The following is a 56143-nucleotide window of genomic DNA, read 5'->3' as shown; positions in this document are numbered from 1 at the left end:
GCTCGTCATGCATGACACACAGGTGTTTCTCGATGAAGTGAGCGCCTATCCGGCGATCGCCGTACTCCGTCGCGGCGCCCAGGGACCGGCCGTCCTCGGCGACGCCGTGCAGTCCTTCGGAGCTGACGGTGCCGCCGAGTTCGCGGACTGGGCACACGGTACCGGCGAGAGCCTGCGAGGTGTCGGCGTCACAGCCAGCCGTATCCCGGCTTGGCACTCGACCAGCGAATCCTGGCCCGAGGGCTCGCCCGCCGTCCTCGCCTGGTTGGAGTATCTCGCCGAGCACTGCGCGCCATTGCAGGATGAGCGAACTGGTACGCGGATCAGCATCGGCGTGGCCACCGGTGCCGACGCCGTCTTCGTGACCAAGGACCCGGACGTCGCAGAGAAGGAACGCATGCTTCCGTTGTCCATGGTCACCGACACCAAATCGGGTTCGTTTGCCTGGAGCGGCCACTACTTGGTCAACCCATGGGACGAGGAAGGGCTCGTCGATATCGCCCACTGGCCGCGCATGAGCCGGTATCTGACCAACCACGCTGCCACGTTGCTGGGGCGGTCGATCGCACGTCGGAGTGGTCCCAACTGGTATCGCACAATCGATCGTGTCTCTATGGGGCTTACCGAACAGCCAATGCTCCTTCTGCAGGACATGAAGGCGTACATCCATCCTGTGCTGGCTCCGGCCGGGTTCTATCCACATCACAACCTTTACTACCTCGTGTCCGAGGAGTGGGATCTGGAGGCGCTGGGGGGCCTTCTCCTGAGTGAGGCGGTAGAGCGCCAGGTCTCGGCGTACTGCGTAAAAATGCGGGGCAAGACCATGCGCTTCCAGGCCCAGTACCTGAGGCGGGTCCGAGTACCGGAGCTGGCGAGCATCCCTGAGGACGTGCTGACAGAACTCAAAGCCGCGTTCCGGGAGCGAGACCGTGTGCGTGCGTCCACAGCCGCGCTGAAGGCATACGGGATGAGAGCGCTTCCGGAGTGACGCGACCCCGGTGACTTTCCAGATCTCGGCCCTGAGACGGGCAGACTCATCCAGCAGGAGAACGCATGAGGCACAGTGCGCGCAAACGGGTCGATTTTGCCTTGCGGAATTGGATCGATGTCCGTTTTCAGCAAGCAACACAGTCGACCGCGGCAGGGAAGGCTCAGGAGGGCAGCCGTTCAGCGGTTACAGGAGGCCGCCATCTTGACGCGGTGGACCGTCTCGTCCGAGAGGAGCTCACAGCCACCGGTGCGCGGGGGTTGAAGTTCCTCACAGGCCGGGATGCCACGCTGCCAGGCTTCTATCGAGCCACTAAGTCTTGGGACCTTCTCGCTCTCCAGGACGGAAACCCTGTGCTCGCGGTGGAGTACAAGTCCATGAAGGGCAGTGAGGGCAAGAACCTCAACAACCGCGCCGACGAAGTATTCGGTGTCGCGGAGGACCTCCGCCAAGCCGAGATCAGGGGCCTACTCCCGGCAACGATGCGCCGGGCATATGTTTTCGTGATGGGAGTGACTCCCGACAGTCTGGCCCCGCGTCGTACTCAGAACGTGGCAGCCGGGGAAACGGACCCGATATTCGACGGCGTCGGATACCTGGAACGGGCGGCCATCATGTGCGAACGCATGCAGGAGACAGGCCTCTACCACTTCGCTTGGGCCGTGGGCGTACACGAGTCTCCGTTCAGTTGGGTGGAGCCTCGTCCCGCTGTGACCTGGGAAAATTTCGCACGTGGGTTGGGCGAGATGTTCGAGGACGGCGAGGTGAGACCGCTCCCGAAGCGCGCGGTCTGAAAGCTGAGCAGGAGCTCGCTACGCCCCCGGGGTGGTCGTGCGGGGAGCCCACCCAAGTGTGGAGGCGGGCCTGAGAGGATGGCGGCATGACGGAGACCACGATCGGAGTCGGCGGGGCGGCCGAGGGCACCGACATGGTGCTGAACATCGGGCCGCAGCACCCGTCCACGCATGGGGTGCTGCGCTTGCGGCTGGTGCTGGACGGGGAGCGGATCCGCAGCGCGGAGCCGATCGTCGGATACATGCACCGGGGCGCGGAGAAGCTGTTCGAGGCGCGGGACTACCGGCAGATCGTGATGCTGGCGAACCGGCACGACTGGCTGTCGGCGTTCGCGAACGAGCTGGGTGTGGTGCTGTCGGTCGAGCGGATGCTCGGCATGGAGGTGCCGGAGCGCGCGGTGTGGACGCGGACGCTGCTCGCGGAGCTGAACCGGGTGCTGAACCACCTGATGTTCCTGGGCTCGTACCCGCTGGAGCTGGGCGGGATCACGCCGATCTTCTACGCCTTCTCCGAGCGGGAGAACCTCCAGCACGTGATGGAGGAGGTCTCCGGCGGCCGGATGCACTACATGTTCAACCGGGTCGGCGGCCTGAAGGAGGACCTGCCCAACGGCTGGCAGGGGCGGGTGCGCCAGGCGGTCGCCGGGGTGCGGTCGCGGATGGGCCGCTTCGACGACCTGGTGCTCGGCAACGAGATCTTCCGCGGCAGGACCCGCGGTGTCGGCGTCCTGTCCCGCGAGGCCGTGCACGCGTACGGCGTCAGCGGGCCGATCGCGCGCGGCTCCGGCGTCGACTTCGACCTGCGGCGCGACGAGCCGTATCTGGCGTACGGGGAGCTGGGCGACACCCTGAGGGTGGTCACCAGGACCGAGGGCGACTGCCTGGCGCGCTTCGAGGTGCTGCTGGAGCAGACGCACAACGCGCTGGACCTCGCGGACGCGTGCCTGGACCGGCTGGCGGAGCTGCCGCCGGGGCCGATCAACCAGCGGCTGCCGAAGGTGCTCAAGGCCCCCGAGGGGCACACCTACGCGTGGACCGAGAATCCGCTCGGCATCAACGGCTACTACCTGGTGTCGAAGGGCGAGAAGACGCCGTACCGGCTGAAGCTGCGCTCCGCGTCGTACAACAACATCCAGGCGCTGGCGGTGCTGCTGCCGGGCACGCTGGTGTCGGACATGGTCGCGATCCTCGGGTCGATGTTCTTCGTGGTCGGCGACGTCGACAAGTAGCGCCGCCGGGCGGTCCGCGCGTCACATTCGGGGTCACTGGTCCGTCAGGAGAGTGACGACATGTGACGGAGGACCGACCGATGGACGCACCCATGGACGACGGCTTGGACGACGGTGGGCACGACGGCCTGGAAGACGGCAGGGACGACGGCAAGGACGACAGAGAGCTGCTGGCGGCGCGGTTCGAGGCGAACCGCGCCCATCTGCGGGCCGTGGCCTACCGGATGCTCGGCTCGGCCGACGAGGCGGACGACGCCGTCCAGGAGGCGTGGCTGCGGCTGAACCGCACCGACGCCGCCGAGGTCCGCAACCTCGGCGGCTGGCTGACCACGGTGGTCGGCCGGATCTGCCTGGACATGCTGCGCTCGCGCCGCACCCGCCGCGAGGAGCCGATCACCGCGCCGGACGGATACGAGTACGGGTACGTGGGCGCGGTGACGCTGCCCGCGCCGGGGCCCGAGCAGCAGGCCCTGCTGGCCGACTCGGTGGGGCTCGCCCTGCTCGTCGTCCTGGAGACCCTGGACCCGGCCGAACGGCTCGCCTTCGTGCTGCACGACATGTTCGCCGTGCCCTTCGACGACATCGCGCCCATCGTGGAGCGCACCCCCGCCGCCGCCCGCCAGCTCGCCAGCCGCGCCCGGCGCCGCGTCCAGGGCGGCACCGAGGTCTCCGACCCCGACCCGGCGCTGCGGCGCGCGGCCGTCGAGGCGTTCCTCGCCGCGGCGCGCGACGGGGACTTCGACGCGCTCCTGGCGGTCCTGGACCCCGAGGTCACCGTCCGCTCCGACGTCCCCGGGCGGCCCGGCGTCACCTCCACCCGCCGGGGCGCGGCCAACGTCGCGCGCGGCGCGGTCAGTTACGCCGCGATGGCCTCCACGGCGCGGCTGGTGCTGGTCGACGGGCTCGTGGCGGCGGCGGTGGACCTGGACACCGCGGACGCGCGGGTCCTGACCTTCGCGGTCTCGGCGGCGGACGGGCGGATCACGGCCGTCGACATCGTCACCGAGCCGGGGCGGCTGGCCGCGCTGGACGTGCGCCCGCTGGCGTGAATCCCCCGCGCCGTCAGGCCTGGGCGCGCAGTTCCGACATGTCGAGCTGTTCGGTCTCGTCGTGGGCCGTGAGGTCGATGACCTCGGGGCCCGACTCCGCGACGGCCTGGGCGTGTTCCGCGACGGCCTCGTCCCCCACGACGTCGTCCAGGTCGGCCACGTCGTCCAGCGCGTCCACCTCGGAGACGTCCTCCGGGTCCGCACCGCCCGCGGGCTTCTGCGTGCCGAAGAAGTCGAAGCCGCCGATGGCCCGGCTGCCGTTGCCGCCGGGGGCGCCCGGCGAGCGCTGGGGCTGCGCGTAGGGCAGGACGGCGGCGGCGACGGCCGGGACGAGGCGGTGTTCGCGGACCGGCAGTCCGGCCGGTGACGTGGCGGGCGCGGCGGTGCGGGTGTGGCTCTCGGCCTCCGCCGCGTGGCGGCCCTGCGGCTCGTCCTCGGGGCCCGCGGTGTCGCGGCGGCGGGCGTCCTCGACGGTGCGCCTGGCCTGCTGGCGGGCGGCGTTGCGGCCGAGGTCCCGCAGCGCCTGATCGGCCTTGAGGAAGGCGGCGGGGCCGACCGGCGAGGCACCGCCGGTGAGGGCGAGGTGCCGCGGGGCGGAGTCCAGTTGGAGCTGACGGCGGCTCTCCAGCACCTGGGCGCGCTCGCTCTCGGCGGTGGCGTACCGGCGGAGCAGGTCGGCGTGCTCGGTGCGGAGCCTGGCCAATTCCCCGCGCTTGGCCCGGAGTTTCTTCTCCAGGCGCCCGCGTATCTCGCGGGACTCCTCCAGGTCCGTCTCCAACTCGGCGGCCCGCTCGTCGGTCCGCCACTCCTCGCGGACGCGCGCCGCTTCGAGTTCGGCGACCGTACGGCCGGCGGAGCGGTCCCAGGTGCGGGCGAGGGCGGCGCCCGCGCACGCGGTCAGCGCGGTGGCGACGGTGAGCACCCGGATCACGCCCGTATCGCCGGAGAACAGGGCGGCGGCGGCGAGGACCGCGGCGCTGCCGACGACGGTCAGCGGCGGCAGCATCCGGTGCAGCGGCTGCGAATGGCGGTGACGTCCACGGGGCATGGCCAGAAATTTAGCGTGTGTGAAGGGATCGTGGGGAGGCGGGTCCCGAATATCTGGGCGGATTCTCACGGCGATTCGCCCGGCGAATACGGAGGGCATTCGGCGCTGCACGATGTGTCCCCCCATGTGCCGTCGGCCAATGCCGTCCTCATGTGCCGCCGCGGCGGCGCCGAGGCCCGTCCGCGCCGCCCCACCGGGCCCCGGGGCCGCCCCCGTTGGGCCCGACGCGGTGTCCGGTGCCGGGCCCAACGGGGGCGATTACGGCGGCGCCGATACCCAGGTTCGGCGACCTGGGTCCGACGTCAACTCCGGTTCGCGGAAGGGGTTGTTGGGGTATTCCCCGACGCACTCCGGGAATTTGATCTTGAGCTTCCCCGCGACGGGATCAGTACCGCGATCAGAGTCACGATCAGTACCGCGATCGGTAGCGGGATCAGAAAGCGCCTTCGGCCTGTGCCGCGATGTGCGCGGTGGGGACCGTCGGAGTGCCGTCCGGCGCGGTGACCGGCAGGCCCGCCGCGCGCCACGCCTGGAAACCGCCGTCCAGGTCGGTGGCCGCGCGCAGTCCGAGGTCCTGGAGGGAGGCGGCGGCGAGCGAGGACGCGTACCCCTCGTTGCAGATCACCACGACGGTCAGGCCGGGGCCCGTCGCCTGCGGGAGGCGGTGGGTGCCCTCGGGGTCCAGCCGCCATTCGAGTTCGTTGCGCTCGACGATGACGGCGCCGGGGATCGTGCCGTCGCGGTCGCGCAGCGCGCCGTAGCGGATGTCGACCAGCAGGGCGCCGTCGTGTTCCGCGGCGCGGGCGGCGGCCTCGGGGCCCAGCCGGTCCAGCCGGGCCCGTACGGCCGCCAGGCGCGCGTCGAGCGCGGTCACCACTCCTCCGGGCGCTCGACCAGCTCCAGGCGCAGCGTGCTGCCCTTGCGGCTGTAGCGGCGGATCAGCGGCAGCGGCGGGTAGTAGGCGTGCACCGAGACAGCGTGCGAGGACGGGGAGCTGTTGGTGACCTGGTGGACGTGGTTGCGGCCGAAGGCGCGGCCGACGCCTTCCGGCAGCACGCGCCTGCGGTCCAGGCCCTCGGCCAGTTCCAGGGAGCGCCAGCCCTCGGAGGGCAGCGGCACGGACAGCGACTGCTCGGTCAGCTCACCTGCGGCGGTGACGAAGACGCCGTACGAGCCGCCGTGGTCGTGCCAGCCGGTCTCGGCGCCGGGCGGCCAGCCGATCAGCCACGCCTCCGCGCCGCCGGGGCCCTCCAGCCGTACCCAGGTGCGGCCTTCGGGGTCGAGCGGCAGATCGCCGACGACGGCGGGGTCGGCGGCCACCTTGCGGGCGAAGTCGAGGAGATCGGCGGCGGTGGGCGCGGCGGGAGCGGTCGAGGGCGCGGTGGAGACAGTGGACACGGCGGAGGCGGAAGCGGCGGCGGGTTCGGACGAGGGAGCAGCGGAATTCAAGGGACACCACCCGGGGATACGCCGCGTCGGCGGGCAGCGGGGGCGTGCGTACGAGAGATCCCTTGAGAATGAAGCGTGCCGGGTTCGTACGAAAATCAGGCCGGGGCTGCGGCTACGACGCGAAAGATGAACGAAGGACGTCGGAGGCGCGCGTCAGCGCGCGGTCGTACAGATGCAGCCCGCGTACCGGACGAGGTCCAGGTGGACCTTCCGGTGCAGATGCCATCCGGGTTCGCTCACGTAGCGGACTGAACCACGCCACCCGCCCGCCGGTCAAGCCGGACGTCCGAGTGGTGGCGTCGGCCCCGCAACGGCGGGGCCCACGGGTGTCGGATACGTCTCAGGATGCGGGATACGTACCCGGGGGCGGGAGGTGCGGCCGGGACGCGGGCACCTCGGGCGCGGGTCAGCGGCGGTGCGGGGTCGTGCCGTGCGGCACCGTGTCGTCGTCCTCGGGGAGGCGGCAGACCCGCTCCAGGAAGATCGCGGCGGCGATCACCGCGATCCCGGCGACGACGGCCAGGCCCGCGTAGATGGCCTGCTGGCGGCGCGGGTCCATGTCGAGGTCGTACATCACCAGGTAGAGCCCGGTGCCCGCGTACATGCCGACGACGAGGGCCGCGACGAGGGCGCTGGCCTGGCCGAAGACGACCGCGCGGGCGGCGGCCAGCGGGTCGACGCCCTTGGCGCCCGGGTGCCGTTCGCGCTGCGCCTTGAGCCGGGCGCGCAGCGACAGCGCGGTGGCCAGGAGCGCGACGGCGATCAGCGCGAGCACGATCGGCGCGGCGACCGGCACGCCCGGCAGCGTCCCGACGTGGTCCCACAGCCGCGCGGCGGCCCATGAGAGCACGCCCGCCACCGCGAAGAGCCCCGCCAGCGTCCTGATCCGCAGCGTCCTCACCGAGTGCCCGCCTCCACTTTCTGTGCAGTGCGCCGTCCGCGCGCCTGTGTGCGCTCGTCCGCCCGCGCCCGCCCGTGGCGGATACGCGGTACGCAGGTCCCAACGATTATTCGGGCAGCCGGAGTTCCACGTCCGTGCGCCGTCGCACCCCCGCGGAGCCGACCGCCCCGATCAGTTCCGCGACCGGGCCGTGCCCCGGCAGTTCGGCCGCCGGGTCCACGTCGTACCACGGCACGAGCACGAAGGCACGCTCGTGGGCGCGCGGGTGCGGAAGTGTCAGCGCCGGGTCGTCGGAGGCCACGTCCTGGTACGCGATGATGTCGACGTCGATGGTGCGCGGCCCCCAGCGCTCGGTGCGCACCCGCAGGAACGCCTCCTCGATGGCCTGGGCGCGCTCCAGCAGCGACTCGGGCGGCAGCGTGGTGCGCACCAGCGCCACCGCGTTGAAGTACGTGGCCTGGGAGCCCTCGGGGACGCCCCAGGGCTCGGTCTCGTACACGTGCGAGACGGCCTTGACCCGGACGCCGGGGGTGTCCTCCAGCGCGTCGACCGCGCCTTGCAGGGTCTCCAGCCGGTTGCCGAGGTTGCCGCCGAGGGCGATCACCGCGGTCTTGGGGTTGTTCAGGGTGAAGTCCGCCGCGTCGACCTGCGCGACCACGGAGGCCGGTACGGGCTGCACGGTCGGGTCGAACGCGGGCTTGTGGGCGTGCTCCCGACGGGGGGAGTTCACGGGCGCCTCCGGGTGATGGTCACGGTCACGTCGTCGAAGGGCACGGTGATCGGCGCGTCCGGTTTGTGCACGGTCACCTCGACCTCTTGCACGACGTCGTGCGCCAGGCACGTGTCGGCGATGCGCTGGGCGAGGGTTTCGATGAGGTCGACCGGTTCGCCGGAGACGACGGCCGTGACCTCTTCGGCGACCACACCGTAATGCACGGTTCTGGTGAGGTCGTCATCGGCCGCCGCGGGGGCCGTGTCGAGGCCCAGCACGAGGTCCACGACGAAGACCTGGCCGTCCTCGCGCTCGTGCTCGAACACACCGTGGTGGCCCAGGGCCTTCAGGCCCCGCAGCGTGACACGATCCACGAACTCTCTCCCGCCGGTCGGTCGGACGGCCGCCGTCCGGGGTGTCCCGGCCGACGGCGGACGGGGCGGTCCGCCCCGTCGTCTGCTCCGAATCTACCGTCGGTCACCGACAGAGCCGGTCACGGGCGGCCCGCGGTCACGCTCCCGCCGTCCCGTCGAAGCCCTCGTCGTCCAGCAGATCGTCGCCGGGACCGCCGGATCCGCCGGGGCCCTCGCCGTCCTCGTCGTCCTCGTCGTCGTCCTCGGCCAGCACCGGCGAGCCGTGGTGGACCCACATCCGCCAGCCGTCGGCGGTGCGGCGGAAGACGTTGGTGGCCACCACCAGGCCGCCGACGAGCGAGCCCGCGGAGCCGTCCTCCTCGGCGGGGCCGCCGGTCAGGATGTTCTCGGTGCAGGTGACCACCGCGCTGTCGCCGTCGACGGCGACCTCCACGTCGGTCAGGAAGAACTGGATGTAGTCCGTGTTGGCCATGATCAGCGCGTACGACCGCATGACCTCGCGGCGTCCGCGCAGCACCGGCCAGCCGGGGTGCACGACGGCCACCGACTCGGCCAGCGGCCCGTCCAGGACCACCGACTCCAGCGCGTCCAGGTCCGAGGTCTCCACGGCGTCGTAGAACGCCTGGTTGGCCCGCTCGACGGCGCGGGCCTCCGCGGTGCGCGGCGTCATGCGCGGACCCCCCCGATCTCGATGGCGCGGGCGACGCGGACGGCGTCGGCGCTGGCGTGCACCTCGTGGACGCGGACCGCCCAGGCGCCCTCGCGGGCGGCGATGGCGGTGACGGCCGCGGTGGCCGCGTCGCGTTCCCTGGCGGGCGGCGGTTCGCCGTTGTCACCGGCCAGGATGCGGCCGAGGAACCGCTTGCGGGAGGCGGCGACCAGCAGCGGACGGCCCAGTTCGCGCAGCGCGCTCAGGTGGGCCAGCAGCGTCAGGTCGTGGTCCGCGGTCTTCGCGAAGCCCAGGCCCGGGTCGAGGATCACCAGGCCGGGGTCGATGCCGCCGGCCACCGCCCGGTCCAGGCCCGCGCGCAGTTCGGTGACGACCTCGCCGAGCACGTCGGTGTAGACGGCCCGGTTGTTCATGTCGATGCTCTGGCCGCGCCAGTGCATGACGACGAACGGCACCCCGGCGGCGGCGACCGCGGGGACCATCGCGGGGTCGGCGAGGCCGCCGCTCACGTCGTTGACCAGCCGGGCGCCCGCGGCGACCGCCTGCTCGGCGACCGAGCCGCGCATCGTGTCGACGCTGACCAGCACCCCGGCCGCGGCCAGCTCCCGCACCACCGGCACGACCCGGCGCAACTCCTCCGCCTCGTCGACCCGCTTGGCGCCGGGCCGGGTGGACTCGCCGCCCACGTCCACCATGTCGGCGCCCTGCGCCACGAGATCGAGGCCGTGCTTGACGGCCAGCTCCGGGTCGAACCACCGCCCGCCGTCGGAGAACGAGTCGGGCGTGACGTTCACCACGCCCATGACCGCGCAGCGGTCCCACTCCGGCAGTCCGACGGGCCTGACGCGGCCCAGCAACGTACTCATGCGCCCAGCGTAGGGGCTACGCCCTACGCCACCGCACTCCGCTCGGTCGCGTCCACCGACGTCGCGTAGCCGGGCTTGTGCCGGTGCGGGGGGCGGGTGGCGCGCCCGGGCAGGAAACGCTGGACGGCGTCGGGCAGCGGAAGGGACAGCGTGACGAAGCCCTCGGCCTGCATGATGGCGAAGCCGATCCTGGGCAGGTCACGGGAGTTGGGGAAGACCAGGAAGCGCGGCACCCACTCGGGCTGGAACTTCGCGTTGAACTTGTACAGCGACTCGATCTGGAACCAGCGGGACAGGAACACCAGCAGACCGCGCCAGCCGCGCAGCACCGGGCCCGCGCCGATCCGCTCGCCGCGGGCCAGCGCGGAGCGGAACATCGCGAAGTTCAGCGACACGCGGGCGATGCCGAGGGCGGGCGCCTCCTGGAGCGCGGCGACGATCAGCAGTTCGTTCAGGCCGGGGTCGGCGGCCCGGTCGCGGCGCATCAGCTCCAGGGACATGCCGTCCGCGCCCCAGGGCACGAAGTGCAGCACGGCCCGCAGGTCGCCCAGTTCGGGGTGCGGGGCGCCGGGCTCGCGGTCCTTGTGCGCGGTGACGACCACGCAGTCCCCGTCCAGCTCCTCGCCGAAGCGGCCGAGCGCCATGGAGAAGCCGCGCTCGGTGTCGGTGCCGCGCCAGGCGTCCGCGGCCAGCCGTACGCGGTGCTTCTCGTCCTCGCTGAGGTCCCGCACCCGGCGTACCCGGCACACGTATCCGGACCGCTCGATGCGCTTGACCATCTGGCGGACATTGCGCATGGCGCGGCCCTGGAGGGTGAAGGCGGAGGTGGTGACGATCGCCTCGTCGCCCAGCTCCAGGGCGTCCAGGCCGGTCTCGCGGGTCCACACCTCGCCGCCGGTCTCGCTGCACCCGACGACGGCGGGCAGCCAGGCGTGCGCGCGGGCCAGCTCCATGTACTGCTCGATGGCGCCGGGCCACGCCTCGACGTCGCCGATCGGGTCGCCGCTGGCGAGCATGACGCCGGACACCACGCGGTAGCAGACGGCGGCCTTGCCGCTGGGCGAGAAGACCACGGACTTGTCGCGGCGCAGCGCGAAGTGGCCGAGCGAGTCGCGGGCGCCGTGCCGGGCCAGCAGCGCGCGCAGCCGGTCCTCGTCGGCCTCGCTCAGCTCGGCGACCGGGCGTCCGGGGCGCAGCGCGAGGAAGGCGGTGGAGATCGCGATGAGCAGGCCGAGGCCGCCCAGCGAGTAGCCGACCAGGTCGTTGACCCGGTCGCTGGTGTACGTGACGGGTCCCTCGAAGCCGAACAGGCCGAGCAGGACGTGCTCGCAGCGGTCGAGGAAGCCGGGGTTGCCGCGCTCGGAGGACGGGTGGGCGCTGGTGATGACCAGGCCGAGGGAGAAGGCGACGGTGCTGAGGCCGACGAAGTTCAGCAGGGCCCGCCAGCGGGTGCGCGGGTCGGACAGCGCGGTGAACTCGTCGCGGTAGGAGATCAGCACCCACAGCAGGCCGAGCGAGACCAGGGCCCCGAAGATCGAGTGCCGGTAGACGAGCTGGGTGGCCGCGCCGACCGGCAGCAGCACGACGGCCGCCCACCAGGCGCGGACCTTCCCGCGCTTGAGCGCGTGCGCGAGCATCAGCAGCAGGACGCCGGTGACGACCGCGGTGGCGGCGGCGAGCGAGCTGACGGTGCCGGGGAAGACCGCGGCCATGTGGTGCATCCGGCCGTTGCGGAAGGCCGGGAAGACCGCGGAGACCACGTCCAGCAGCCCGATGACCGCGGCGGCGCTGCCGATGATCCCCGGGACGGCGGAGGGTCGCAGCCGCCAGCGGCGCGAACGCGGGGCACAGGCACGGTCAGCGGACATGCTTCACCAGGGTCCAGTACGAGCGAGTGAGTGGCGCCCAGTAGGACGCGAAACCCTGTCTGTGGGTTCCTTCGCGGGCAACGCAACTGTGACAGCTACGGCGCGTCTACGTAACGGCTACGGCGGCCCCCGTACCGCACCGTGCCTACCGGGGCCGCCAGGCACGTGCCCGAGCAGGCCCGTGCCCGGAGGCAGCCCGTGCCCGGTCAGCCGCGTGCCCGGTCAGCCGCGCCCGAGGATCAGGCTCATCGCCTCCGCGCGGGTCGCGGGGTCGCGGAGCTGGCCGCGTACGGCGGAGGTGATGGTCTTCGCGCCCTGCTTGCGGACCCCGCGCATCGTCATGCACATGTGCTCGCACTCGATGACCACGATCACCCCGCGCGGTTCCAGGATGCGCATCAGGGCGTCGGCGACCTGCGTGGTCAGCCGCTCCTGCACCTGCGGGCGGCGGGCGTACACGTCGACCAGCCGGGCCAGCTTGGACAGGCCGGTGATCTTGCCGCTGACGGCCGGGATGTAGCCGACGTGCGCGACGCCGACGAACGGCACCAGGTGGTGCTCGCAGGACGACATCACCTCGATGTCCTTCACCAGCACCATCTCGTCGTGCCCGAGGTCGAAGGTGGTGGTCAGCACGTCCTCCGGCGTCTGCCAGAGCCCGGCGAATATCTCCTTGTACGCGCGCGCCACCCGCGCCGGGGTCTCCCGCAGGCCCTCCCGGTCGGGGTCCTCGCCGACCGCGTACAGCAGCTCGCGCACCGCGGCCTCGGCCCGCTTCTCGTCGAACTCGCCGATCGAACCCTCGCCGTCGATCGTCACGGGGTCGGTCATGATGCCTCGTTCCTCCGAAGTTCGGCGAAGTGGGAAAGCTGGCCCAAAAACGGCAATGGCCCCAAGGTTAAAACCCTGGGGCCACTGCCTGCATTCCGGGTCCGGCCCGGACTGCCTGTTCTCGTGCCTGACCGGCTCGCGCCGGTCAGCTCTCCGGCGTGCCGTCCTCGGGACGGTCGACCGGCTCCGCGACGGGCTTGGTCGTGCTGACCGAACCCGTCGTGATGCCGTTGGCCGGCTGCGAGCCGTTGGTCAGTGCCAGCTCCTTGGGAGAGAGCACCGGCGGGCGGGTGGACGGCGTACGACGGGCGGAGCCCGTCCAGGCCGGACGCGGGGGACGCCTGACGATCGGAGCGAAGATCTCGGCGATCTGCTCCTTGTTCAGGGTCTCCTTCTCCAGCAGGTTCAGAACGAGGTTGTCCAGGACGTCCCGGTTCTCGACCAGGATCTCCCACGCCTCGTTGTGCGCCGTCTCGATGAGCTTCTTGACTTCCTCGTCCACCAGCCCGGCGACCTCTTCCGAGTAGTCGCGCTGGTGACCCATCTCACGGCCGAGGAACGGCTCCGAGTCGCTGGAACCGAACTTGATCGCGCCCAGCCGCTCGGTCATGCCGTACTGCGTGACCATGGCACGGGCGGTCGCGGTGGCCTTCTCGATGTCGTTCGACGCGCCGGTGGTCGGGTCGTGGAAGACCAGTTCCTCCGCCGCCCGGCCGCCCATCATGTAGGCGAGCTGGTCGAGCATCTCGTTGCGCGTCGTGGAGTACTTGTCCTCGTCGGGCAGCACCATCGTGTAGCCCAGCGCGCGGCCGCGGGACAGGATCGTCACCTTGTGGACCGGGTCGGAGTTCGGCGAGGCCGCCGCGACCAGGGCGTGTCCGCCCTCGTGGTACGCGGTGATCTTCTTCTCCTTGTCCGACATGATCCGGGTGCGCTTCTGCGGACCGGCCACGACGCGGTCGATCGCCTCGTCCAGCGTGGCGTTGTCGATGACCTTCTTGTTGCTGCGCGCGGTCAGCAGCGCCGCCTCGTTGAGCACATTGCTCAGGTCGGCGCCGGTGAAGCCGGGGGTGCGGCGGGCGACGGCCATGAGGTCGACGTCCGGTGCGACCGGCTTGCCCTTCTGGTGCACGCTGAGGATCTCCACGCGCCCCTGGAGGTCCGGCGGGTCGACCGCGATCTGCCGGTCGAAACGGCCGGGACGCAGCAGCGCCGGGTCCAGGATGTCGGGCCGGTTCGTGGCGGCGATGAGGATCACGCCGCCCTTCACGTCGAAGCCGTCCATCTCGACCAGGAGCTGGTTGAGGGTCTGCTCGCGCTCGTCGTGACCGCCGCCCAGACCCGCACCGCGGTGCCGGCCGACGGCGTCGATCTCGTCGACGAAGACGATGGCCGGGGCGTTCGCCTTGGCCTGCTCGAACAGGTCGCGGACGCGGCTGGCGCCGACACCCACGAACATCTCGACGAAGTCGGAGCCGGAGATCGAGTAGAACGGCACGCCCGCCTCACCCGCGACAGCGCGGGCCAGCAGGGTCTTGCCGGTACCCGGACGGCCGTACAGCAGCACGCCCTTGGGGATCTTGGCGCCGACGGCCTGGAACTTCGCGGGCTCCTGGAGGAATTCCTTGATCTCCTGGAGCTCCTCCACCGCCTCGTCGCAGCCGGCCACGTCGGAGAACGTCGTCTTCGGCGTGTCCTTGGTGATCAGCTTCGCCTTGGACTTGCCGAACTGCATGACGCGCGAGCCGCCGCCCTGCATCTGGTTCATCAGGAACAGGAAGACCACAACGATGAGGACGAACGGGAGCAGCGACAGCAGAATGCCGACGAAAGCGTTCTGCTTCGACGGCGAGACGGTGTAACCGTCGGGAAGGGTGGTCCCCTTCACCTTGCCGTCGACGATGTTCTGCAGCTCCGCGGCGATGGCCGAGCCCTGGTTGCCGATGTAGCTGGCGCGGACCTTGGAACTGCCCTCGACCTTGGATCCGTCCCTGAGCTGGATCTTGATGGAGTTGTCGTCGCCTGTCGTCAGCTCGGCGGACTTGGCCTGGTTTGATTCGATCGCATGTAGAACCTCGCCGGTATCCACCGTCTTGTAGCCGCCGCCGGACCCGACGACCTGCATCAACACGACCACGGCGAGGACAGCCAGCACGATCCACATGACTGGCCCACGGAAATAGCGCTTCACGTCCATCCATGCGGGGCGAAGTCGCCCCGTCCCTCCTGCCACAGTGAGGCACCGCCGCCTGCTGGCCGCGCGTGCATGCCGGTGTATGACCCGACCTTCGGACGGTACCCCAGCATTGTCTCCCGAGGTTGCCGCCGACCGTTAACAATCCCGCCTTCCCCTGCTCCAACGGCGGGAAACCGACTGGGGTTCCCGGGGCCGAACGGGGTGTGGCCGACGTCATGACTGTGCCGCGCCGGACCGCCGGCGGCGGGCCGACGGGAGTCAGCCACCGTATACGTGCGGGGCGAGTGTGCCCACGAACGGGAGATTGCGGTACTTCTCCGCATAGTCCAGGCCGTATCCGACCACGAACTCGTTGGGGATGTCGAACCCGGTGTACTTCACGTCGAGCTGGACCTTGGCCGCCTCGGGCTTGCGCAGCAGCGTGCAGACCTCCAGGGAGGCGGGGCCGCGCGAGCCCAGGTTGCTGATCAGCCAGGACAGCGTCAGCCCGGAGTCGATGATGTCCTCGACGATCAGGACGTCACGGCCCGCGATGTCGGTGTCCAGGTCCTTGAGGATGCGCACCACACCCGAGGACTTGGTGCCGGCGCCGTAGGAGGACACCGCCATCCAGTCCATCGTCACGTTGCTCGACAGCGCCCGTGCGAGGTCCGCCATCACCATCACGGCGCCCTTGAGGACACCGACGATCAGCAGGTCCTTGCCCGCGTAGTCCCGGTCGATCTGCGCGGCGAGCTCGCTGAGCTTCGCGTCGATCTCTGGCTTGGAGATGAGCACTTTCTCAAGATCGGCGCCCATGTCGTTCTCGTTCACTGCGCGGTATGTCCCTCAAGTAGTCGGCTCCCGGGTCGCTGGGCGACGGCAGCTCTACGACGGCGAGAACACCAGTCTGCCATTGGCCCTGAGAACGGCGACGCCGCCCGGCAGGTTGAGGGCTTTCTGTCCGTGCCAGCCGGTGACCAGCCGGTCGACCTCCTCGATGTGCCGGGCGAAGAGGAAGCCGGGGGGCGAGCCGGCGGCGATGGCGGCGCGGCGCAGGACGCGGCGGCGTACGGCGGCGGGCAGGCCGTGCAGCCGCAGCGCGTCCAGGCTGCCGTCGTCGCCCGCCGCGTCGGCCTCGGCGTCCGCGGCCCACTGGTCCAGCGCGTCGGCGTCGTCCCTGGAGAGCTGCGCGGTGCGGGCCAGCGCCTCGACGACGCCTTTGCCGAGGGACTTCTCCAGGACGGGCAGGGCTTCGTGTCTGACGCGGGAGCGGGTGTACGCGGGGTCGTGGTTGTGCGGGTCCTCCCACACGGTGATGCCCTGGGCGAGACAGCCCTTGCGTACGGTGTCGCGGTCCAGCAGCAGGAAGGGCCGCCGGTACCGGCCGCCGGTACCGGAGACCGCGGCCATTCCGGCCAGCGAGCGGGTGCCGGAGCCGCGGGCGAGGCCCAGGAGCACCGTTTCTGCCTGGTCGTCACGTGTGTGGCCGAGCAGGACGGCGGCGGCGCCGTGCGATTCGGCGGCGGAGTCGAGCGCCGCGTACCGGGCGTCTCTGGCGGCGGCTTCGGGACCGCCCTGGCGGCCGACGGTGACGCCGATCGCGTCGACCGGGTCGAGGCCGAGGCCGCGCAGCCGCCCGGCGACCTCTTGGGCGCGGCCGGCGGAGCCCGCCTGGAGGCCGTGGTCGACGGTGACGGCTCCGGCGCGCACGCCGAGCCGGGGTGCTTCGAAAGCGAGGGCGGCGGCCAGCGCCATGGAGTCGGCTCCGCCGCTGCACGCGGCGAGCACCAACGGGTGCGGGTCGGTGGACGCGGTGAGGACGTCGTGCAGGACGCGGCGGACCGCCAGGCGTATCGCCGCGACCGTGGGGTGGGGTCCCATGTCCGGTTTCCCTCCTGAGGAGGCTATGAGGAAAGCGCCGAAGTGACGCAGGGTATCCAGATGGTGACAGAAGCTCGGGGCTTACCCGAGCATCGCACGCGCTACCCTGCGCCTACGGTCCCTCGGACGGGTGAACCCGAGGGCGGACACGGCCTTCATGAGCGGTTACGCCCTCACGATTCGCTACGGCTGTGCACCCGCGCGACCCACTCGGCGGGTTTGGCGATCTCCGCCTTGGTGGGCAGCGTGTTGGGCGAGGTCCACACCCGGTTGAAGCCGTCCATGCCGACCTCGTCGACGACCGCCCGGACGAAGCGCTCGCCGTCGCGGTACTGGCGGAGCTTGGCGTCCAGGCCGAGGAGCTTGCGCAGCGCCTGGTCCAGGCGGCCCGCGCCGCTGGCCCTGCGCTGGCTGAACTTCTCCCGGATCTCGGCGACGGTCGCCACGACCTCGGGCCCCACGCCGTCCATCACGAAGTCCGCGTGGCCTTCGAGCAGCGACATCACGGCGGTCAGCCGGGCCAGGATCTCCCGCTGGGAGGGGGTCTGCACCAGATCGACCAGGCTGCGGTCCTCGGCGCGGTCCTTGTCGGCGTCTTCTTCCTTGCCGCCGCCGGAGCCGGTGAAGGACTGCACGGCCTCCCTGACCCGCTCGATCACCGTCGAGGCGTCCAGTTCGGTCTCGCCGAGGAACGCCTGGATCTCGCCCTCGATGTGGTCGCGCAGCCACGGCACCGCGGAGAACTGGGTGCGGTGCGTCTCCTCGTGCAGGCACACCCACAGGCGGAAGTCGTGCGGGTCGACGTCCAGCTCGCGCTCGACGTGCACGATGTTCGGCGCGACCAGCAGCAGCCGTCCGGCGCGGGACTCGCCGGGGCCCGGCTTGACCGGTCCCGCGGGCATGTCGCGGCTCGGCGGCGCGAAGGTCTCGTACTGGCCGAGCACCCGCGAGGACAGGAAGCTCAGCAGCATGCCGACCTCGACGCCGGTCACCTTGCCGCCGACCGTGCCGAGCACGACTCCGCCGGGGCCGCCGGGGCGGCGCGCCTGCATCTTCCCGAGCAGGGGCTTCATCACCTCCCGGAACCCGGCCACGTTGGCCTTCACCCAGCCCGCCCGGTCCACGATGAGCACCGGGGTGCCGTGCGGTGGCACCTCCGCGTCCCCGTACATCCGGGTGAACTCCCTGACGTGCGCCTCCGACTCCTGCGCGTGCGCCCGCAGCTCCGCCACGATGGCCCGAGCCTCGTCCCGGCTCACCTCAGGCCCCGGCCGCGTCAACCGCTGCGCGGTCGCCACGGCGAGGTTCCAGTCGACCATCTCGCTTCCACCGATGCTCGTCATGCCTTCACGGTACGTTGCCGCTCCCCCTTTGGGCTCCCCCACCAACAGGTTCCCCCTCCGGCCGCCCCCCGAAATACGGCTTCAGCCCCTCCGGCTAACGCCGCCTCAAACGCCGGCGGGGCTGTTCCCCCCACCCACCCGCCCTTCCCCCTGCCGGGGGGGCACCCCAGCCGGAGACGTCGTTCAAGGCCAAAGCCAGCGCCTGGCGGTCGCGCCAAAAACACCGATCGAGCCCGACCGGCGTTCGCGGACGAAGCCAGGGCCTGGCGGGCGCGCCAGAAGCAATGTTTCAGCCCGTCCGGCGATTGAGGACACTGGCCAGTGCCCCCACCCCGTTTCTTCGAGCCCGTCCGGCGATTGAGGACATCGGGGGTGCGGGCTAGGGGTGGGTGGTGAGGGCGGCGGCCAGGTGGTCGAGGGCTTTCTGCGCGCCGCCAGGCGAATCCGTGCCGTGGGTGAGGAACGCGAAGGCGAGGAGGCGCCCCGCGGGGGACACGGCGGTGCCGGCGATCGTGTTGGTCCCGGTGAGCGTCCCGGTCTTGGCGTGGACCACCCCGGCGCCCCCGCCGCCCCGGAAGCGGTCGGCGAGCGTGCCGGTGAAACCGGCGACCGGCAGCCCGGTCAAGACCGACCGCATCTCGGGATGCGCGGGACTCGCCGCGAGCGCGAGAATCCGGGCCAGCGTGGTGGCCGACAGCGCGTCGTCCCCGTCGAGCCCGCTCCCGTCGTGGAAGGCGGCACCGGCGAGCGGCACCCCGAGCCGCCGCAGGGCGTCGGGAATGGCGCTCGCCGCCCCGGCGAAACTGGCGGGCCGCCCGAGCGCGCGGGCCACATGCCGGGCCAGCGCCTCGGCCACGTCGTTGTCGCTGTCGGTCAGCATCCGCTCCACCAGCTCCGACAGCGGCGCGGACTGATGGGCCGCCAGCCGCGTACCCCCGTGCCCGCCGGCGGGCGCCGCCTCGCCCTTGACCCTGATCCCCCGGTCCCGCAGCAGGTCCGCGAAGGCGTCGGCGGCCGACTCGGCCGGATCGTCGGCGCGTTGCGCGGGCCCGCTCGAACTGTGGTCGAGCCGCCCCTCGCGGACCATGAGCGCGGTGACCGGCGCGAGGTTCTCGTTGGGCCCGATGGGGTGGAGCGCGGTGCCGCTGAACAGGGACGTGTCGTAGCCGAGCCGTACGGACGTGGTGCCGCGCGCCTTGAGCGCGGCGGCGGTGTCGTCGGCGAGCCCGCCGAGTTCGAGGGTCGGGTCGCCGCCGCCGACCAGGACGACCCGGCCGGCCGCGGTGACCACCACGGTCGTGGTGAGGCGGCGGCCGGGCCCGAGCGTGCCGAGCGCGGCCGTCGCGGTGGCGAGCTTGGTGGTGGAGGCGGGGGTGGACGGCGTACCGGCCCGGTGGTCGTACACGACGGTCCCGGTGGCCACGTCGATGACGGTCCCGGTGCGTACGGTGCCGAGCCCGTCGGCGTTCATCAGCGGGTCGAGGAGGGACTTGAGGGCGGCCGGGTCCGGCGGCGTACCGGCGGACGAGCCCTTGCCCGTACCGGGCGCGGCGGCGGGTACCGGGGCCAGTACGGGGGCCGCGGAGGGCGCAGGCGGGGTGATCCGGGGCGTGGGCACGGCGGTGCGCGGTCCCGAGGCCACGACGTGGTCCCGGCCGGCCGCGTGCTCGCGCTCGGCCGTACGCTGGCCTGCGTCCCACGGGCCTGCCGCGGCCACCGCCCCGGCCGCCACCGCCAGACCTATCGCGGCCGACCCCGCCACGACCTGCCACGTCTTGCCGTGCGGCACCCCCGACCAGCCCCTTTCGCGACCACCCACATGCGTGGGAGACACTTAATCACCCGCAGTATGCGCTGATCATGGAGGAGTAGGGCCTTGGAGTTCGACGTCACGATCGAGATCCCGAAGGGTTCGCGGAACAAGTACGAGGTGGACCACGAGACCGGTCGTATCCGCCTGGACCGCAGGCTCTTCACCTCGACCAGTTACCCGGCCGACTACGGCTTCATCGAGAACACCCTCGGCCAGGACGGCGACCCGCTGGACGCGCTGGTCATCCTGGACGAGCCGACCTTCCCCGGCTGCCTCATCACGTGCCGGGCGATCGGCATGTTCCGCATGACGGACGAGGCCGGCGGCGACGACAAGGTGCTGTGCGTGCCCGCGTCGGACCCGCGTGTGGAGCACCTGCGTGACATTCACCACGTCAGCGAGTTCGACCGGCTGGAGATCCAGCACTTCTTCGAGGTCTACAAGGACCTCGAGCCCGGCAAGTCCGTCGAGGGCGCCAACTGGGTCGGCCGCACCGAGGCCGAGACGGAGATCGAGGAGTCCTTCCGCCGTCTGAAGGAGCAGGGCCCGGGCCACTGAAGCCCCGCCGCACCTGAACGCCGGGCGGCCGACACGTCATCAGCGACGTGTCGGCCGCCCGGCGTTTTCGTGCCCGAGCGGGGTCAGAAGCCGCGGGTGCGTTTGGCCGCGCCGCGCGGGGCGGCGGGGCCCGGCGGCTTGAGGACCAGGCGGGCCAGCTCGCCGCCGAGGTTGACGCCGATGGCGATGGCCAGGGCGAGGGCGGCGGCCCGGGTGAGCAGGGTGAACGCCTGGTCGGAGTGGTTGTTGGTGAGGGCGAGCAGCCCGAAGTACGTGGCGGATCCGGGCAGCAGCGGGCCGATGGCGGCGGTGACGTACGGCAGCACGGACACGTACCGGTAGCGGGCCATCAACTGGCCGAAGAGGCCGACGAGTCCGGCCGCGGCGGCGGTGGCCGCGACCTGGTTGCCGCCCGCCTGCTGGTGCAGGACGCCGTAGACCGTCCAGGCGATGCCGCCGTTGAGGGTGACCAGCGGCAGGACGCCGCGCTCGCACTGGAGCAGCACCGCGAAGGCGAGAGTCAGCACCATCGCGGCCAGCAGCTGCACCCACGGGTGGTCGTACGCGCGCAGCGCCTGGTCGGGGTTGAGGTCGGCACCGAGGGTGGTGAAGCCCGCGTAGAGGATGACGGTGACGCCGATGACGATGCCGACGACGAGGTACATCACCTCCAGCAGCCGGGCGGAGGCGGTGATGTAGAAGCCGGTGAGGCCGTCCTGGACGGCGGCGACCAGCGCGCGGCCCGGCAGCAGCGCGAAGAGCCCGCCGGTGATCACCGCCGACGCCTGGACGCCGTTGGCGCCGGGGATCCAGTGCGCGTACCGGTCGATGAGGACGCCCATCGCGGCGGCGGGCATCGCCGCCGCCGCGAACTGGTAGAACTCCGGCAGCCCGCGCCCGGCGAGCAGCCACGCGAGCCGGTCGCCGAGCATCGCGGCCAGCGCGGCGGCGGCGAAGATGACCGGGCCGCCGCCGACCAGGACGCTGGCCGCGCCCGCGAGCAGCCCGGCGGCGCCGGTGAGCGCCCAGGAGCTGTACGGGTGCCGGTTGCGGCGGATCTCGGCGAGCCGGCGGTACGCGTCCTCCAGCGTCGCCTCGTGCGCGGTGATCTCCTCGACGAGCTGGAAGACCGCGGCGAGCCGGGTGTAGTCGGTGCCGCGGCGGCGCACCGTGCGGCTCATGGTCAGCGGCGGGTCGGTGAGCGAGGGCTGGAAGGAGATGCCCAGCAGCGTGAAGGTGACGTTCGGCTCGACGCGGGCCAGTCCGTACGCGTAGCTGACGCCGAGCATCGCCGCCTCGACGTCCTCGGCGCCCTCGCCGCCCGCGAGCAGCAGTTCGCCGATGCGCAGGGTCAGGTCGAGGACGCGCGGTACGGGGACCAGGTGCGCGGTTTCCTGGCGGTCCGCGGGGGTCTCGGGTGCGGGGCGCTCGGTGACGGGGATGCGGACCATGGCCCGCATCCGGTCCTGCCACCGCGCGTCGGTGGGCGGCAGGACGACCATCGGAATGCTCCCGGTGGTGCTGGTGAGGCTTGTCGGGCCCGTCGTACCCGTTGTTCCGGAAGCTCCGGCTGTTCCCGGTGCTCCTGTTGCTCCGGGCGTTCCCGCTGTTCCCGCTGTTCCCGCCGTTCCGCCGGGCGGGGCGAATGCGCTGCCCGTGACGACCGGGGGGAATGTGGTGCCTGTGGGGGGTGTGAATTCGGAGCGGACCTCGTCCGACTCAGGTTTTCCGTCGTCGGACACCGGTCGTGCTCTCCTTTCCGCAATCCGCGTTTCTGTGAATCCTGTGAATCACGGGAATCCCGCCGACGCCCCCGTTCCCCCGTTACGGCGTCGGTTCCCGCAGGTCAGCGCTTTTGCGCGCGGTGCCGGCCGGGGGTGCGCGGCGCGGCGGGAACCGGCTCGGGGCCACCCGCCGCCGGGCCCGCACCGGCGCCCGCCCCCGGAATCACGGCCTCCTTTTTCGCCTTGCCGCGCGACCGCAGGTATTCGATGCCGATCGGCACCACCGAGAGCAGCACGACCAGGACGAGCATCGCTTCGATGTTCTTGTGCACGAATTCGATCTGGCCGAGCCAGTATCCGAGTACGGTGACACCCGCACCCCACAGTGTCGCGCCGATGAGGTTGAAGGTGACAAAGGTGCGGTAGTTCATTCGGCTGACGCCTGCGACGATTGGGGTGAACGTTCGTACGATGGGCACGAAGCAGGCCATCACGATCGCCTTGGGTCCGTGGCGCTCGAAAAAGGCATGTGCCTTCTCGATATTCTCCATCTTGAACAAGCGTGAGTCGGGCCTGCGGAACAGCGAGGGTCCGACCTTGCGGCCGAACAGATATCCCGCCTGTTCGCCGAGCACCGCCGCCACCGCGATCAGCGCGGCCACCAGCGCGAGCGGCTGGTGCAGCGTGCCGGTCGCCACCAGCAGACCGGTCGTGAACAGCAGTGAGTCTCCGGGCAGGAAGAAGCCGATGAGGAGCCCGGACTCGGCGAACACGATCAGCAGTACGCCCCACAGGCCGTACGTGTTGATCAGATGGTCCGGGTCGAGCCAGCTCGGGCCGAGCGCGATGGTCGTCACGGACCAAAACTATCAATCCAGTGTTGATACAAACGTTCCGCAACCTGCGGTTGGTGCACTACCTTCTCCGCAGCGTCATCCACGCACCACCCTAAGTTTCGCAAGTCTGGCATCTCTCCCCCCACGTGCCCCGTCACCGCGTCCGACCACCTGGCGGCTCCCGTTATGACTCGCGCCATCGCACTGCACGAAGTTTCCAAGTACTACCCGAAGCAGCCGTCGCCTGCTGTGGACCGGTTCTCGCTCGACATCGCACCCGGAGAGTTCCTGGTGCTGCTCGGCCCGTCCGGCTGCGGCAAGTCCACGGTCCTGCGCATGATCGCGGGTCTGGAGGACATCACCACCGGCGAGCTGCTGCTCGACGGGGAGTACTCCAACGACCTCGCACCCGGCGACCGCCGGATGGCGATGGTGTTCCAGAACTTCGCGCTGTACCCCAGCATGACCAGCCGGGAGAACATCGGCTTCCCGCTGCGCTTCGAGATGCCCGGTGAGGAGCACGGGCCCCGGGTCGACGAGACCGCCCGCATCCTCGGCATCGAGGAGATCCTGGACCGCTACCCCGGACAGCTCTCCGGCGGCGAGCGGCAGCGGGTCGCGATGGGCCGGGCGATCTCCCGGCACCCCTCGGTCTTCCTCATGGACGAGCCGCTGTCCAACCTCGACGCGAAGCTGCGCGCGCACCTGCGCGCCGAGATCGCCCGGCTGACCCACGGCATGGGCGTCACGACGGTGTACGTGACGCACGACCAGGCCGAGGCCATGTCGCTGGGCGACCGCGTCGCGATCATGCGCAGCGGTGTCCTCCAGCAGATCAGCACGCCGCGTGAGGCGTATCACCTGCCGGAGAACGTGTTCGTCGCCGCTTTCGTCGGCACGCCCCGGATCAATCTCCTCCAGGCGACGGTCCTGGCGCCGCTCGGCGGCGGCATGTGGATCGACTTCGGCCGCCAGCGGCTCGGCATGCCGGAACCGCTCAGCCTCGACCACCAGATGCTCCGCATCCAGCAGGGGCGCCGCATCATCGTCGGGCTGCGCTCGGAGGCCGTACGCATCGCGCAGCCGAGCCAGGCGCACGCGGGCGAGGTCGTGCTGAGCGGGATCGTCGAGCACGTGGAGTACCAGGGCCACGAATCCCTGGTGCACCTCAACACCGGGTCGCGGCCCGCCGTCGTCCCCGAGCTGGAGGCCCCGCGGCCCGCGCAGGCGCCGTCCCGCTCGGGCACCCGGCGCGCGGCGAACGGCTCGGGCACCAGCCTCGGCAAGCTCGCGCAGAAGGCCGCGCGGCGCATCCAGGCGTCGGTGCCGGCGCGGGACGGCGGCTCCAACGGCGGCGTCCCGCCGCGGCCGAACCACGCGCCCGGCCGCGCTCCGGTGACGGTGATGGACCGCCCCCTGGGCGCGCCCGAGACCCAGACCGGCGACCTCGTGGTCCGCACCGGCCCCGACATCCGCGTCCGCCGCGGTGACCGCGTGCCCCTGCTGGTGGACCTCGCCCACCTGTACGTCTTCGACCACGAGGGCCAGCGCATCTGTCCCGCCCCGGTCCAGGCCCCCCGCCTGGAATAGCCGCGTCGGCGTATTCGCGGGTGCGGAGCGGGGAGGTGCGGGGCAGGCTGCCGATATGGGAATCGAAGAGTACGGCGGCGGCCAGGAGCAGGGCGCCGAGATCATTGTCGTCACGACGAACGACGTGCCCGGCTTCCGGGTCGAGCGGGTCATCGGTGAGGTCTTCGGCCTCACCGTCCGCTCGCGGCACCTGGGCAGTCAGATCGGCGCCGGGCTGAAGTCCATGATCGGCGGCGAACTCAAGGGCCTGACGAAGACGCTGGTGCAGACCCGTAACCAGGCCATGGAGCGCCTCGTCGAACAGGCCAAGGCGCGCGGTGCCAACGCCGTCCTCATGATGCGCTTCGACGTCACCGACGCCGCGGACCTCGGCACCGAGGTCTGCGCGTACGGCACCGCCGTGGTCCTCGCCCGCGAGTAGCCGCCCCCGCGGGGCGCATGGGGTCCGGGGCACCTGAGGGGCGGCGCCCAGTCCGGGGTCTCTTGTCGTACCCCGGTGGAATGCTGGGCGTCGCCGACCTCAAGGAGGATGCCATGCAGGACACCTCGTCCCCGGACCCCGAGACCACGATGCTGCTGTCGTACCTGGACGCCCAGCGGCGTCACGTGCTGGGGATTCTGGAGGGGCTGGACGAGGAGGCGCTGCACCGGCCGGTGCTGCCGTCGGGGTGGAGCTGCGCGGGGCTGGTGCGGCACCTCGCGCTGGACGTGGAGCGCTTCTGGTTCCGCGGGGTGGTGGCCGGGGAGAAGGCCGTGATCGACGCGGCGCTGACCGGCCCCGACGACGCCTGGAAGGTGGGCCCGGAGGTTTCGGCCAAGGGCGTGCTCGACCTCTACCGCCAGGAGACGGCGCTCGCGGACGCCGTGATCACCTCGACGGCGCCGAGCGCCGCCCCGGCCTGGTGGCCGACCGAACTCTTCGGGCCGGACGGCGGCATTCGGGACCTGCGCGAGGCGATCCTGCACGTCACGGTGGAGACGGCCTGCCACGCGGGTCACCTGGACGCCGTCCGTGAGCTGATCGACGGCAGGAAGTGGCTCGTGCTCACCGAGTCCTGAGCCGGACGCCCGGCCCAGTCTCCTGGGGGAAGTTCCGGGGCGGGAGCGGGCGCGGGGCGGCGGGCGGGTGCAGGCTGGGCGGGTCGGGAAAGACGCCCGCGCACGCGCTGCCGGGCTCGCCACGGAAGGCTGACATGTCACTGCACAAAGGCACGGACTCCGCCCGCAACATCGCCGTCAACCCGTTCTTCGGTGAGGCGGACCCGGTCGACGGCCGGATGACGGCTCCGCCCAAGCACAAGCTGGCGGACGGACCCATGCCGCCGCACACCGCGTACCAGATCGTGCACGACGAGCTGATGCTGGACGGCAATTCGCGGCTGAATCTGGCGACGTTCGTCACGACGTGGATGGAGCCGCAGGCCAGTGTGCTGATGGCGGAATGCGCCGACAAGAACATGATCGACAAGGACGAGTACCCGCGTACGGCGGAGCTGGAGCGCCGCTGCGTGGCGATCCTCGCCGACCTGTGGAACGCGCCGGACCCCAGCTCGGTGGTGGGCTGTTCGACCACCGGCTCGTCCGAGGCGTGCATGCTCGCGGGGATGGCGCTCAAGCGCCGCTGGATGCGGCGCACGCCCGGCTATCCGGCGACCGCGCGGCCCAATCTGGTGATGGGCGCGAACGTGCAGGTGTGCTGGGAGAAGTTCTGCGCCTTCTGGGAGGTCGAGGCGCGGCTGGCGCCGATGGAGGGCGACCGGCTGCACCTGGACGCGGAGTCGGCGCTCGCCCTGTGCGACGAGAACACCATCGGTGTGGTGGCCGTGCTGGGCTCGACCTTCGACGGGTCGTACGAGCCGGTCGCGGAGATCTGCGCGGCGCTGGACGCGTACGAGGAGCGGACCGGTACGCACATCCCGGTGCATGTCGACGGCGCGTCCGGCGCCATGATCGCGCCGTTCCTCGACGAGGACCTGGTGTGGGACTTCCGGCTGCCGCGGGTGGCGTCGATCAACACCTCGGGCCACAAGTACGGCCTGGTGTACCCGGGCGTGGGCTGGGCCCTGTGGCGGGACACCGAGGCGCTGCCGGAGGAGCTGGTCTTCCGGGTGAACTACCTCGGCGGTGACATGCCGACCTTCGCGCTGAACTTCTCGCGGCCGGGCGCGCAGGTCGTGGCGCAGTACTACTCCTTCCTGCGGCTGGGCTGGGACGGCTACCGCGCGGTGCAGCAGGCCAGCCGGGACGTGGCGATGTCGCTGGCGGCGCGGATCGCGAAGCTGGAGGACTTCACGCTGGTCAGCGCGGGTGACCAGTTGCCGGTCTTCGCCTTCACCACCGCGCCGGGGGTGGAGAACTACGACGTCTTCGACGTGTCGCGGCGGCTGCGCGAACGCGGCTGGCTGGTCCCGGCGTACACCTATCCGGCCGACCGCACCGATCTCGCGGTGCTGCGCATCGTCTGCCGCAACGGCTTCTCCGAGGACCTGGCGGACCTGCTGATGGAGGACCTGGGCCGCCTGCTGCCGGAGCTGCGCCGCCAGCCGCACCCGCTGAACCGCCCGGAGAACGTGGCGACCGCCTTCCACCACTAGCTGTCCGGGGGTCTCACGGCTGGCTGAGGCTCACCGCCAGCACCGCGCGGTCGTCGGCGACGGGCGCGCCGCCGGTCCAGGTGACCAGGTCCCGCAGCAGGACGTCGATGGCGTGCTGCGGGCCGGTCACCGGGCCGAGGCCGGAGAGCCGGATCTCGGGGTCGTAGAAGACGCCTTCGCGGTCGCGGGTCTCGGTCACGCCGTCGGTGACCAGCAGCAGTGTGGCGCCCGGCGGGAAGGCCAGCTCTTCGGGCACCGTGCGCACACCGCCGAGGTCGCTCATGCCGAACGGCACGTCGGGGGCGGCGGCTTCGAGGGTACGTACGGTGCCGCCGTCGAGCAGGTACGGCGGCGGGTGGCCGCGGTTGAGCAGCCGCAGGGTGTCGCACACCTCCTCGGGGTCCTCGGGGCGGTGGACGAATTCGGCCAGCAGCCCGGTGGTGAAGCCCTCCAGGTACTCCTCGCCGCTGCCGCCGCCGCGCCGCTCCCGGTCCCGGTCCAGCGCCCGGTCCAGGCGCCGCGCGAGGCCCGGCAGGTCGGGTTCCTCGTCGGCCGCCTCGCGGAAGGCGCCGAGCAGCACCGCGACGCTGGCGACCGCGCCCATCCCCTTGCCGCGCACGTCCCCGATCAGCAGCCGTACGCCGTAGCGGGTCTGCTCGGCCGCGTAGACATCACCGCCGATCCGCGCCCCGCTCTGGGCGGCCTCGTACCGGGCGGCTATGGCCAGCGGGCCGATCCGGGGCGGCGGGTCGGGCAGCAGGGCGCGCTGGGCCGACTCGGCGACGTCCCGCACGGTGGCGAGCCGCCGCCCCGAACGGGTCAGCGCCCGGTTGACGGCGAGGCCGATGACGGCGGAGAGCACCACGTTCAGGATCTCGGCCACGCCGACGCCCTCGCGGATGATGCCGCCGTGGACGGTGAGCACGAAGACGCCCACCAGCGACGCCAGACAGGTGAGGACCGCGATGCGGGCGGACTGGATCGCGCCGGCCAGTACACAGGCTCCGGCCAGCATCGTGTCGCCGGTGTAGGGATTGGGCGTGACGAGGTCGAAGACCAGTCCGCCGACGATCATGGCGGCCGGGACCCAGCGCATCATGGCGGTGGGCCAAGGGGTCACAGTCCGCACATCGTCCACTTGAGGATAATATGCCCGATTCGGGGTGAAGGGGATGCCCCGGCGGAGCCGTCCGGGACGGAACGGGACGGATGCGTCCCGCGGTGATGCGGGCCGCGCCCGTCTGCGGCACGGTGGAGGGACCTCCGAAGGAAAGGTCCGTCATGGCCGAGCACACCTATCGGGTCACCGAGATCGTCGGCACCTCGCACGAAGGCGTGGACGCCGCCGTCAGGAACGGCGTCAAGCGGGCCGCGCAAACGCTGCGCGGTCTCGACTGGTTCCAGATCACCGAGGTCCGCGGGCACATCGTGGACGGCGAGGTCGAGCACTACCAGGTGGGGCTGAAGGTGGGGTTCCGTCTGGAGGACACGGACGGCTCCGCCGGGTAGCGCCCGCCGCACGGGGTGCGCCCCGTCAGGGGCGCCGGGCCCGCGACGGACGCTGCGGCACCGCCCCGGTCGGCCGTACGGCGTCACCCGCTCGGCGCGGCCCCGCCCCCGTTCGGCGTATCACCGGTCGCCGTATCCGACAGGGCGTCAGATCCTTTTGTCATTAAGGCGGGTCATAGCCGGATTCGGCCCCGCCGTGGACGCTGACGCACTCTCGGGAGCCCGTATGAGCCAGGAGACGCCCACCCCGCCGCCCCCGCCGGGGTACACACCCCCGCCGCCCACGCCCCGCGAGTCCGCGTGGGCCGCAGGTGGCACCGTCTTCGCCGGGATGATGCTGGTGTTCGGCGGCGCGCTGGCGATCCTGGAGGGGATCGTCGGCATCAGGAAGAACTCGGTGTACGTCTCCACGCGGGACTACGTCTACAAGTTCGACGTCACGTCCTGGGGCTGGATCCACCTGGCGCTCGGCGTGGTCGCCGTCCTCGTCGGCTTCGGCCTGCTGGCCGGTTCCGCCTGGGCGCGCTGGGGCGGCATCCTGATCGCCGGGCTCAACCTGGTGGCGAACTTCATGTTCCTGCCGTATCAGCCGGTCTGGGCCGTGGTCATGATCGCCATCGACGTCTTCATCATCTGGGCGCTGGCCACGTACGAACCGGCCGGGCACGGTCACGGGTCGCACGGCGGCTCGCACGGCGGGCGGCACGGCACCTCCGCCCCGGGCGCCGGGGGCCGGCTGTGACGTACACGAGCCCCACACTGGAACAGCTCCGCCGCTGCACCGTCGCCGTCGACATCGGCGCCGCCCGTACCCGCGTCTACGTCCGCAATGTCGGCGTCGTCGCCGACGAGCCCAGCGTGGCCGCGGTCGACGTACGCACCGGCGCGCTGATCGCGGTCGGCGAGCGCGCCGAGCAGATGGCCGGGCGCACCCCCGGGCACATCCGGGTGGCCAGGCCGGTCGCGGGCGGCGCGGTCGTCGACATCGAGATGGCGCGGCGCATGCTCAAGCACGTGCTCGGCGACAAGCTCGGCAAGCGGTGGCGGCGCATGCCGGTACTGCGCGCCGCGGTGTGCATGCCGCACGGCAGCGAGCCGATCGCGCGGCGCGCGGCCATCGAGACGCTGTACGGGCTCGGCGCGCGCAAGGTCGAGCTGGTGGACACGCTGATCGCCGCGGCGGTCGGCTGCGGGCTGCCCGTCGAGCACCCCGAGGCCACGATGATCGTGGTGTGCGGCGCCGGTACGACGCAGGTCGCCGTCCTGTCGCTGGGGTCCATCGTGGCCGCGGAGACGGTGCCGGTCGGCGGTGACGCCATCGACCGCGCGGTCGTGCAGCACCTGCGCAACCACCACGAGTTGATGCTGCCCAGCCAGTCGGTACGGCCGCTGCACCAGATGCTCGGCTCCCCCGGCACCGGCGGGACGGTCACCACCGAGGTCCACGGCCGCGACGTCGTCAGCGGCCTCGCCCGCTCCGTCCTCGTCGAGACCGAGGGCGTGCGCCACGCGATGCGCACCCCGCTCACCTCCGTGCTCGACGCCATCACCACCGTGCTGCGCGCCTGCCCGCCCGACCTGGTCGCCGACCTCGCCGACCGGGGCATCATGCTGGCGGGCGGCAGCGCCCTCATGCCCGGCCTCGACCTCATGCTCGGCCAGGCCACCGGCATGCCCGTCCACATCGCCCCCCGCCCCGACACCGTCGCCGTCCAGGGCCTCGGCGCCATGATCGAGGGCCGGGTCCGCCCCATGGTCCTCGACCCCCTGACGGTCTAGGTGTCTTGACCACCAGCCCCGGTCACCCGCGTCAACAACCCTCCGGGTCCCTACACCCAGGGCGGTCCGAGGGCACCCTCCCCCCACGGCGGGTGCCCTCCCAGGACGCGCCTTCAGCGCGCGGCCCGGTACGCCAGGCCCCGTACGAAGGCGTCCCGCACGCTCGCCCTCAGCCGCCGGGCCCAGGGCGGGTCGGTCTCGCCGCGCGCTGTGCTCCAGCAGGCGAGGGCGTAGCCGTACTCCGCCGGGCTCAGGTACCCCATCCGGTACCAGGGCTCGTCCCCGCGGCCGGTGAGCATCCGGTCGGTGAGATCGCCGACCGGCACCACCGAGTACCCGGCCGCCTTCACGTAGTCGTCCGCGGCGTTGGCCGTCAGGACGCCCATGCCGAGGTGGACGGTCACCAGGTCGGTGAGGCGCTCTTCCTCCGCGCGGGAGATGCCCAGCCCGGCCACCCGCCGCTCGCCGACCAGCCGGGCGTGCGCCAGCTCGTGGGCGACGAGCCCCGCGAACGCGTCGGGCCGCGCGGCCACGCCGCGGTCCAGTTCGATCACCGCCCGGCCGAGCACCTTGCGGTACTCACCGACCTGGTGCCTCTTGCCCGGGACCCGCTCCGGGGAGTCCACCAGCAGCACACGGACGCCGGAGACGTCCGCGCCCATCACCGCGCCGATCCGCCGCACCAGCGGCTCGACCCGCTCCCGCGTGCCGCTGAAGTCCGCGGGGACGAAGCCCGGCAGCGCGATCTCGCGGTGCGCGGTCGCGGGCCCGAACTCCTCGGCGCACCACCGCAGCCACCGCTCGGTCCAGGCCCGCTCCCTGTCCGGTACGGGACACGCTCCCGGTACGTCGGCCCGCAGCCACGGTTTCGGCCCCGTCGTCCCCGACCCGCCCGGCGCCGGGTCCCTCCCCCGCAGCCAGTCCGCCACCCCGTACGGCACCCATCGGCCCATGCCACCCCCCGGTGTTCCCACCCGCCCCCTCCCCCCAGGACGCCCCCCGACCCCCCGCCAGTTGCAGCAGCCGGGCCCGCCGCTCGCCACTGACCGGCGCGGGTCCTCGCGGCTCCCGCCGCCGCGGCCGCCGGAGGTGAACACGGCGTGGCCGGGGGCGGAAATGTGGTCGGCGGGGATCGCGGGGGGCGCCAGGGGGCTGGGAGCATGCGGGCGTGACGGGTGCGGCGGCGGGAGAGTTGAGGCGGCGCCTCGGTGTGGGGGACGCCGTGGTGATCGGCCTCGGGGCGATGATCGGCGCCGGGGTCTTCGCGGCGTTCGCTCCCGCGGCCCGCGCCGCGGGCACCGCGCTCCTCGCGGCCCTGGCGGTCGCTGCCGTCGTGGCGTACTGCAACGCGACGTCCTCGGCGCGTCTGGCGGCCCGCCACCCGCGCTCCGGCGGGACGTATGTGTACGGCACGGAGCGGCTCGGCCCCCTCTGGGGCTACCTGGCCGGGTGGAGCTTCGTGGCGGGCAAGACGGCCTCGTGCGCGGCGATGGCGCTGACGGTGGGGGCGTACGCGTGGCCCGAGCACCGCCGCGCGGTGGCGGTCGCGGCCGTGGTGGCGCTGACGGCCGTGAACTGCCTGGGCGTACGGAAGGCCGCCTGGCTGACCCGGCTGATCGTGGCGGTGACCCTCGCGGTCCTCGCGGCGGCGGTCACCGCGTGCCTGACCAGTACGCGGGCCGACGCGGGACGGCTGGCGTGGGACGGTGCCGCCGCCGGCCCGCACGGCGTGCTCCAGGCCGCCGGTCTGCTCTTCTTCGCCTTCGCGGGGTACGCCAGGATCGCCACGCTCGGCGAGGAGGTGAAGGACCCGGCGCGGACCGTCCCCCGCGCGATCCCGCTGGCGCTCGGCGTGACCCTCGTGGTCTACGCGGCCGTCGCCGTCGCCCTGCTGACCGTTCTCGGACCCGACGCCCTGGCCCGCTCGGCCGCGCCCCTCACCGACGCCGTCCGTACGGCCGGGGTGCCGGGTCTGGCCCCGGTGGTCCGCGTCGGCGCGGCCGTGGCCGCCCTCGGCTCCCTGCTGGCGCTGATCCTCGGCGTCTCCCGTACCACCCTGGCGATGGCACGCGACCGGCACTTCCCGTACGCGCTCGCCGCCGTCCATCCGCGCCACGGGACCCCGGTCAGGGCGGAGGCGGCGGTCGGCGCCCTGGTCGTGGCGCTCACCGCGACCACCGATCTGACCGGGGCGATCGGCTTCTCGTCCTTCGGCGTCCTCGTCTACTACGCCGTCGCCAACGCCAGCGCCCTGCGACTGGGCGCGGACGAGCGCCGGCCGCACCCGGCCGTTCCGGTCGTCGGCCTGACCGGCTGCGCGGTGCTGGCCGCGAGCCTCCCCCCGGCCTCGGTGCTGGCCGGTCTCGGCGTGACGGCGGTCGGCGCGGTGGCGTACGCGGTGTCCCCGCGCCGCCCCGGCCGGTCGTCCTGAGCGGCGGCGGTGTCGACCGCGGCGAGCAGTGCCCGCGCCGGGGCGGACGACCGGCGTAAATCGCGTGACCGCCTCCAGGGGCAGCGGCGAGACTGACGCCATGACCGGTTCCGTACCGCCTCACCCGCTTCGACCGCGCGCGCTGGGGCCCGGGGATCTCGTGGTCCTCGCGGCGCTGTCCGGTCCGCTGTCCGCCGCGCACGAGCCCCATGTCGAGCGGACGGTGGCGGTGCTCGAACGGATGGGATTCCGCGTGCGCCGGGCTCCGCTGCTCGAAGCGGGCCGAAGCCACTGGTGGAGCGCGGCCGCACCGGCGGAGATCGCCGCAGAGCTCAACGGCCTTCTGCGTGATCCCGAGGTGCGCGCGATCGTCGCGAGTGACGGCGGCCAGACGGCGCTCGGCTACCTCGACCTGATCGACGTCGAGGCGATCAGGGCCGACCCCAAGCCGATCCTCGGCTACAGCGACATCTCGCTGCTGCATCTGGTGCTCCACGCACGCACGGGCCTGGTCGGGTTCCACGCCGACATGGCCGTCCCCGGCTTCGGCGGGCACTGGCGGTCCGCGCCCGCTGCGCGCCAGGCGGAACTCGAGAAGCTCTACTCCAGGCTGCTGACCTGTACCGAGGCGATCGGCGCGCTGCCCGCGAGCCCGTCGTGGGAGTGCTGGCGTCCCGGCCGTACCGAAGGCCGTCTGATCGGAGGGGTGATCAACCGCGTCGTCCTGGCGCAGGCGACGCGGTTCGCGCTGCCGCTCGAACGGTTCGACGGCGCGGTGCTGTTCTGGGAGGAGACGGGCGGCCTGGCCTCGCACGTGTGGAGCTATCTGCATGTGCTGCGGCACTCCGGCGTCCTCGACCGGATCTCCGGCATGGTCGTGGGCGTTCCGGGCGGGATCGGCGGACTTGAGCCCGGCGCGTCCCCGACCCTGCCCGAGCTGGTCCTCGACGTCCTCGGCGACCGTGACATCCCGGTCCTGGGCAATGTCGAGTTCGGGCACGCCGGTCCGAATCTGCCGATGCCGGTCGGCATTCGCGTCGGCCTCGACGCGCGACGGCGGACGTTGTCGCTCCTCGAACCGGCGGTGGGGCCGCGCGCGGCGACAGGCCCCGTCGGCTGAACACCGCCGATCAGTGAGCGGACGGGGAGCGGACGCGGTCACCGGCGGTGAGAGGGCGTCCACGGGGGCGCGACCGTGGCGGCCGGGCGGGGGCTCTCCTCGGACGAGCGGTGGGGCCGGGGTTCAGAAGCGGGCGCGGTCGGCCGCCGCCTCGCCGTGGCGCCAGCCCTCGGCGTCGCGGCCCTTGAGCCGCGAGGTGGTGGTGGACGGGAACATGCGGCGGGTCGCGTCGCGTACGTCGACCTCGCGGGCGGCGAGGACGGGCAGCAGGTCGGCGGGCGGGGTGGCGGTCTCGGCCTGGGCCTCCCGGGTGGCGGCGGCCAGGCGTTCGCGGACGCGGCCCGCGTAACCGATCAGGAAGGACTCCCGGAAGTCGCGCGAGCGCGAGGTGCCGCCGCGCAGGGCGTGGTCGGCCTGGACGAGCAGCGAGGTGTAGAGGAGTTCGACGGCCTCCAGGTCGGTCGCGAAACCGACCACCGTCGAGAAGCCGAAATCGGCGGCCCACACCGCCTGGCAACGGTTCGCCGCCGCGACGGCGTCCAGCAGCAGGGCCTTCGCGCCCTCGTACGGGCGGTCCACCCCGATCCGGCACGCGCCGGGGCCCCGGCCCGGCGCCCCGGGCGCTCCCGTGGCCGCGACCAGCGCCTCGTCGATGCTGTGCCTGGCCATCAGGTGCTGGGCCTTCGCCGACAGCGCCTCGGCCTCCTCGGGGAAGCCGGTGGACTCGGCCTTCGCCAGCAGCGCCCGGATGCGGGCGAGCATCTTGGAGTGCGGGCCGGTGGCCGGGGGCGCCGACGCGGGGCCCGGCGTCAGGGGGGTGATGCGCGGCAGCCGCCCGTACAGGCAGAGCAGTTCCACGAGGGCCGTCGCCGTACTGAAGCGGTCGAGCCGCTCGCTGCGGGCGAACTCCGCGAGGAAGGGTTCCTCGCCGTCCCCCGCGGCCCGCGCCAACCGCTCGTGCCGCGCGTCGAGTTCCCGCCCCGCCATCCGTACGAGGTCCCGAAGCTCCCACCCGCGCGCCCCGCACTCCCGCACCACCCGCCCGGCCAGTTTCCCGGCCGCGCCCTCCCAGCGCTCACCCGCGGCGGCCAGCACCGACGCCGCCGCGTCCACGGCGGCTTCCTCCGCCGTCGCCCCCGCGCCGGAGGCCACCGCCGCCGCATACGCCCGCTCGAACTCGTCCACGGATCCATGGTCGCCGACGCGGCGCGCGCCGCTCGCCGGCCCCCGCGGGCCGAGCGCCTACGCGGTCCCCCGCACGGGCCCCGAGAGCAGGAACGTGTTGCGGCCATGTCAATCCGTCCCTTAGGTTGACGCGCGTCGACACAGCCTGCGCGCAGAGGAGTTGATGTGCTGTCCGTGTTCTGGTGACGCCGCCCCGACCGGGCTCACCGGCCGCTCACAGTCCCGGCACCCCCACCCCGACTCCCACCGCCGACGACCGCACCGCTACACCCCCGGCTCAGCGCGTCAGAGCGTGTCCCCCTCCACACACCCCTGGGAGCATCATGTCCGCAACCACCCCCTCGCGGTTCAGGCCAGCCACCCGCGGTACGGGCTCGGGCCGGAAGACGGCGTGCGCGGCCGGGCTGCTGGCCGCCGCCGTGACCCTGCTGGTCCTGCCCGGCACCGCCTCCGCGTCGACCGCCGCCGACGACGGCCGCGGCACCCCGACCCGTATGACGCACCCGGATCAGGACCACGCCGGATCGGGGCTCGGGAGCCCGGGCGCGGGAACGCTGTCGGCCGCGGCACGGGCGGCCGTCGGCACGGGCCCGGCCGGTCTCGACGTCAGCGGTTACCAGGGCAACGTCGACTGGGCGTCCGTCAAGAGCAAGGGCGCCGCCTTCGCCTACGTCAAGGCCACCGAAGGCACCACGTACACGAGCCCGAACTTCTCCCAGCAGTACAGCGGCTCCTACAACGCCGGGCTGGTCCGCGGCGCCTACCACTTCGCGCTGCCGAACAATTCGAGCGGTACGGCGCAGGCCGACTGGTTCGTCGGCCACGGAGGCGGCTGGAGCGCCGACGGCAGGACGCTGCCGCCCGCCCTCGACATCGAGTACAACCCGTACGGGGCCACCTGCTACGGGCTCAGCCAGAGCGCGATGGTGAGCTGGATCCGGGACTTCAGCAACGAGGTGCGCACCAGGACCGGGCGCTACCCGACGATCTACACCACCACCGACTGGTGGACGTCGTGCACCGGCAACAACAGCGGTTTCGGCGCCACCAACCCGCTGTGGGTGGCCCGTTACAGCAGCGGCCCCGGCACGCTGCCGGCCGGCTGGTCGGCCCAGACGATCTGGCAGTACGCCGACTCCGGCACCTTCCCCGGTGACCAGGACACCTTCAACGGCACCCTCACCGACCTCCAGAACTTCGCCAAGGGCAGCGGCTACAACCCGCCGCCGACCACGAGCTGGCCGACCGTCCAGCAGGGCGCGAGCGGCGAGCGGGTCAAGACGGTCCAGTACCTGCTCAACGCCCACGGTTCGGCCCTGGCCGTGGACGGTGCCTTCGGCGCGGGTACGAACACCGCCGTCCGCTCCTTCCAGTCCGCCCACGGCCTCACCGCCGACGGGATCGTCGGCCCCAACACCTGGCAGGCCCTGATCGTCACCGTGCAGCAGGGCTCGTCGGGCGCCGCGGTCCAGGCCGCGCAGAGCCAGCTCAACGCGCACGGTTCGTCCCTGGCGGTGGACGGTGCCTTCGGCGCGGGCACCAACACCGCCGTCCGCTCCTTCCAGTCCGCCCACGGCCTCACCGCCGACGGGATCGTCGGCCCGAACACCTGGCAGGCCCTGGTCTCCTGACCCTCGGCACGCCCTGACCGGACAGCGGCACCACCCGCGATCCCGGTACGGCACCCCGGTCGCGCTCCTCCGGCCGGGGTGCCGTTCGCGTGAACGCGGAAGGCATGGGTCAGCGCGCGCCGGCGCCGCGCGACATCGGCCCCCCTCCCGGGGCCGGGGGCCTCGGGCGACGGGCGACGGGCGACGGGCGACGGGCGACGGGGTCAGCGTTCGCCCTGGGCGACCTCGATGGAGCCGTGGAGGTCGTGGGCGGCCTGGAGGGCGCTGGCGGCGGACAGGGCGAGGCAGGAGGCCAGGACGAGGGCTATGGCGCGGGGGGCGCGGGCGCGGAGGTGGGGGGTGGTCGGGGGGTGGGCCAGGAGGGCGGCGACGCGGCGCGGCACGGGCCCGGTGGCGGCCGGGAGCGCGGCGTGCGGCCGGACGCCGGGCCGGGAGGCCAGGGCGGCGCGCCCGATGGCGCGGGCGGCGAGGCGGCGGTCGCCGACGGCGAGGGCGGCGGACTCGTCGGCCCAGCGTTCGAGGGCGTAGGACAGCGGCCCGCGCAGGCCGCGCAGGGCGGGGTGGCAGGAGGAGGCGAGGGCGAAGGCGGCGAGGAAGAGGTGGTGGCGCCCGGCGAGGTGGGCCCGCTCGTGGGCGAGCAGCGCCTCGCGCTCGGCGGGACCGAGGGCGCGCAGCATGCCGGTGGTGACGACGATCCGGCCGGGCCGTCCGGGCAGCGCGTACGCGTCGGGGCCGGGGTCCTGGAGGACGGTGAGGTCACCGGCCGCCGTACCGGCCGCGACGGCGCGCCTGCGGGCCCGCGCGGCGAGCACGAGGTGGCGGCGCGAGGTGCGGACCAGCGCCGTGACGACGGCGGCCAGCAGCACGGCGGCGACGCACGCGGCGGCCACCGTCACCTGGTCGCCGACCACCGGCAGCACGAAGTGCGCGAAGGCGGCGACCGGCGGGAGCCGCAGGGCGCCCGCCCCGGCGAGCAGCAGCAGCGCGGTGGTGCTGCACGCGGCGAGCGCGACGGCGGACCCGGCGAGCAGCCAGGCCGCGGCGCGCGGCGGCAGCGCGTCCGCCAGCCGCCGCGCGGCGGGCACGGCGAGCAGCGGGAGCAGCAGCGGCGCCCAGACGGCGAGGTTCACGGGCGGCGGCCCTCCGGGGCGGGACCGGCGGGGCCGGAGGCCGGGGACGGCCCGTCGTCCTCCTCCGCCTGGACCAGCAGCTCGCGCAGCAGCCGTTCGTCGTCCGGGTCGAGCTGGGAGACGAAGCGGGCCAGGACCGTACCGCGGTCGTCCTCACCGGACTTGTCCAGCTCGGTGCGCATGCGGCGGGCGGCCAGGCCCGGCGAGTCCTGGACCGGCAGGTAGGCGTAGCCGCGCCCCGAACGGGTGCGGCTGACGGACCCCTTCTCGTAGAGGCGCGCGAGGATCGTGGTGACGGTGGTGCGTGCGAGGGCGGTGCCCAGGTCGCGCTGGACGTCGGCGGGGGTCAGGGCGCGGCCGTCGGCCGCCCACAGCGCGGCCAGCACGCTCGCCTCGAGTTCACCCGAAGGCCGCCGGGCCGACGCGTTGGCCTCCGTCATGGATCGCCCCTTCCGGCTCGTTCGTCTACAGTTCTGTAGACCGACTACACGACTGTAGTCGGGGAGGGTGCCGCGCGGCACCCCAGGACCCATTATGGGAGGGCCCCACCGTCATGCCCCTGCCCGCGCTCGATCAGGCCGTGAACGTCCTGGACGCGACCTCCCTGCTGTCGTCCTTCGGGGCCATCGGCATCGCGGTCATCATGTTCGCCGAAACCGGCCTGCTCATCGGCTTCTTCCTGCCCGGCGACTCGCTGCTCTTCACCGCCGGGCTGCTGTGCGTGCCCGGCGCCTCCGATGTGGTGCATCTCTCGCTGTGGCAGGTGCTGCTCGCCGCCGTGGCCGGGGCGCTGCTGGGGGCGCAGACCGGTTACGTGATCGGACGGCGCGGCGGCCCCGCGCTGCTGAACCGCACGAAGAACGCCAAGCTGCACCAGGGCGCGGCCAGAGCCGCGGAACTCCTCGAACGGTACGGCCACGCCAAGGCCGTCGTCCTGGCCCGCTTCATCCCCATCGTGCGCACGGTGCTCAACCCGCTCGCCGGGACGCTGAACGTGCCGGTCCGCACCTTCACCGTCTGGCAGATCGCGGGCGGCGCCGTCTGGACCGTCGGCCTGGTGCTCGGCGGCTACGGGCTCGGCTCGTCGATCCCGCACGTGGACACGTACCTGCTGCCGATCGTCGCGGTGATCGTGGTCGTCTCGCTGGCGCCGCTGGTCCTGGAGGTACGGCGCAGCCGCCGCGACGGCGCGAAGGCCGCCGACGCGGAGCCCGTACCCGCCGCGTCCGCCCCCGCCGTGACGACCCCCGCCGCCTCTGACCCGGAGCGCCCGTGACCTCGCAATTCGACGCGGGCCTGTACCGCTGGATCACCGACCTCGCGGGGCGCACCCCGCAGCCCGTGGACGACACCGTCCGCTTCTTCAGCGACTACGGGCTCGGCCTCTTCGCCGTCCTGATGCTGATCGTCTGGTGGCGGGCCCGCCCCGCCGGGTCCGCCGCGATGGCGGCGGCGCTGGCCGTGCCGTTCACCGTCGTGGTCGCCTTCCTCGTCAACGACGGGGTCAAGGCGGTCTTCGACGAGCAGCGGCCCTGTCAGACGCTGCACACCGTCACGGTCGAGACGTGTCCGGCGCTCGGCGACTGGTCCTTCCCCAGCAACCACTCCGCCATCGCCGCGGCCGCCGCCGTCGGCCTGCTCTTCGCCGACCGGCGCCTGGGACTGCGTCTCGCCGTCCCCCTCGCCCTCCTCATGGCCGCCTCGCGCGTCTGGATCGGCGTCCACTACCCGCACGACGTCGTCGTCGGCCTCCTCGTCGGCGCCCTCGTCGCCTGGCCCGTCTCCCTCCTGGCCCCCCGCGCCGCCCCCGCCGTCGACCGCCTCCGCGCCACCAGACTCCGCCCCCTGGTCCACGCCCTGCGTCCCGCCGCCGAATAGCCTTCCGGGGTGCGGCCCCGGTCGGTTGACCGCGCCGCGCTGTGGCGCGGCCCGGGGCTCGGGGGTCGGGGCTCGGGGGTCTGCGTACGGGTCTGCGTACGGGTCTGCGTACGGGGCTACATGCGGGTCTGCGTACAGGGCTACATGCGGGATTTCAGGACGTCGACCTCGCAGCCCGGGGCGAACGGGTCGAAGCCGTGTTCGGTCAGCCAGCGGACGCCCAGGAGGGCGCGCAGGGACCACCAGGCGCGCAGGGCGTCGAGGTCGACGTCGGCGCCGTAGCCGGTGAGGAGGTCGCCGAGGCGCTCCTCGTGGCCGAGGGTCAAGGTGGCGAGGTCGAAGAGGGCGTCGCCCCGGCCCGCCTCCGACCAGTCGATGACGCCGGTGACCTCGGCGCCGTCGACGAAGACGTGATCGATCTGGAGGTCGCCGTGCGCGAACACCGGCGTCCACGCCCGGAGCGCGGCCTCGGCGACCCGGCGGTTGCGGGTGACCAGGGCGGCGGGCAGGACGCCGCTGGTCACCAGCGCCTCGCACTCGCCGTCGAGTTCCCCCGCCAACTCGCCGGGGTCGCGGCGGCGCCGGCCTGCCCAGGGCGGCAACGGCGCGTCGTGCAGCCGCCGGACGGCGGCGCCCGCCGCGGCCCACGCCGCCGGGGACGCGGGCGACGGCTCACCGAGGCGGCCGAGCGCCGTGCCCCGGACCGCGGCGAGCGCGAGCACGGGCGGCTCGCGCCACAGGATCTCCGGGGTCGGGACCGGCGCCAGGGCCATCGCCTCGACCTCGACGTCGATACGCGCCTGATCGGCGTCCACCTTCAAGAACACGTCGCCGACGCGCAGGGTCGCGCGCTCGGAGTGGGCGACCACCACATTGACCTCGTCCATGGGCGGCAGTATCCGGGGGGAGGGCCCCGGCGTCACCGGATTTGCCGCGTGGGCCGACGCGGCCGGCCGTGTCCCGCTACCCCGCGGCCGTACCGCCCCCCGCGTAGGCGGACCTGATGGCGGACCACCGGGCCGCCTCGGCGGGGGTGAGCCGGTCGCGGAGGGCGGCGAGGTGGAGGAGGGCGGATTCGGCGCCGGAGGCGAGGGTCTGCGCCTCCGCGCGGTAGTGGTCGTCGATGACGGCCTCCAACTCGGCCTCGTTCATGGCGGGTTGGATACGGGCGGCGAGGCGGGACATCGTGCGGTAGGAGCCCTGGAGGAGGAACGGCGGCTCGGTGCGCGAGGCGTCGGTGCGGGCCGCGGACGCGATATAGGCGGCGTTGACGGCCAGCACGGTGGCGCGGGCGCGCAGCAGATGGCGCAGGACGGCCACGATGTCCTCGCGCTCGGCGGCCGGATAGGGGTGGGCGAGGTCGTCCGCGCGGGCGGTGGGGTCGTCCTCGGCGAGCCGGATGAGGAGTTCGAGGTCGCCGCGCTCGCGCCCGGCCAGCGGCGCGAGCGTCTCGTTGGCGGTGAGCGCGTTCTCCACGTAGCTCAGCGCGAAGAGCGCCTCCCTGCCGGTCAGGACGTCACCGAGGTTCCAGACGTCGGCGCGGTTGGCGAGCATGTCCGGGACGCGGAAGAGGCGGCCGGACTCGGTGTACGGGTTGCCCGCCATGCAGACCGCGAACCGCTTGCCCCGCAGGTCGTACGTGCCCGCCGCGCCCTCGACGCGGCGCTGCGCGTCGCACAGCGCGATGAATTTCTGAAGGAGCTCGGGCGAGGTGTGCTGGATGTCGTCCAGGTACAGCAGGACGTTGGAGCCCAGCTCCAGCGCGAAGTTGATCTTCTCGACCTCGCGGCGCGAGGTGGCGTCGGGGGCGCGCTCGGGGTCGAGCGAGGTGACGCCGGTGCCGAGCGCGGGCCCGTCGATGGTCACCAGGGCGAGGCCGAGCCGGGCGGCCACGTACTGCACGAGCGAGGTCTTGCCGTAGCCGGGCGGCGACATCAGCATCAACAGGCCGCCGGACGGGCCGAATTGGCGGGCGAGGTTGTCGCCGATGAGCGGCAGCGACACCTCGTCGAGCAGCCGGTTGCGGACGAAGCCGGTCAACGGCCGCGGGCGGTAGGCGTCCAGGTCGAGGCGGTCGCGCTCGGCGGCCACCACGGAGGTGCGGTGCCGCTGGTAGGTGCGGTAGGCGGGGACGTCCTCGGCCCTGAACCGCCGTACGCGGGTGAGGGTTTCGTCCAGGCGTACGGCCATCCGCCGGGCGGTGATCCGGGGGTGGGTGCCCAGCAGCCCGGTCACGGTGGTGCCGACGGCGGCCTCGGAGGCGTAGACCGCGAGGTCGGGACCGCAGACGAACGCGGCGGCGGCCTCGGCGAGTTCACCGTCCGCGGTAGAGATGGAAGAGACGGAAGAGGCCGAAGAGGCCGAGGAGCTCGTGGCATGCGCGCCGAGCCAGCCCGTCACGAGCTGCCAGCGCGCGCCCAGGTCGTCGCCGAGCGCCCCGAGGTCGTCGAGGAACTCCTTGTACGGCACGCCCTGCGCGCCGCCGAGCGCGGAGACGAACCGCTCCCGCAGCGCCCGCGCCTCGGCGCCGCCGACGAAACCGGTCCGGTCGGCGGCCAGTTCGGCCACCAGGTAGTCGCCGACGGGCGTCCCCTCCCCCACCGCGCCGATCCGCCCGAGTCCGGCACGGGCGGCGAAGTCCCGTACGGAGGAGTCGAGTTCGGCGGCCAGCTCGGTCAGCGCGGGCACGGCGGCGGCGGAGTCCCCGAAGGCGGACGCGGCCCTGCTCAGCGAGCGGGCCCTGGTGGTCCAGGCCGGCCGGGCGGCCGGGGCGGCGCCATGGGTCCAGAAGAGCTGGGCCAGGGCGCGGTCGGCCGCGGGGTGGCGGAGCAGGCCCGCGGCCGTGTCCAGCTCGTGCAGCGCGGTCAGCAGCAGCGTCGCGTCGTGGTCGTGGACACCGCGCTCGTAACCCTCGTCGAGCCGGGCCGCGGCGGCCTCCTTGACCAGCGCGGGGATGTCGGTCAGAGCGCCGGGGGCGTCGAGCAGCAGGGTCGCGGCGAGGTATTCGGCGCGGTAGAGGTCGGGCGACTCCGAGACGACCGGGCGGTCCCAGAAGCGGCGGGTGGCCGCGAAGGCGGGGTCGGCGACCGGCACGAGGTAGTCGGTGCCCGAGATGGTGAAGGCGAGGCCGTCCGCGTGCGGGACGAGGGCGAGTTCCAGTGGCTGGGTGTTGACGGCGAAGCGGTGGCGGCCGAGCCGGATCACCGTGCCGTCGGCGTCGTAGAGGTCGAGCCGGTCGCGCAGCGAGCGGCCCGCGTCCTGCCGGGCCGCGGCCAGTGCCGCCTCGGCCTCCGCGGCCCGCGCCGGGTCGCCGAGGTCCCGCAACTGCGCGGCGATCCGCCGGTGCTGGGCGGCCATCGGGTCGGACGCGAAGTAGGTGTTGACGTCGTCAAGGCTGGGCAGCGCGGCGGCGCGGCGGCGCACCCCGGCCAGGACGCGCTCGGCGGAGGCCGCCAACCGCTGGGCCCGCTGGGCGCGTTCGTCGGCGAGCGCCTGCTTGCGGGCGGCGAAGGTCTGGTGGATCTCCTCGCGGCGCTCGTCCAGGGCCGCCAGCCGGGTGTCGTCGGCGGCGAAGCGCGTGGTCAGGTTCTCGATCCTGACCAGCAGCCGGCCGAGCTGTTCCTCGCAGCTCTCCGGGGTGTCGGCGGCGGCCAGCGCCCCGCTGACGCTCTGCGCCAACAGCGCGCTCTCGGCGGCGAATTCGCCCTCGGACTCGGCGGCGGCCAGCTCCCTGCGGCGGCCGTCGAGCACGGCCCGCGCCTGGTTGACGGCGCCGAGCACGTCGGCGACGGCGGCCAGGATGCGGGTGCGGACGGTCGCGTCGTCGATCTCCAGGGTGCCGACGATCTCGGTGACGGTGGCGAGCCCGGTGGCCTGCTCGTCCAGGACGGCGGCGACCTCGGCCGCGTCCGCCGCGGCCGCGATGGCCTCGGCGTCGGCGGCGGTCGCGGCGACCCGGTCGCGGTAGCCGTCGAAGGCGTGCTCGTCGGCGAAGTACCCCGCCGCGCGGCGCGCGGCGTCCGCCAGGTCCTTGGCCAGGCTCGCGGTGAGCGCGTCCAGGCGCTCGGCGTCGACGTAGCGCATCTCGCGCAGGGACATCAAGTGGCCCTGTGCGCGCCGCAGTTCGGTGAGCCGTTCGACCCACTCGTCCGCGGACTTCACGGCCTCGCCGCGCGCCTGCCGGACGAGGACGGCGATACGGGCGGCGCTCTCGTCGACGGCGGTCGCGGCGCGCGCGGTCAGGTCGCGTACCCGCGCGTACTCGGCGAGCACCTGCCGTCCGGTGTCGCGGACCTGGGCCAGCGGCGCGACCAGGTCGCCGGAGGCCGCGTCCGCCGAAGCGGCGTCCTCCTCGATGTCGCCGAGCCAGTGGTAGCGGTCGAGCACCCGCTCGCACTCGCCGACCAGCGCCTCGTAGCCGGGCAGCGCGGGCGCGGCCTCCAGGGCCAGGGCGGTACGGGCCACCGACAGCGTGTCCGCGACGGCCCGCACCAGGTCCGGGTTGCCGATCCGCTCCAGCGGGCCGCCGCCGACCGGCTGCGCGGCGGCGTAGGCGTCGGACAGGAACGGCGTCTCCCAGCGCTGCACCATGTGCACCCGGGCCGCCTCGCCGCCGTCGGCCGGGCGCAGCGTCAGCAGCGTGCCGTCCTCGTAGAGCGCGGCGCCCTGGACGTGCAGCGGCGCCGCGGCCTCCTTGCGGATGAGGTTGTACGGCAGCAGCAGGCGGCGGCCGTCGGCGGCGAGGAAGACGTACAGCACGTCCTCGCCGTTCGCGGACCGCACGATCCGCTCGAACTCCAGCTCCTCCGGGCCGGTTTCGTACGCGCGGGTGCCGCCGGTGGCGAGCGCGTAGCCGCCGGGGAAGACCACGCCCTGGTCGTCGGGGAGCCGCAGGCACGCCTGGCCGAGGGCGTCGAGCCGTTCGATCTCGCCGGTCCTGGTGTTGACCGCGAAGTGCCGGTCGGCGTTCTCGCGGTACGGCCGGACACGCAGCAGCACCAGCGGGCCGACGGTGGCGTAGGCGACGTCGGCGTCCGCGAGGGCCTGGAGCGCGTCCTCGACGGGCTCCTCGTACGACGCCTCGTCGGCGCCGATGGCGAGCGTGCCGCCGGAGGTGGCGACGGTGACGGTGCCGCCGTCGGCCGCGGTCAGCGCGAGGTGCGGGTCGCGCCCCGCCACCTGGTCCTCGCGGGTGACGGCCGCCCAGGTGACGGTGTAGACGCCGCCGTCGGAGTCGGCCCACTCCTCGCGCGCGGTCCCCTCGTACGCGCAGCTCCCGTCGGGCGCGACCCGCCAGCCGACCACGCGGACGTCGCCGACGCCGGGCCCGGTGCTGAAGACCGCGAGCAGCCGCCCCTCGGCGACGCGCAGCCGCAGCAGCCGCGTCTGCCGGTAGTAGCGGTACAGCTCGCCGAACTCCCGTACGAACACGGGGTCGTCGAGCAGCCCGGCGGGGCCCGCGTCGGCCCCGCCCTCGCCGCCCGCACTGCCCTGCCCGCCCCCACCGGCCTCGCCGACCGACGCCGCCGGGAGCGCCTGGAAGACGTCGCCGACCGAGGTGACCTCCGGGGGGTTCGAGGCGAAGAGCAGATACGGGCCGACGGCGGCCACGTCCGCCGCCTGCGCGGGGTGGGCGGTGCGCAGCCGCTCGGTGCCGTCCAGGCGCAGCTCGGTGGTGCCGAACACCTCCTGGCGACGGGAGTTGAGCGCCCCCGCCCGGTCCGCGAGCAGCCGCGCGGACGCGGTGAGCCGTGCGCGCAGCACCTCGTACGCGTCCCCGTCCAGCCCGCCCGCGGCTGACCCGCCCGCCGGGCGCGGCCCCCCTGAGGCCCCGCCCGGCGAACCCTCGGGTGCCGTGCCCCGCGACTCCTGCGCCCCGCTCACGCCCGGCCCCCTCACTTCTTGACGAGACCGTTGGCCGAGGAGGCCGCGGGCTGGGCGTCGGGCGCGGCACCGCGCAGAGCGCTCAGCGGCGCGTCGGCCAGGCCCAACGACCGTGCCTGGTCGAGGAGTTTGTTCAGCGAACCCGCCTGGGGACCGCCCTCGGCGATCAGGCGGCCGAGCACCGCGGAGACGGTGAGGTTGGCGACGTCACCGGACCCGAGCGAGGACAGCACGCGCGTGGCGTCCTCGGTGAAGCTGTTGCCCGAACCGTCGAGCCAGGTGCCCGCGAGCGTCTTGACGGTGTCGGAGTTCGCCACGAAGTTGTCGACGCTGCGCCCGGCCGAGACCGCGCCGAGCAGCTTGTCGAAGAAGACGCTGTCGCCGCCGACGATCTGGATGTCGGCGTGCTCCAGGCCGGTGGCCAGCACCGTCGCCTGCGCCTCCGCGATGGAGCGCTGCGTGTCGAGCCCGGCCATCCGGATGTCCTTCTCCGCGGCGAGCCGCAGCCGGTACTCCTCGTGGCCGCGCGAGGCGTCGTCGAGCGCCGCCATCGCGGCGGCCTTCTCCGTCAGGCCCTCGGCCTCCGCCTTCAGCTTCTCGCCGATCATCGCCGCGTCGGCCTTCGCCTGCGCGGTCGTGCCCTCGGCGTTGGCCAGCGCCAGCAGCCGCGAGCCCTCCGCCTCCGCCTTGAGCCGGGCCTCGGTGGCCTCGGCCTCGGCGTGACCGACCTTGGTGATCGCCTCCGCGCTGCGCTCGCGCACCTCGACGTCGGCGAGCCCGGCCGCCGCGGCCTCCGCCCGGATGCCCTCGGCCAGCCGGATCTTGGCGGCGGCGTCCAGCTCGGCGGCCTGCTTGCGGGCCTCGGCCATGGTCAGCGACTCGCGTGCCTTGTGGTGCGCGGCCTGCTCGGACGCCTCCGCCGCCTTGATGTCCTTGACGAGCTGCTCCTGTGCCTGCGCCTCCGCGGTGATGATGAGCGCCTGCCGCTCGCGCTCGGCCTCCTGCACCAGCCGCAGCGCCTTGATCGACTCCTCCTGCTCGGCCACCGTGCGGTCGACCGCGATCCGCTCCCGGATGACGTCGGCGACCTCGCGGCGCTCGGACTCGACCTCCTTCTCCTTGGAGATCCGGGACAGCTCCGTCTCCCGCTCGCGGGCGATGACTTCGAGGACGCGGTCCTTCTCGATCCGCTCGTTCTCCACGGCGATGACCCGCTCGCGGTTCTTCTGCGCGACCGCTATCTCGCGCTGCTGGTTCTCGCGCTGGACGCCGAGCACTTCCTCGGTGCGGATGAACGCGCCCTGCGCGCCCAGGCGTTCCTCCTCCTGCACGCGGGCGGTCGCCGCCTCTTCCTTGGCGCGCAGCGTCTCGACCTCGCGGCGCTGCTTGATCTCGGCCTCGGCCTGACGGCGTTCGAGCTCCAGGATGGTCTCGCGCGCGTCGACGTTCTGCCGGGTGATCTCCTTCTGCTCGGTGCGCTGGAACTCGTTGGTGCGCACGTGCTCGATCGCCGTCAGCTCGGTGATCTTCCGGATGCCCTGCGCGTCCAGGATGTTGGCCGGGTCGAGCTGCGTCATCGGGGTCTGCTCGAGGAAGTCGATCGCGCAGTCTTCCAGGTGGTAACCGTTGAGGTCGGTGCCGATGACCTGGATGATCCGGTCGCGGAAGTTCTCGCGGTGGGTGTAGAGGTCGACGAAGTCGAGCTGCTTGCCGACGGTCTTCAGCGCCTCGGAGAACTTCGCGTTGAACAGCGTCTGCAACGTCCCCTGGTGGCTGGCCCGTTCGGTGCCGATCGCCTGCGCGACCTTGATCACGTCCTCCTTCGTCTTGTTGACGCGGACGAAGAAGGTCAGGTGGATGTCGGCGCGGATGTTGTCCTGGCAGATCAGGCCCTCGCGGCCGGTCCGCTGGATCTCGATGGTCTTCACCGAGATGTCCATCTGCTCGGACTTGTGCAGGACGGGCAGCACGACGGCGCCGGTGAAGGTGACGTCGACATGCTTCGCCTTGGAGATGATCAACGCCTGGCCCTGGGCGACTTTTCGGAACAGCCGGCTCACGGTGAACAGCGTTCCGAGGGCGATGAGCAGAAGCACTCCGAAGAGCACGCCGATTCCGATGGCGGTGGCATCCATGGCAGATCCTCAGGTTCTACGGGTCTGGTGGTGCGGGGACGATGTGCCGCCGTACGGCGGGTTGGTGCCGCGCGGCGAGGCGGACCGGCCGGAGTGGTCCGGCCGGCGGGGACGTTCAGCGGGGACGTTCAGCGGGGGTGCGGACGGGCGGGCGCGGCGAGGCGTCGCGGCCCCGAGGCGGTGAAGCCTTCGGGCCTCGCGGCCTTCAGGGGTTGAACCGCTCAGACCGTCGCGGGGCCGATGCGTTCGTAAGGGTCGAACGGCGCGACCCAGAAGAACTCGCCGTCGGGCTCGTACGCGTAGATCAGCGCGGTGCTGCCCGCCGCGTACCTGTCCTCGCCGCTCTGCCGGACCTGGACCACCGCGGTGGAGCCGTCCGGCGAGGTGACCTCGGCCTGGCCGAAGGCGCCGGTGACGCGTCCGGTGCGGATCACGCAGGGCTGCCCGACGAAGTCCTCGCGTGAGGGCGGGCGTTCGTGCGGGAAGAGCCGTCGCAGCGGGCGGACCAGCACCCAGGTCAGCGACCAGGAGCCGATCACGGCGCCGCACAGGACGGCGAAGGACAGCAGCGTGCGCACCAGGCCCGGCGGGCCGGCGCCGTCGAGCGCCGCGGAGCCGGCCAGGCTCAGGAACCAGGCGAGCGCGGTGAGCAGCGAGAAGACGACGGTGACGGGCACGCCGTCCAGTCCCGTGGCGGCCAGCAGGCCGCCGAGTCCGCCGTGGCCCTCGTGGCCGCCGTCCGGGGCGTCGTGCGCGTGCGCGTCGAGCCCGCCGTGACCGCCGTGTCCGGCGCCCCCGAAGTCGGCGTCGGGGCCGTGGTGTCCGGGTCCGTTGGCATCGGCCCCCCCGAGGAGCACAACGAGCCAGAAGCAGACCACGACCACCAGGGCCCCGCCGAACAGGACGGTCGGAAAGCCGAGAACGATGCTGGTGAACTCCCCCATCCCCAACACCTCCCCCCTGTGCGGCTCTCCCCCGCCCCGCGATGATTGTCGCAGTCCGGGAACCTTTGTCGCATTGCCGGTTCCCGGCAGTCTTCACCGCGTCTACACGTCCTGAACCGACCGCAACCGAAACGGCTCCGGCCGCCGTCCGCGCGGAGTGACCCGTACGGAGGGCGGCCGGAGCCGTGGAATACGCCGCGCGAAGGCGCGAGAACGCGTGATCTGCCGTGCCGTGGCAGGGCGGGGCGCGGGGGCCTCAGCCCTGGGCGGCCTCGATCTCCAGCGCGATGCGGATCTTGTCGCTGACGGCCGCGCCGGCGGCGCCGCCGGTCACGCCGAAGTCGCTGCGGCTGATCTCGGTGGCGGCCGAGAAACCGGCGATGGCGTGGCCCTGGGGGGCCGTGCCGAAGCCGTTCAGTTCGAGCTGGAGGGTGACGGTCTTGGTGACGCCGTGCAGCGTCAGGTCGCCGTCGACCTCGAACAGCTCGGAGGTCTTGGGGCGGATCGCGGTGGAGGTGAAGGTCAGCTCCGGGAACTTCTCCACGTCCAGGAAGTCCGCGCTGCGGACGTGGTTGTCGCGCATCTCGTTGTTGGTGCTCACCGAGGTGGTCTTGATCACCGCGGAGACCTTCGAGTCCACCGGGTTCTCGGCGGTCTCGATGGTGCCCTCGAAGCTGTCGAAGCTGCCGCGGACCTTGGAGACACCGAGGTGACGGACGTAGAAGGAGACATCGGAGTGGACCGCGTCGATCGTCCACTTGCCGGCGACGTAGCCGTCGATCACTTCGGTCTGGGAGGACATGTGGGGCTCCTTGAGCGGTGAACCGGGGTATTTGGTTGAGCGCTCACCCACCATAACGCCATGGTGTTGAGAGTTCAACCACCCGTATGCTGGTGGGCATGGACGATGTGCGCTGGCTGAGCGACGACGAGCAGGAGATCTGGCGTGCGTATATGACCGCGAGCGTGGAGTTCTCGGCGTATATCGACCGCCAGCTCCGCCGCGAGTCCGGCATGCCCATGGCCTACTACGAGATTCTGGTGCGGCTCTCGGAGGCGTCCGGGCGCAGCCTGCGGATGAGCGAGCTGGCGGAAGCCTCGCAGTCCTCGCGCAGCCGCCTCTCGCACGCGGTGTCCGCGCTGGAGAAACAGGGCTGGGTGGTACGCAGCCCCGCCGACTGCGACCGGCGCGGCTGGGTGGCGACGCTCACCGACGCCGGGTTCGCCGCGCTGGAAGCGGCGGCCCCCGGGCATGTGACGGCCGTCCGCGAGCACCTTTTCGACGTCCTGACCCCCGAGCAGCTGGCCACGCTGCGCGACGCGGGCCGGGCGATCAGCGCCGGGCTCAAGACGGAGTGCGAGGAGGCCCGCTCGGAGGAGGACCGGAGCTGCCCGACGCAGGAGGCGGAAGCCGCCGAAGTGGCCGCCGCCCGCGCCGCCGGAGCGGCCGCGATACCCACCGGCGCGACACCGCCCCCGCCGGCCGCGTAGCCCCGGCCGCCGCGTCGGCACACCAGCCACGTCAGCGCACCCGCCGAACCGTGCCGCCCGCCGCGTGGGCAGCCCTCGCTCGCGCGTGCGCGTCCACGTCAGCGCACCCGCCGCGTCGGCGCGCGGCTCACAGCGGTTTGGTCGGCCAGTCCAGCAGCCTCGCGCCCATCGCGGCCGTCTCCAGGGTGTAGCGCTGCAAGGCGTCGTCCGGGTCGAAGCCGGTCACGGCGGCGATACGTTCCAGCCGGTACGACAGCGCGCGCACGCTCAGGTCGAGCCGCCGGGCGGCCTCGGCGTTCACGTACCCGGCGGCGGCGTACGCGGTGATCGTCTCCAGCAGCGGCAGCGCCCCGCCGCGCGCCTCCTCCAGCGGGCCGAGCACCGTCTTGACCAGGTCGAGCATCGCCGCGCGGTCGCGCATGAGCACAGGGAAGACCAGCAGGTCGGCCGCGTTGAGCACGGTCGCCTCCAGGCCGAGCCGGTCGGCGAGGTCCAGGGCGCTGAGCGCTTCCTCGTACGAGCGGACCACGCCGGAGGCGCCGCTGTGCGAGCGGCCGACGGCGGTCCTGGGCGCGGCGACGGTCTTCACGAAGGCGTCGAGCACCTGGCGCTGCGTGCCGGGCACGACGCAGACCATCCGGCCGTCCTTGGGCGCGACCAGCGCGTCGTGGTCGCCGAAGCGGCCCGCCAGTTCGCGCTCGACCCGGCTCAGCGCGGGGTGCGTCTCGTCGTACGGCCCGTCCTCGGGCGCCGCGGCGACGGCCACGACGTGCTGGCCCGCGAGCCGCAGTCCGAAGCCCTCGGCCTGTTCCGCGAGGCGGCCGGGGTCGCTGCGGCCGTAGAGCAGGTCGTCGACGAAGGCGCGGCGGGCGAGGGCCGCGCGGCGTACCGAGTGCCGCTGCGCCCGGCTGTGGCCCTCGGCGAGGGCGGCGACACCGGTCTCCAGGGCGGCCAGTACGGCGGCGCCGACCTGCCGCAGCTCGGCGGTGCTCCTGGCGTCGGCCACGCCGGGCAGTACCGGCCAGGTCTCGCGGACGGCCGTGAGGTGGGTGCCGATCAGCGACGGCAGGGCTATGCCGGAGTCCGCCGCCTGCTCGCCCAGCGCACGGCGGCTCTCGCGCTCGGCGCGGCTGAGCGGGCGGCAACTGCGGGAGACCTCGGCGAGCGTTTCGGGAAAACCGGTCAGAAACTCCGGCGGTACGGCTTCCGCGGCGCTGCCCGTACCCGTGGTCACCCCTGGCCCCCCGTCACTCCACCGGATCCGGCCTTCCGGTTCCTGGACATCAGGAACGTATCAAGGCTGCCGGATCCCGGAAACGGGGGGCGGGGGCAGGCCGCGTCCCAGCGGCGTCCGGCGGGGGGCCGACGGGCGCTTCCCGGTGATTCGGCCGGATACCCGGCGGACGCGGCGGTGAACGCCGCGCGCGGGGCGGCTACTTGGCCGTGGTCGTCGGCTGCGGAGTCGGGGTCGTCTCGCTCGCGGTCACGACGTCGCTCGGGGTGATGGCCTCGGGCGCCGGGGTGGCGGTGGCGGTCGGCTCGGGGCTCGCGGGCCCCGTGTCGTCGCTCTTCATCGCCTTCGCCTCGGACTTGAGGATGCGCATCGACTTACCGAGTCCGCGGGCCGCCTCCGGCAGCTTCTTGGAACCGAACAGCACGATGACGACGATCGCCACCACGATCAGGTGCCACGGCTCCAGCCCGTTTCGCAACATGGAGATCCTCGCTTCTTTCAGGGGGCCAACTGTGCCGAATACTTCAGCTTCGACTGTCGCATTGTCACCCGAAAGCCGTCGCCGACGGCACCCGGGTACTCAAAGCATGCGCAAAAAGCTTGTGAACGGGAAGCCCCCCTTCCCCCGGTCCGGTCGGCGGCGGACCGGAGGAGGGGGCGGGGGGAAGGCCCTGCGAGGCACCGGGGGACGGGCCGGGAGACGGGTCGGGGAACGTCCGGGCGGGGGGCGGTGTCAGCCGCCGTACGTGCCCGCCAGGCGGGCGGACGCCTTGTCCTTCGCCGACGGGTCCGTGGCCGCGTTGTCCCTGGTCGCCTTGTCCGGGTCGGGCAGCGCGTCGATCACCCGCTGCCAGCGCGGGTCGGTGACGATCTTGGCGAGCTGGGCCGAGCTGAGCGGCGGATTCGGACGTGAGATCGGGGCGTCCTTCTCATCCCTGGAATTCCACTCGCTCAGGCTGATCACGGCGCCGGAGGGTGTGACGAGGGTCGCGTACCACTCCTTGGTCTCGGCCCGGTGGTCGGAGTACTCGAAGCCCTTGGAGATCGTCAGCGTGCCGCCGTGCACGTGCGTCGACGTGCACGAGGTGTCCGGGTCCTGCGAGGGGAAGTCCGGGCACGACGGCACCGCCTCGCCCAATCCGATGCCGAGCGTCACCAGCCCCTTGTTGAAGACGACCGCCGCCAGCGGAATGCCCTCCTCGGTGCCGCGGCTGGGCCAGGTGGACTTCGTGACATGACCCTTGGGCAGCGTCGCCAGGAACAGGTCCATCACCTGCTTGGCCGTCATCGCGGGCCTGGCCGGCTTCGCCGCGGAACTCGCCTTGTCCGAGGCCGTGGACGACACCGCGGGCTTCGTGGGCGCCGACGCGACCCCGCTGCCCCCGTCGCCCTTGGCCAGGCCGCCGACCAGCGCGCCGCCCACCCCGACCAGGGCGAAGGCCGCGACGCCCGCGGTGATCGCGGCCGTACGCCTGCGGCGCAGTCTGCGGCCGTGCGCGTGCCCCTCCGCGACCAGGCCGCGGGAGTCGTCCGGCTGGAACGTGTCGGCGGTGCGGCGCAGCGCGTCGCCCAGCTCGTCTTCGAATTCGATCGGTTCGATGGGCATGGCGGAACCACCGTCTCGGTTTGGTGTGTACGGATGCGGTCTACGTGTGGGGGTACGGCCACGGGTGCGGCCGGTTGGTCTGTCGGTCGTTCGGTCGTTCGGTCGTTCGGCGGCTATCGGTTGCGGGGGCTCAGCGGACGCGGCTCAGCGGGCGATGAGATCGGCGAGGCTGCCGCCGAGATCCGCCCTGAGCCGGGCGAGCGCGCGTACCGTGCGGGTCCTTATGGCTCCCGGTGTGGAGCGCAGGGCCTCGGCGGTCTCCTCGATGCTGCGGTCCTCCCAGTACCGCAGCACCAGGACCGCCCGGTCCTTCGGCGAGAGCCGGCCGAGCGCGTCGAGCAGCGTGATCCTGAGCGTCGCGTCGTCGCAGTGCCGCGTGGGGCTGTCCGGCAGCTCCGCGCTCGGGCGTTCCTTGCTGCTGCGCCGCCGCTGGTGGGTCAGGAAGGCGCGGACCAGGACCGTCTGGGCGTACGCGGCCGGATTCCCCACCTTCGCCATCCGGCCCCAGACGACGAACATCCGGCCCAGCGTCTCCTGGACCAGGTCCTCCGCCAGGTGCGTGTCGCCGCTGGCGAGCAGACAGGCCGACCGGTACAGGTGGCTCGCGCGGACCGCCGCGAACTCCAGATACGCCGCCGTCTCCCCCTCTCGCATCCCGCTCCCCTTCCCCCGTCCGACCCTTCACCTCTTCGACGCGGCGGGGAACGGGGAATGTTACGGGGCGCCCGGGGACGTCTCCGGGCCGTTACGCGGCTGCCGCCACACCGTCCCGGTCCAGCGGCTTCGCGGCCTCGCGGGTGCCCTCGCGGGCGGCATCGCGGGCGGCCTCGCGGGCCGGGTTCCGGGTGGGGAAGACCAGAAGGCGCAGCGTCGCGAAGCGGGCGATGCCCGCCAGGGCGGAGGCCCCCAGGTACACGGCCTGCGCCAGCAGGGCGCCCGGGTGCGGGTGCGCATGGTCCAGCGTCAGGACGGCCGCCGTCGTGAACAGGTATGCCCCGAGCAGCGTCAGCGCCGACTTGCTGTGCACCCGCCACCCCGCCCATCCGCCTTCGGCGGACCTGAACGTGATCCGGTGGTGCAGCTCCGTCGCCAGCAGCGTCGACACCACGGTGACCACCGCGTTCACCAGCGCGAACGGGGCGTGGCCCGCCGCCGCCACCAGCACGGCGCTCGACAGCAGGCCGACGCCTCCGCCGCACACCACGAATTTCCCGAACGCCGCCGCCTTCGCTGCCGCTCTCTCCCCGCCCACCGTCTTCTCCATGCCCCCACCCTCCCCCCGCCCACTGACACGCCGCCCACACCCCACTGACACGCTCCCGCTGTGGGCCCCCCGATCTTTCCCGGCCCGCGCCCCCGAACAGCGCCCTTTACCCAGGGCGGCACACCGATCTTTTGAGGGGCGCGGGGAACTGCGCGACAAGCCCCCACCGGGCTGCCAGCCCGAAAACAACCGCATCTGCCCCACTGGGGCCGGTTCTTCACCCGCGCCACCGCCGTGGCTGAGCGCGCAGTTCCCCGCGCCCCTAAAAGATCGGCGTGCCGCCCTGGGCAAAAAACGGTCCGCCCCACCAGGGGCACAGGTCCTCGCGGATGAGGACGAGGGCCGCTGGCCTTGCGCAAGGAGGGGGATTTCAGGGGCGCGGGGAACTGCGCGACACGCCCCCACCGGGCTGCCGGCCCGAAGGCGACCGCATCGGCGGCGTGCGCAGGGGCAGGGCCTTGCGGAGAGGCGAGGCGGTCTTCCCGCGCCCGGAGGGCGGGAGGGGGCGAAGTGGTCGGGTCCGGCCGCGGCGTGCCGCGCCCCCGTTGCGGCGGTGGATGGACCCACCCGCGCCGCCGGGCCGGACCCGGAGGTCAAGCATGGAGGGGGGCGCCAACCGGCCGCTAACATGGGGCTAACGCGCCGTTCGGGGGAACGGCCAGAGAGGGCCACGGATGCGGTTCGAGCTGCTCGGAGCTGTGACCGTGGAGGGTGGCGGCGTCGGCTCGGCGAAGGCGCGGGCACTGCTGGCCGCGCTGTTGAGCAGTCCGGGCCGGGCGGTGCGCCCGGAGGCCCTGAAGGCGGCGATGTGGGGCGAGGAGCCCCCGCCGACGGCGACGGCGTCGCTGCACAATCATGTGGCCCGGCTACGACGGCTGTTGGCCGAGGACGACCGCCCGGGTTCGCGCCTGCGGGCGGTCCCGCAGGGCTACGTACTGGACGTGGCGGTCGGCGAGCTGGACGCCGAGGTGTTCGTACGGCATCACGCGGCGGCGCGGGCGGCGCACCGGGACGGGGACTGGCCGGCGGTGCTGGCCGAGTGCCGGGCGGCACTGGCGCTGTGGCGCGGCGACCCGCTGGCGGACGTACCGGCGCTGTCGGACCCGCTGCGGGCGTACGCGGCGCATTTGGCGGAGGCCCGGCTCCAGACCCTGGAGTGGCGTTTCGACGCGGAGTTGGCACTGGGCCGCCATCAGGGAATGGCGGCGGAATTGGCGGCGCTGACGGCGGCGCATCCGCTGCGCGAGCCGTTCCACCGCCAGTGGATGCTGGCCCTGCACCGAACGCACCGGCAGGCGGAGGCACTTGCCGCCTTCCACGACCTGCGCCGCACGCTGGTCGACGAGTTGGGCGTGGAGCCGGGCCCCTCGGTGCAGGCCGCGTACCGCGAGATCCTGGCGGCCCCCGAGGACGAAGCGGCTCCGCAGGAATCCCAGCCGTCCACTCCCCCGGCCCAACTCCCGGCCGACACCGGCGACTTCACCGGCCGTACGGACGAACTGGCCGCGCTGCTCGGGGTGATACGCCCCTGTGACCCGGACGCCCCGCGCGTGGCGGTCGTCACCGGCATGGGCGGCATAGGCAAGACGGCGCTCGCGGTGCACGCGGCGCACCGGGCGCGCTGCG

51 protein-coding genes (2 of these 51 cut by a window edge) are annotated in these 56143 nt (G+C 72.9%); 19 read left to right on the top strand and 32 right to left on the bottom strand.

What is annotated here, in order from left to right:
- From ACIOC1_RS22560 to ACIOC1_RS22545, 4 genes are all read left to right on the top strand, one after another.
- Positions 1-988: the 3' portion of an Eco57I restriction-modification methylase domain-containing protein gene (locus ACIOC1_RS22560; RefSeq protein WP_401856169.1), read on the top strand. The gene continues 674 nt to the left of window position 1, outside the view; only the last 988 of its 1662 coding nucleotides appear in the window; its start codon lies beyond the left edge, outside the window; it ends in the stop codon at positions 986-988.
- A 65-nt stretch (positions 989-1053) separates the two neighbouring features.
- A complete protein-coding gene (locus ACIOC1_RS22555; RefSeq protein ID WP_391162502.1) occupies positions 1054-1782 on the top strand; it encodes a PaeR7I family type II restriction endonuclease in 729 nt (242 codons plus the stop codon).
- Between the two features lie 86 nt (positions 1783-1868).
- On the top strand, positions 1869-3011 hold the full coding sequence (locus ACIOC1_RS22550) for an NADH-quinone oxidoreductase subunit D (RefSeq protein WP_355337313.1): 1143 nt from the start codon (positions 1869-1871) through the stop codon (positions 3009-3011).
- An 80-nt stretch (positions 3012-3091) separates the two neighbouring features.
- A complete protein-coding gene (locus ACIOC1_RS22545; RefSeq protein WP_401856168.1) occupies positions 3092-4060 on the top strand; it encodes a sigma-70 family RNA polymerase sigma factor in 969 nt (322 codons plus the stop codon).
- 13 nt (positions 4061-4073) lie between these two features.
- Here ACIOC1_RS22545 and ACIOC1_RS22540 read toward each other — a convergent pair whose 3' ends face one another.
- The 15 genes from ACIOC1_RS22540 to dacB all read right to left on the bottom strand — a co-directional run bounded on the left by ACIOC1_RS22540 (position 4074) and on the right by dacB (position 19971).
- Positions 4074-5108, bottom strand: coding sequence for a hypothetical protein (locus ACIOC1_RS22540; RefSeq protein WP_401856167.1), 1035 nt, complete (start codon positions 5106-5108; stop codon positions 4074-4076).
- A gap of 433 nt (positions 5109-5541) precedes the next feature.
- Positions 5542-5982: a rhodanese-like domain-containing protein gene (locus ACIOC1_RS22535; RefSeq protein ID WP_391043039.1), complete on the bottom strand. Its 441-nt coding sequence runs from the start codon at positions 5980-5982 to the stop codon at positions 5542-5544.
- On the bottom strand, positions 5979-6506 hold the full coding sequence (locus ACIOC1_RS22530) for a cysteine dioxygenase (RefSeq protein ID WP_355337304.1): 528 nt from the start codon (positions 6504-6506) through the stop codon (positions 5979-5981). The genes ACIOC1_RS22535 and ACIOC1_RS22530 overlap by 4 nt, the downstream gene beginning before the upstream one ends.
- 457 nt (positions 6507-6963) lie before the next feature.
- Positions 6964-7458, bottom strand: a complete 495-nt coding sequence (locus ACIOC1_RS22525; protein WP_355337301.1) for a DUF3180 domain-containing protein — start codon at positions 7456-7458, stop codon at positions 6964-6966.
- Between the two features lie 106 nt (positions 7459-7564).
- Positions 7565-8188 carry a 2-amino-4-hydroxy-6-hydroxymethyldihydropteridine diphosphokinase gene (gene folK, locus ACIOC1_RS22520; protein ID WP_355337298.1) on the bottom strand — a complete coding sequence of 208 codons (624 nt, stop codon included), beginning with the start codon at positions 8186-8188 and terminating at the stop codon, positions 7565-7567.
- Positions 8185-8544, bottom strand: a complete 360-nt coding sequence (gene folB, locus ACIOC1_RS22515) for a dihydroneopterin aldolase (protein WP_355337295.1) — start codon at positions 8542-8544, stop codon at positions 8185-8187. The genes folK and folB overlap by 4 nt, the downstream gene beginning before the upstream one ends.
- A gap of 136 nt (positions 8545-8680) precedes the next feature.
- Entirely contained in the window at positions 8681-9214 is a 534-nt protein-coding gene (locus ACIOC1_RS22510) for a nuclear transport factor 2 family protein (RefSeq protein ID WP_355337292.1), read from the bottom strand.
- The gene (gene folP / locus ACIOC1_RS22505) at positions 9211-10080 is read right to left on the bottom strand and encodes a dihydropteroate synthase (protein ID WP_391043034.1); all 870 of its coding nucleotides are present in this window, start codon (positions 10078-10080) and stop codon (positions 9211-9213) included. Before folP ends, ACIOC1_RS22510 begins: the two co-directional genes overlap by 4 nt.
- A 23-nt stretch (positions 10081-10103) precedes the next feature.
- On the bottom strand, positions 10104-11948 hold the full coding sequence (locus tag ACIOC1_RS22500; RefSeq protein ID WP_391162505.1) for a phosphatidylglycerol lysyltransferase domain-containing protein: 1845 nt from the start codon (positions 11946-11948) through the stop codon (positions 10104-10106).
- Positions 11949-12170: 222 nt separating this feature from the next.
- Complete coding sequence (folE, locus tag ACIOC1_RS22495; RefSeq protein ID WP_188283469.1) at positions 12171-12779, bottom strand: GTP cyclohydrolase I FolE; 609 nt, start codon at positions 12777-12779, stop codon at positions 12171-12173.
- Positions 12780-12924: 145 nt separating this feature from the next.
- Positions 12925-14976 (bottom strand): ATP-dependent zinc metalloprotease FtsH, encoded by a 2052-nt coding sequence (gene ftsH / locus ACIOC1_RS22490; protein WP_355337283.1) that lies wholly within the window; start codon positions 14974-14976, stop codon positions 12925-12927.
- Positions 14977-15234: 258 nt separating this feature from the next.
- Positions 15235-15789 carry a hypoxanthine phosphoribosyltransferase gene (gene hpt, locus ACIOC1_RS22485; RefSeq protein ID WP_355337280.1) on the bottom strand — a complete coding sequence of 185 codons (555 nt, stop codon included), beginning with the start codon at positions 15787-15789 and terminating at the stop codon, positions 15235-15237.
- Positions 15790-15843: 54 nt separating this feature from the next.
- Positions 15844-16839 carry a tRNA lysidine(34) synthetase TilS gene (gene tilS, locus ACIOC1_RS22480; RefSeq protein ID WP_355337277.1) on the bottom strand — a complete coding sequence of 332 codons (996 nt, stop codon included), beginning with the start codon at positions 16837-16839 and terminating at the stop codon, positions 15844-15846.
- A 173-nt stretch (positions 16840-17012) separates the two neighbouring features.
- Positions 17013-18182 (bottom strand): zinc-dependent metalloprotease, encoded by a 1170-nt coding sequence (locus tag ACIOC1_RS22475; protein WP_401856166.1) that lies wholly within the window; start codon positions 18180-18182, stop codon positions 17013-17015.
- Positions 18183-18561: 379 nt separating this feature from the next.
- The gene (gene dacB / locus ACIOC1_RS22470; RefSeq protein WP_401856165.1) at positions 18562-19971 is read right to left on the bottom strand and encodes a D-alanyl-D-alanine carboxypeptidase/D-alanyl-D-alanine-endopeptidase; all 1410 of its coding nucleotides are present in this window, start codon (positions 19969-19971) and stop codon (positions 18562-18564) included.
- Positions 19972-20058: 87 nt separating this feature from the next.
- On the opposite strand from dacB, the gene ACIOC1_RS22465 reads away from it, so the two are divergent.
- On the top strand, positions 20059-20553 hold the full coding sequence (locus ACIOC1_RS22465; RefSeq protein ID WP_188283474.1) for an inorganic diphosphatase: 495 nt from the start codon (positions 20059-20061) through the stop codon (positions 20551-20553).
- An 83-nt stretch (positions 20554-20636) separates the two neighbouring features.
- Here the strand turns inward: ACIOC1_RS22465 and ACIOC1_RS22460 are convergent, their stop codons facing one another.
- Together ACIOC1_RS22460 and ACIOC1_RS22455 are read right to left on the bottom strand one after the other, a co-directional pair.
- Positions 20637-22055, bottom strand: a complete 1419-nt coding sequence (locus tag ACIOC1_RS22460; protein ID WP_391043026.1) for a threonine/serine exporter family protein — start codon at positions 22053-22055, stop codon at positions 20637-20639.
- Between the two features lie 344 nt (positions 22056-22399).
- Positions 22400-23134: a VTT domain-containing protein gene (locus ACIOC1_RS22455; RefSeq protein ID WP_355336416.1), complete on the bottom strand. Its 735-nt coding sequence runs from the start codon at positions 23132-23134 to the stop codon at positions 22400-22402.
- 165 nt (positions 23135-23299) lie between these two features.
- Between ACIOC1_RS22455 and ACIOC1_RS22450 the strand changes: the two genes are divergently transcribed.
- From ACIOC1_RS22450 to ACIOC1_RS22435, 4 genes are all read left to right on the top strand, one after another.
- Positions 23300-24703 carry an ABC transporter ATP-binding protein gene (locus ACIOC1_RS22450; protein ID WP_401856164.1) on the top strand — a complete coding sequence of 468 codons (1404 nt, stop codon included), beginning with the start codon at positions 23300-23302 and terminating at the stop codon, positions 24701-24703.
- A gap of 55 nt (positions 24704-24758) precedes the next feature.
- Positions 24759-25124 (top strand): YbjQ family protein, encoded by a 366-nt coding sequence (locus tag ACIOC1_RS22445; RefSeq protein ID WP_355336414.1) that lies wholly within the window; start codon positions 24759-24761, stop codon positions 25122-25124.
- A 113-nt stretch (positions 25125-25237) separates the two neighbouring features.
- Positions 25238-25762, top strand: a complete 525-nt coding sequence (locus tag ACIOC1_RS22440; RefSeq protein ID WP_391043018.1) for a DUF664 domain-containing protein — start codon at positions 25238-25240, stop codon at positions 25760-25762.
- A 134-nt stretch (positions 25763-25896) separates the two neighbouring features.
- Positions 25897-27297: a glutamate decarboxylase gene (locus ACIOC1_RS22435; RefSeq protein ID WP_355336412.1), complete on the top strand. Its 1401-nt coding sequence runs from the start codon at positions 25897-25899 to the stop codon at positions 27295-27297.
- Positions 27298-27310: 13 nt separating this feature from the next.
- Here the strand turns inward: ACIOC1_RS22435 and ACIOC1_RS22430 are convergent, their stop codons facing one another.
- Positions 27311-28435 (bottom strand): SpoIIE family protein phosphatase, encoded by a 1125-nt coding sequence (locus ACIOC1_RS22430; RefSeq protein WP_391043015.1) that lies wholly within the window; start codon positions 28433-28435, stop codon positions 27311-27313.
- Positions 28436-28578: 143 nt separating this feature from the next.
- Here ACIOC1_RS22430 and ACIOC1_RS22425 point away from each other — a divergent pair, with 143 nt between their 5' ends.
- From ACIOC1_RS22425 to ACIOC1_RS22415, 3 genes are all read left to right on the top strand, one after another.
- A complete protein-coding gene (locus tag ACIOC1_RS22425; protein WP_355336410.1) occupies positions 28579-28806 on the top strand; it encodes a dodecin in 228 nt (75 codons plus the stop codon).
- 226 nt (positions 28807-29032) lie between these two features.
- Positions 29033-29548, top strand: coding sequence for a hypothetical protein (locus ACIOC1_RS22420; protein WP_355336409.1), 516 nt, complete (start codon positions 29033-29035; stop codon positions 29546-29548).
- On the top strand, positions 29545-30585 hold the full coding sequence (locus ACIOC1_RS22415) for a rod shape-determining protein (RefSeq protein WP_355336408.1): 1041 nt from the start codon (positions 29545-29547) through the stop codon (positions 30583-30585). Before ACIOC1_RS22420 ends, ACIOC1_RS22415 begins: the two co-directional genes overlap by 4 nt.
- Before the next feature lie 113 nt (positions 30586-30698).
- Here ACIOC1_RS22415 and ACIOC1_RS22410 read toward each other — a convergent pair whose 3' ends face one another.
- Entirely contained in the window at positions 30699-31538 is an 840-nt protein-coding gene (locus tag ACIOC1_RS22410; RefSeq protein ID WP_401856163.1) for a hypothetical protein, read from the bottom strand.
- A 215-nt stretch (positions 31539-31753) separates the two neighbouring features.
- Here ACIOC1_RS22410 and ACIOC1_RS22405 point away from each other — a divergent pair, with 215 nt between their 5' ends.
- A complete protein-coding gene (locus ACIOC1_RS22405; protein ID WP_401856162.1) occupies positions 31754-33016 on the top strand; it encodes an APC family permease in 1263 nt (420 codons plus the stop codon).
- Positions 33017-33116: 100 nt separating this feature from the next.
- Positions 33117-34136: an LD-carboxypeptidase gene (locus ACIOC1_RS22400; RefSeq protein ID WP_401856161.1), complete on the top strand. Its 1020-nt coding sequence runs from the start codon at positions 33117-33119 to the stop codon at positions 34134-34136.
- 123 nt (positions 34137-34259) lie between these two features.
- On the opposite strand, the gene ACIOC1_RS22395 is transcribed toward ACIOC1_RS22400, so the two are convergent.
- The gene (locus ACIOC1_RS22395) at positions 34260-35321 is read right to left on the bottom strand and encodes a DUF2786 domain-containing protein (RefSeq protein ID WP_401856160.1); all 1062 of its coding nucleotides are present in this window, start codon (positions 35319-35321) and stop codon (positions 34260-34262) included.
- Positions 35322-35644: 323 nt separating this feature from the next.
- Between ACIOC1_RS22395 and ACIOC1_RS22390 the strand changes: the two genes are divergently transcribed.
- Entirely contained in the window at positions 35645-36952 is a 1308-nt protein-coding gene (locus ACIOC1_RS22390) for a GH25 family lysozyme (protein WP_401856159.1), read from the top strand.
- A gap of 203 nt (positions 36953-37155) precedes the next feature.
- On the opposite strand, the gene ACIOC1_RS22385 is transcribed toward ACIOC1_RS22390, so the two are convergent.
- Both ACIOC1_RS22385 and ACIOC1_RS22380 read right to left on the bottom strand, forming a co-directional pair.
- Positions 37156-38082 (bottom strand): M56 family metallopeptidase, encoded by a 927-nt coding sequence (locus ACIOC1_RS22385; protein ID WP_355336403.1) that lies wholly within the window; start codon positions 38080-38082, stop codon positions 37156-37158.
- Complete coding sequence (locus ACIOC1_RS22380; protein WP_401856158.1) at positions 38079-38522, bottom strand: BlaI/MecI/CopY family transcriptional regulator; 444 nt, start codon at positions 38520-38522, stop codon at positions 38079-38081. Before ACIOC1_RS22380 ends, ACIOC1_RS22385 begins: the two co-directional genes overlap by 4 nt.
- Before the next feature lie 113 nt (positions 38523-38635).
- On the opposite strand from ACIOC1_RS22380, the gene ACIOC1_RS22375 reads away from it, so the two are divergent.
- Together ACIOC1_RS22375 and ACIOC1_RS22370 are read left to right on the top strand one after the other, a co-directional pair.
- Complete coding sequence (locus ACIOC1_RS22375) at positions 38636-39358, top strand: DedA family protein (RefSeq protein ID WP_355336401.1); 723 nt, start codon at positions 38636-38638, stop codon at positions 39356-39358.
- Positions 39355-39960 (top strand): phosphatase PAP2 family protein, encoded by a 606-nt coding sequence (locus tag ACIOC1_RS22370; RefSeq protein WP_355336400.1) that lies wholly within the window; start codon positions 39355-39357, stop codon positions 39958-39960. The genes ACIOC1_RS22375 and ACIOC1_RS22370 overlap by 4 nt, the downstream gene beginning before the upstream one ends.
- Positions 39961-40100: 140 nt before the next feature.
- Here the strand turns inward: ACIOC1_RS22370 and ACIOC1_RS22365 are convergent, their stop codons facing one another.
- From ACIOC1_RS22365 to ACIOC1_RS22345, 5 genes are all read right to left on the bottom strand, one after another.
- Positions 40101-40847: a phosphotransferase family protein gene (locus ACIOC1_RS22365; protein WP_401856157.1), complete on the bottom strand. Its 747-nt coding sequence runs from the start codon at positions 40845-40847 to the stop codon at positions 40101-40103.
- 76 nt (positions 40848-40923) lie between these two features.
- Complete coding sequence (locus tag ACIOC1_RS22360) at positions 40924-45843, bottom strand: DNA repair ATPase (protein ID WP_401856156.1); 4920 nt, start codon at positions 45841-45843, stop codon at positions 40924-40926.
- 11 nt (positions 45844-45854) lie between these two features.
- Positions 45855-47978, bottom strand: a complete 2124-nt coding sequence (locus tag ACIOC1_RS22355) for an SPFH domain-containing protein (RefSeq protein WP_401309892.1) — start codon at positions 47976-47978, stop codon at positions 45855-45857.
- 221 nt (positions 47979-48199) lie between these two features.
- On the bottom strand, positions 48200-48922 hold the full coding sequence (locus tag ACIOC1_RS22350) for a hypothetical protein (RefSeq protein WP_355336396.1): 723 nt from the start codon (positions 48920-48922) through the stop codon (positions 48200-48202).
- 256 nt (positions 48923-49178) lie between these two features.
- Complete coding sequence (locus ACIOC1_RS22345) at positions 49179-49724, bottom strand: YceI family protein (RefSeq protein WP_355336395.1); 546 nt, start codon at positions 49722-49724, stop codon at positions 49179-49181.
- 98 nt (positions 49725-49822) lie between these two features.
- On the opposite strand from ACIOC1_RS22345, the gene ACIOC1_RS22340 reads away from it, so the two are divergent.
- Complete coding sequence (locus tag ACIOC1_RS22340; protein WP_355336394.1) at positions 49823-50413, top strand: MarR family transcriptional regulator; 591 nt, start codon at positions 49823-49825, stop codon at positions 50411-50413.
- A 127-nt stretch (positions 50414-50540) separates the two neighbouring features.
- Here ACIOC1_RS22340 and ACIOC1_RS22335 read toward each other — a convergent pair whose 3' ends face one another.
- The 5 genes from ACIOC1_RS22335 to ACIOC1_RS22315 all read right to left on the bottom strand — a co-directional run bounded on the left by ACIOC1_RS22335 (position 50541) and on the right by ACIOC1_RS22315 (position 54517).
- Positions 50541-51647, bottom strand: coding sequence for a helix-turn-helix domain-containing protein (locus ACIOC1_RS22335; protein ID WP_355336393.1), 1107 nt, complete (start codon positions 51645-51647; stop codon positions 50541-50543).
- Between the two features lie 199 nt (positions 51648-51846).
- Positions 51847-52128, bottom strand: a complete 282-nt coding sequence (tatA, locus tag ACIOC1_RS22330) for a Sec-independent protein translocase subunit TatA (RefSeq protein ID WP_355336392.1) — start codon at positions 52126-52128, stop codon at positions 51847-51849.
- Between the two features lie 252 nt (positions 52129-52380).
- Positions 52381-53253, bottom strand: coding sequence for a hypothetical protein (locus ACIOC1_RS22325; RefSeq protein ID WP_401856155.1), 873 nt, complete (start codon positions 53251-53253; stop codon positions 52381-52383).
- A gap of 144 nt (positions 53254-53397) precedes the next feature.
- The gene (locus tag ACIOC1_RS22320) at positions 53398-53907 is read right to left on the bottom strand and encodes a SigE family RNA polymerase sigma factor (protein ID WP_401856154.1); all 510 of its coding nucleotides are present in this window, start codon (positions 53905-53907) and stop codon (positions 53398-53400) included.
- Positions 53908-53998: 91 nt separating this feature from the next.
- Positions 53999-54517 carry a hypothetical protein gene (locus tag ACIOC1_RS22315; protein WP_401856153.1) on the bottom strand — a complete coding sequence of 173 codons (519 nt, stop codon included), beginning with the start codon at positions 54515-54517 and terminating at the stop codon, positions 53999-54001.
- Between the two features lie 674 nt (positions 54518-55191).
- On the opposite strand from ACIOC1_RS22315, the gene ACIOC1_RS22310 reads away from it, so the two are divergent.
- Positions 55192-56143: the beginning of a BTAD domain-containing putative transcriptional regulator gene (locus tag ACIOC1_RS22310; protein WP_391162525.1), read on the top strand. 1895 nt of this gene lie beyond the right edge of the window; 952 of the gene's 2847 nt are visible here — the first part of the coding sequence; it begins with the start codon at positions 55192-55194; its stop codon lies beyond the right edge, outside the window.

This window comes from Streptomyces sp. NPDC088197, assembly GCF_044741185.1.
In the GTDB taxonomy this organism is placed as follows: Bacteria; Actinomycetota; Actinomycetes; order Streptomycetales; family Streptomycetaceae; genus Actinacidiphila.
The sequence above is the reverse complement of the archived record's forward strand: the minus strand, read 5'-3'. Positions and strand labels throughout refer to the sequence as shown.

Bases quoted from the DNA above. Each gene is read 5' to 3' on its own strand.
- ACIOC1_RS22555 (WP_391162502.1), top strand. From the start codon at position 1,054: ATGAGGCACAGTGCGCGCAAACGGGTCGATTTTGCCTTGCGGAATTGG.
- ACIOC1_RS22550 (WP_355337313.1), top strand. From the start codon at position 1,869: ATGACGGAGACCACGATCGGAGTCGGCGGGGCGGCCGAGGGCACCGAC.
- ACIOC1_RS22545 (WP_401856168.1), top strand. From the start codon at position 3,092: ATGGACGCACCCATGGACGACGGCTTGGACGACGGTGGGCACGACGGC.
- ACIOC1_RS22540 (WP_401856167.1), bottom strand. From the start codon at position 5,108: ATGCCCCGTGGACGTCACCGCCATTCGCAGCCGCTGCACCGGATGCTG.
- ACIOC1_RS22510 (WP_355337292.1), bottom strand. From the start codon at position 9,214: ATGACGCCGCGCACCGCGGAGGCCCGCGCCGTCGAGCGGGCCAACCAG.
- folP (WP_391043034.1), bottom strand. From the start codon at position 10,080: ATGAGTACGTTGCTGGGCCGCGTCAGGCCCGTCGGACTGCCGGAGTGG.
- ACIOC1_RS22500 (WP_391162505.1), bottom strand. From the start codon at position 11,948: ATGTCCGCTGACCGTGCCTGTGCCCCGCGTTCGCGCCGCTGGCGGCTG.
- folE (WP_188283469.1), bottom strand. From the start codon at position 12,779: ATGACCGACCCCGTGACGATCGACGGCGAGGGTTCGATCGGCGAGTTC.
- ftsH (WP_355337283.1), bottom strand. From the start codon at position 14,976: ATGGACGTGAAGCGCTATTTCCGTGGGCCAGTCATGTGGATCGTGCTG.
- tilS (WP_355337277.1), bottom strand. From the start codon at position 16,839: ATGGGACCCCACCCCACGGTCGCGGCGATACGCCTGGCGGTCCGCCGC.
- ACIOC1_RS22475 (WP_401856166.1), bottom strand. From the start codon at position 18,182: ATGACGAGCATCGGTGGAAGCGAGATGGTCGACTGGAACCTCGCCGTG.
- ACIOC1_RS22460 (WP_391043026.1), bottom strand. From the start codon at position 22,055: ATGGTCGTCCTGCCGCCCACCGACGCGCGGTGGCAGGACCGGATGCGG.
- ACIOC1_RS22450 (WP_401856164.1), top strand. From the start codon at position 23,300: ATGACTCGCGCCATCGCACTGCACGAAGTTTCCAAGTACTACCCGAAG.
- ACIOC1_RS22445 (WP_355336414.1), top strand. From the start codon at position 24,759: ATGGGAATCGAAGAGTACGGCGGCGGCCAGGAGCAGGGCGCCGAGATC.
- ACIOC1_RS22440 (WP_391043018.1), top strand. From the start codon at position 25,238: ATGCAGGACACCTCGTCCCCGGACCCCGAGACCACGATGCTGCTGTCG.
- ACIOC1_RS22435 (WP_355336412.1), top strand. From the start codon at position 25,897: ATGTCACTGCACAAAGGCACGGACTCCGCCCGCAACATCGCCGTCAAC.
- ACIOC1_RS22425 (WP_355336410.1), top strand. From the start codon at position 28,579: ATGGCCGAGCACACCTATCGGGTCACCGAGATCGTCGGCACCTCGCAC.
- ACIOC1_RS22420 (WP_355336409.1), top strand. From the start codon at position 29,033: ATGAGCCAGGAGACGCCCACCCCGCCGCCCCCGCCGGGGTACACACCC.
- ACIOC1_RS22410 (WP_401856163.1), bottom strand. From the start codon at position 31,538: ATGGGCCGATGGGTGCCGTACGGGGTGGCGGACTGGCTGCGGGGGAGG.
- ACIOC1_RS22400 (WP_401856161.1), top strand. From the start codon at position 33,117: ATGACCGGTTCCGTACCGCCTCACCCGCTTCGACCGCGCGCGCTGGGG.
- ACIOC1_RS22390 (WP_401856159.1), top strand. From the start codon at position 35,645: ATGTCCGCAACCACCCCCTCGCGGTTCAGGCCAGCCACCCGCGGTACG.
- ACIOC1_RS22380 (WP_401856158.1), bottom strand. From the start codon at position 38,522: ATGACGGAGGCCAACGCGTCGGCCCGGCGGCCTTCGGGTGAACTCGAG.
- ACIOC1_RS22375 (WP_355336401.1), top strand. From the start codon at position 38,636: ATGCCCCTGCCCGCGCTCGATCAGGCCGTGAACGTCCTGGACGCGACC.
- ACIOC1_RS22365 (WP_401856157.1), bottom strand. From the start codon at position 40,847: ATGGACGAGGTCAATGTGGTGGTCGCCCACTCCGAGCGCGCGACCCTG.
- ACIOC1_RS22355 (WP_401309892.1), bottom strand. From the start codon at position 47,978: ATGGATGCCACCGCCATCGGAATCGGCGTGCTCTTCGGAGTGCTTCTG.
- ACIOC1_RS22350 (WP_355336396.1), bottom strand. From the start codon at position 48,922: ATGGGGGAGTTCACCAGCATCGTTCTCGGCTTTCCGACCGTCCTGTTC.
- ACIOC1_RS22345 (WP_355336395.1), bottom strand. From the start codon at position 49,724: ATGTCCTCCCAGACCGAAGTGATCGACGGCTACGTCGCCGGCAAGTGG.
- ACIOC1_RS22340 (WP_355336394.1), top strand. From the start codon at position 49,823: ATGGACGATGTGCGCTGGCTGAGCGACGACGAGCAGGAGATCTGGCGT.
- tatA (WP_355336392.1), bottom strand. From the start codon at position 52,128: ATGTTGCGAAACGGGCTGGAGCCGTGGCACCTGATCGTGGTGGCGATC.
- ACIOC1_RS22325 (WP_401856155.1), bottom strand. From the start codon at position 53,253: ATGCCCATCGAACCGATCGAATTCGAAGACGAGCTGGGCGACGCGCTG.
- ACIOC1_RS22320 (WP_401856154.1), bottom strand. From the start codon at position 53,907: ATGCGAGAGGGGGAGACGGCGGCGTATCTGGAGTTCGCGGCGGTCCGC.
- ACIOC1_RS22315 (WP_401856153.1), bottom strand. From the start codon at position 54,517: ATGGAGAAGACGGTGGGCGGGGAGAGAGCGGCAGCGAAGGCGGCGGCG.